We start from the raw sequence: 57,319 nt of genomic DNA on the forward strand, positions 1-57,319 counted from the left end.
CGAGGCGTCGACGATCACCAGCGCACCGGCCACATGGGCCATGGCCGCCACGCGCGCAATGTCGACCGCGTTGCCGGTCACATTGGAGGCGTGCGTCACCACCACAGCACGCGTACCGGGCGTGACCAACCGCTCGAGCTCGTCGTAGTCGAGCACGCCGCTCGCATCGCAGCCCGCATGCTCAACCGTCATACCCTGTTCCGTCGCCAGGCGGTTGAGCGGACGCAGCACGGAGTTGTGCTCGAGCACCGTCGTGACCACACGGTCGCCAGGGTGCACCACGCCATTGATGACGGTGTTGAGCGCCGCCGTGGAGTTGGGCGTAAAACACACATGGTCAGCACGCGGGCAGCCCAGCAAGCGCGCAAGCTTGGCGCGGCAGCCGTGGATGGTACGCGCCGCATCGAGCGCACCCGACGTGGCGCCGCGCCCGGCATTGCCGAGCGAGCACATAGCCTGCGTCACGGCATCGATGACCGTTTGCGGCTTATGCATGGTCGTCGCCGCGTTATCCAGGTAGATCATCGCACGACCTCCCACATGTCGATCACCGTAAAGCCCTCGGTGGGGACGCCCGCCGCGGCAAGCTCGCCGCGCAGCAGCTCCTCATCCGCAGGCAGCGCCTTCCACGCCAAGCCGCAGCCGGCAGCAACCTCCCCGGGCACGGGAATCGTGCGCCCGGGAAGGCCGCGCTCGATGCATAGGGTCTCGCATCCCATGGCGGCCGCCGTGGTTGGAAACGTGATGACAAGCGCAGGGCGCTTTTCTCTCATGGCAATCCCGCCCAAACGCTACGGGCGCACGACGCGCACGGCCTGCTCCATCTTCTCCACGATCACGTACATGTTCGTGACCTCACCCACCGCGAGCTGGTCTTTAATGCCATAGTGGTCGAGGCAGGTACCGCAGGTGAGAATCTCGACACCCTGCTCCGCCAGCCCCTTCAGATCATCGAGCACCGGCGAGCCCTCGACGGTGAGCTTGGCGCCGCCGTTGTAGAACAGCATGGTCGCGGGCAGCTCCTCCTGCTGCGTCACGGCAAAGATAAAGGCCTTCATGAGCTTGTGGCCCAGCTCGTCGTCGCCACGGCCCATGCAATCGGTGTAGACGGAAATGACGAGCTTGCCCTTGCCGGCGCTGGCGTCACAGAAGGCAGCGCCATCCTGCTCGGGATCGGCCACGGCAACGGCGCCAGAGGTCGCCACGGTCACGTGCCACTCGGCGTCAGAAACCTTCTCGACCGAGGCCGTGCAGCCCTTCTCCTGCGCCATCTTGGAGATGTTCTTGACGGCAGTCTCGTTATCGACCGAGGTCACGACGGTGCCCTCGCCATCGAACTGCTTCAGGGCTTTGAGCGTCTTGACGACGGGCAGCGGGCAGGCATCGCCCATGGCATTGACTTCAATCTTGGTAGACATAGTTTTTCCTTTCGAATAAATCGTTTTAGAACGGCACATGGCTCAATAAACGTGTCGTTAACGGACAACGTGGACAGCAGGACCGCCCGGCTCCGCCTCGTACACGCGACCGACGACGGCGGCGATACGTCCCTCGGCATCCAGGCGGCGCGCAAGCTCATCCACATCGGCAGCAGGCGCCGCGATGAGTAGACCACCCGAGGTCTGCGGATCGTACAGCGCATCCAACATACCCGGCTCCAGGTCCTCGTCGGCAGCCACACGCGGGCCAAAGAAGTCCTGGTTGCGGTAGGAGCCCGCGGGGATAATGCCCAGACGCGCCATATCGAGCACCTGGTCAAAGAGCGGCACCGCCCCCGACGCAAGTTCAACCTGCACGCCCGAGCCCTCGGCCATCTCGCACGCGTGCCCGATCAGGCCAAAGCCCGTAATGTCGGTGCAGCCATGAAGCTCGAGTCCCTCGGCCAGACGAATCGGTGCCTCGTTGAGGGTGCGCATCGAGTCAAACATGGCTGCGGCCTCGTCCTGCTCGATGAGCTCACCCTTAATGGCCGTGGTGATGATGCCCGAGCCGATCGCCTTGGTCAGCAGCAGAACATCGCCCGCGCGTGCGCCGCTGTTGGCGAGCATGTGGTCGAGTGCGACAAAGCCGCTCACGGACAGGCCGTACTTGGGCTCGTCGTCGTTGATGGTGTGGCCGCCCGCGATGGAGCAACCCACCTCGACGCACTTGTCGGCGCCGCCCGCCAAGATCTGACCGGCCACCTCCACCCCCAGGCAGCTGGGTATGCAGAGCAGGTTCATGGCATGGCTCGGCCGTCCGCCCATGGCGTAGATGTCCGACAGCGAGTTTGCCGCCGCGATCTGGCCAAACAGGAACGGGTCGTCGACCATCGGTGGGAAGAAGTCGATGGACTGCACGAGCCCCAGGTTCTCCCCTACGCGAAAGACGCTCGCATCGTCGGAGGTATCGAACCCCACGAGCAAGTTGTCGTTATGCACATTGGGTAAATCGCCCAGGACCTGGGCGAGGGCTCCGGGAGCCAACTTAGCGGCTCAACCGCTCGCGGCCGTCATAGACGTGAGCTTAATCTGATCGTCAGCCATCGATACCTCCTCTCATCGGGCAATCATTTTCTCCCAGTATACGCATGAATGCGAGCCTACGGCGGATGCATTAATTGAGCGCCTGCGCGCGAATCGCCGCACCGATGGCACCGGCAAAGCGGGCCTGGGGCGAGGTGGTGACCGGCGAGCCCAGCAGCGCGGCCAGCCGCTCCACAACGTAGGCGTTCTCGCACAGGCCTCCCGTCAGGTAGTACGGAGCACCCGCCGCCTGCCCGGCCATAGTCGCCACGCGCGACACGACGCTTTCGATCACGCCGCGCGCAATGTTCTCACGCGGCTCGCCACGACCGATCAGGCTGATGACCTCGCTTTCGGCAAACACCGTGCACATGCTGCTGATCTTGGTGGGCTCGCCGGAACGCGCCAGGTCGGCCATCTGCTGTTGGGAAATACCTAGGCGCTCGGCCATGATCTCCAAAAAGCGCCCCGTGCCGGCGGCGCACTTGTCGTTCATGGCAAACTTGGCCACGCGGCCACTTTTTAGCTGAATGACCTTGGTGTCCTGGCCGCCCACGTCAATCACCGTGCCGTGATCGCCAAACAGGCGCACGGCGCCGGTGCCGTGGCAGGTAATCTCGGTCACGACCTTGTGCGCATAGGGCACGGCGACACGACCATATCCGGTCGCGATCACGCGCAAGTCGTCGGCAGCCACGTCATAGCCAGCCGCGGCAAGCTCGCCGCGCAAACGCTCGGCCGCATCGACCGACGAATATCCCGTCGGCATGACGCAGGTCCACGCAATGGCGCCATCCGTCTCCACCACCGCAGCCTTCGCGGCCGTCGAGCCTATGTCGATACCAATGCCAACCACAACATCCTCCTTCTATGCGGCAAAGCGGCTGTCCCCTTGCCGCGTTCGTCCTACAGGGTCTCAATAAAGGCGGCGATGCGGGTCTCGATCTGACCCATGTCTCCGTTGCTGTAGTCGGTCTCGATCTTCATGTACGGAATGCCCGCACCCTCGACGGCCTCCTGCATGCGCGCACTCTCAACGTTAAAGGTATGGCACGCCTGGAGCACGTTTTCGACCACGCCATCGACGTGGTACTTCTCGCACATGGCCAGCGTGTTTTCCATACGGCCGTCGTTTGGCGTCATGACCGAGCAGTTGATGTCTAGGTAGCGGTCTGCGATAGCGCGCAAGATGTCGGGAGCCTCCGGGTCGATCATCATGGCCGCCGTCCGTTCACCCGAGCAATCGTCCATGCACACGACCACGCCGCCGTTGGACTCGATGGTGCGACCGATCTTGTTGATCACGCCGCCCACCGGGCAACCGGTGATCAGAATGCGCTTGGCATCCGCCGCGACCGGACGCTCGCCGGCCTCGTAGGCCTCGCGCAGATTGGCGACCTTTTGCTCCAGCTGCTGCGTATAGGCCTCGATATCAAAGCTGAACGTACCGGCAAACATAGTGCTCATCAGGTCGACGCCGCTCATGGCCGCCGGCTGGTTGGCCTGCAGCGCAAACATCTCGAGCTGGGCAGCACGCAGGCGATTGCGACGACGGACGGCGGCGCGCAGGTCGTCATCAGCAATCGTAATACCGTAGAAGTTCTCGAGCTCCTCCTTGAGCAGACGGCACTCCTCGTACCAGCCCTCGCGCTCGTAGGCGCGATCGCGACCCTGCGGAAGATGCAGAATGTGCGTGCGCTTGAGCTCGTTGAGCAGCTCGTACATCTTCTTCTTGCCGTCGCAGGTGGTCTCGCCGATGATCATGTCGCTAAAGTACGTAAACGGGCACTTTTGCGAATAGGCAAAACCGTAGGTCGACTTGATGAGCGGGCAGAGGTTTGCCGGCAGCACCTTCTCGGCCTCGGGAATCACCTCGTCGGACGTACCGCACAGCGCCACGCTCGCAGCCCCCGCGGCATCGATAATCTCGAGCGGCGTATAGCTGCACAAAAAGCCGACCAGACGATTACCCGCCTGCTTATAATCCTTGACGCGAATAAACGCCGCCTTGCGCTGCTCGTTGAACTCCTCAAACGTGGACGGCAACGGCTGCTCAATATTTTCCGACATATAACTCCTTAACAAACCTTTTAGCCAACCAAGGAAACGGCTTTCCCAGGTGCCCGAGGTTGCCGTGAAAGATGAGCGCCGCATACTTTGGTAGCAAGCGACGGTTTGAACGGCAAGATCGGGTGCTTGGGGAAGCCGCCGGAACGTATCGCCCTAAATGGTTTCCAAGAAAGCCTCAATCCTGGTTTGCAGTTGGCCTGCGTCTTCGCCGGCGTAGTCGGTCGTGATGTGCATAAACGGAATGCCTGCCTCCTCGGCGGCCTTCTCCACGGCAAACGACTCCATCTCGTAGAGCGTGCAGAACTGCAAGGCCACGTCGACGATACCGTCGGCATGCAGGTCCTTGGCCATCTGGACAATGTCCTTCATACGCTGGTCGTTGGGCGTAAAGACAGCACAGTTGATCTTAAAGTAGCGCTCGGCGATGGCGTCGAGCATCTCGTCGACCGTCTCGCCGGACTCGTCGACCAGGTCCTTGTAGTAGCGCGAGCCCGTGCAGGACTCCTCGCCCACCACGACGCCGCCGGCCTTCTCGATGAGATTGAACAGCTTCCAGTTGGGCACGGCCATGGGCGTACCGGTGTACAGGATGCGCTTGGTCCCCTTGGGTGCCACACCCTCGCCGGCCTCGACACGCTGCTCGCACTCGGCAGCCATATCGTTGATGGCTCCGGTCAGGCGCGGCGTGTCGTCCATAAAGGCGGCCTGAACGGTCAGCAGGCTGTCGAGACCGCTGATGGGCGCCGGGTCGGCAGCGCGCGTGGCAGCGAGGCGCTGCAGGGCACGGCGCTTCTCATTGACGGCGTGGATGGCGGCCTTCAGACGCTCAGGCGTAATCTTGACGCCGCACTCGTCCTCAATCTTGGCGGCGAGCTTCTTGACCTCGGCCTTCCAGGTCACGAGCGTCGACTCGTCGTGTACGTTGGGAATATCCATGACGTACATGTTCTTTTGCGTGGCAAAAAACTCATAAGCCTTCTTCTTGCCATCGCAGGTGTTCTCGCCCACCACCAGGTCACTCGACTCAATGTAGGGGCAAACCTCGCCCAACTTAAAGCCGGCAAAGCTCTTGATAAGCGGGCAGGTATTGCGCGGCAGGTGCTCCTCGACCTTATCGGTTGCCCAATCGGCACCCGAGCACAGACCCACGGGGATACCGTCGCAGGCGAGCACAATTTCCTCGGGCACGTAGACGCAGAACGAACCGACGATCTTGGTGGCCTCGCCGGCCTCCTTCTTGTCGAGCATCTCCTTAATACGGCCGCTGTGGATGTTGGTGGCCACAAAGTCCAGGTAGGACGTGGACTTGGGGCGATTGTTCTGCGTCAGGAACATATCGCCGTACATCTGGCCCACGGCGCCCAGCAGCATATCGTGGTCGGCAAGATTCATGCCGAGGCTCTCCCACATCGGATGGAAATCAAATTCTTCAGCCATGACGGTTCCCCTCTCGAACCAAAAATGAATAGCTACGGTATTGCTGCACGGTGGGTGGCGAAAACCCAGCCGCGCTTAAACCCGGAATTTTAGGGAACCTGCTTTGCGGTCGATGATTTAGTTGTGCGTCGTCTCTCCCGGAGCCGTGAACACACCTGCTCATATGCGACTCCGAGCCATGTACAGGGCGCGCGTGGCAACGCGGCGAATGTATGTCGTCTGCGGCATATGCGCACCCTCCTTTACAAGTTGAGGTTAACTATATCAACGGTCGTCGACCATGCGAACACCGTTGACATTCGTACGACAACGTCGTGTGCCGTCGTTTAATAAATTGTCGTCTTGATTGATAAGAGTTTGTCATCCCTCATTCGGCGAACGACAAGACAAAGCCGTCGAGGCTTATATCCCCCGACGGCATTACCCGGCGCTATCGACAAACCAAATGGATCCTGCTGGCATCAAAATGCATGCGCAGCATCTCGCCTGCCTGCGGCAGCTCGTCGGCAGGTATGCCCACTTTGTTGACCTTCCACTGCAGGCGCGTCGGCGCATCGGCGCGCGGCGCGTCCAACAGCACCAAGCGCTCAAAACGCGAATCGCTCACGCGGGCCACATGCAAGTCGTAACTGTTGCGACCCCGCTCAGCACGGTTGTCCACATGGAAGTAGCTCGCACGAATGCCCAGGTACGCCACATTATCGGGAACCTCACGACCCACGTTAAAGCTCATGCCCCAGTCGAGGGCCTCAACTTCTTCGTCACCGATCTTGCGTGCCCGGCTTGTGTTCTTGCAGCCCGTCAGACGCAGCGCCGCTAGCGTCTGCGGGCTGCGGACCACGTCCTCGACAGAACCGATCTCCTCGACGCGCCCGTTATGCATCACGCAGATGCGCTGGCACAGACGGCATGCCTCGTCGATGTCGTGGCTCACGTAGAGCACGGTGCGGTTGCATACATCGAACAAGTCGAGCATGTTCTGCTCGAGCGCGCTCTTAAGATACGCATCGAGCGCGCTCATGGGCTCGTCGAACATAAAAATGCCCGGATGCGCCGCCACCATACGCGCAAGCGCCACGCGTTGCTGCTGCCCGCCCGAGAGTCGCGCGGGATAGCGGTCGGCAAAGTCGGCCAGACCGAAGATACCCAGGTAGCGCTCGGCAAGTTTTTTACGCGCCGCGGCATCGCCCGCGTCCTTTACGCCGGCGCACACGTTATCGGTCACCGTCATGTTGGGAAACAGCTGATAGTTTTGGAACAGCAGGGCGCATTTGCGCGCCTGGGGCGACAGGTTGATGCCCGCCGCCGAGTCAAAAAAGGTCACGCCGTTGACGACGATCTTGCCCTCGTCGGGCGTCTCCACACCGGCAATGCAGCGAAGTGTGCAGCTCTTGCCGCAACCCGAAGCACCGAGCAGCGCCACACGCTCCTCGCCGGCCTCGAGCTGCATGTCGAGGGTAAAGCCGGGATAGCGCTTTTTGATATCCAAGACGAGCGACATGGCCTATCGACCTCCCTTTGCGACCGTGTCATCGCGCATAAGCTCGGCCAACGCCTCGCGATCGATACGCAGCGCATCGCCGCCGACCGGGTCGAGCGAATCGGTCTGGCCACCCAGCTGCTTGGTCTGCTTGCGCTCCGCGCGGGACAGGCCGCGCTCGCGGTACTTTTGCGAATGCGCCGTGTACATATTGATGAACAGAATGACCAGGAAACTGAACGCGATTACGACAACGACCCAAAAGAGCGCCACCGACGTGTTGCCGCCCATCCACTCAAAGTAGATGGCGATGGGGATGGTCTGCGTAATGCCGGCGTAGTTGCCCGCAAAGAAAAGGGTGCAGCCAAACTCACCCATGGCACGCGCGAAGGCGAGCACCGTGCCGGCGGCAATCGAGGGCCAGCCGAGCGGCATCATAAGCCTGGTAAAGATGCGGCGCTCGGACCATCCCAAGGTTCGCGCGGCGTCGAGCATCTGCGTGTCGAGGCTCTCGAAGGCTCCGAGCGCCGTGCGGTAGACCAGCGGAAACGACACAACGACGGCCGAAATGACCGCCGCGGGCCAGGTAAAGACGATCGAGACGCCGTGCGCGATAAGCCACCGACCGACCCCGGTCGAGCGGCCAAACAGCATGAGGAGCAGGAAGCCGCAGACCGTGGGCGGCAGCACCATAGGAATCGTAAAGACCGAATCGAGCAGGCCCTTGATGCGACTCGAGGTACCCATAGTCTTCCACGCGGCGAACAGGCCCAGCGCAAAGGAGATCAGCAGGGCAAGGCCGCTCGTTTTAATGGACACCCAGAACGGGCTATAGTCGATGTCGCCTAAAAAGGAGGCCAAAGAGGTCAAGGGGCCCTGCTCATCCCGCAACACGACAGACGATGCTTCAACCATTTGAGCGCTATCAAGCCAACGCGCTCCGCCCTTGGCATCACCCGAGGCCGATGAAATCACCACATAGCGGTCCCCATCCGCACCGCGCTCGTCAAAGCCATAGGTATACCCACCGGCATCAAACGTTGTTTCCGCCGTGACATACCAAGGAAGATCCACGTCCCCTAGCTGCGCACCTCCCATACAGTTTGCGCTGTCGAGCTCGCAGACGAGGGCCTTGAGACCCGAAACGCACTCGTTGTCCTGCGGATCCAATCCATACTTCTCGACCGCCTTGGGCGATATCCACACCACAACGCGATCGGCAGCAGGCGCCACTACAAGGTCCACGTCCTCGTCAACAGGAAACCGGTAGCCCTCAGGCTGGCCCTCCATGGCACGAGCGGTCCCCTTGGCCAATCGCTCAAAACCCTCGATCCCATAGGAAAGCCCATGAGCGGTCGCAGCAACCCCGGCCCCGTCCTCAGCGTCCCCAGCAAACGCAAATCCCGGCACCCAGCAAAGCGCGAAGGTCAAAGCACAGGCGACAAGCATGCGGAATCTATTAAGCACGAACAGCTCCAAGCGAATACAAGGACGGAGTGAAACACAAAACGATGGAATTATCGCGCCAAGCCGCACTACTCGGAAAGCTCAAAGCCGTACTTAGCCCAAATCTTCTGAGCCTTCTTGTTGGACAGGCAAAAGTCGATGAACGCCTTGGCTTCGTCGGCATGTTCGGAGCTCTCGGCAACGGCACCCGGGTACACGATGGGCTTGTGCGAATCCTCCGGGCACACGAAGGCCTCCTCGATGCCGTCGTAGCGGAAGATATCGGAGCTGTAGACAAAACCGGCCACGCAGTCGCCCGTAGAGACATAGGCGGCGGCGGTGCCCACCTTATCGGCCAGCGCGACCTTGTCGGCGACCTCTGGAGCATACTCGCCGTCGTCACCCTCGGTGCCGGTGTAGAGGTCCACGGAGGCCAGGGCCTGGTTGGCATACTTGCCAGCGGGAACGGTCTTGGCGTCGCCAATGGCGATCTTGCCGTCCAGATTCGCGACGTCGGCGATGGCCTCGACCTTGGTGTCGGAGCCCTTGGCGCGAATGATCACGAGGTCGTTGACGAACATGTCCTCACGCGTGTCGGCGTCGACGAGCTCGGCGGTCTCAGCGTCATCCATGGTGCCCTTGGAAGCGGTGATGAGCACGTCGACGGCGGCACCGGCGCGCAACTGCTCGACAAGGTCGCCAGACGCCTTAAACTGCGTGTCGGCAAACGTGGTGCCGGTCTGGTCGGTGTAGAGCTCTTGGACCTCGGGCAAAGCCTTCTCGAGCGAGTTGGCAGCAAAGACTTGCAGCTCGACAGCTTTCTTAGAAGACGCCTCAGCAGAACCGGCATCGGATCCGGCCGGCTCAGACGTCTTGCCGCCCGAGCAGCCGGCAAGACCAAGGCTGGTAGCGGCGACAGCAGAAAGCGAGACGAATCCGCGGCGAGAAACCATATCGAACATATTCAACCCTTTCGGACCTTGTGCCCGGGTACCCCACCGCGGGCTATAATCTGCAATCAGATTATACTTTTGCGCGAATAATGATAGTGAGAAATGGTTCTCGCCAGAGAATATAGTTTCGAGTTAGCGTGCACCTCGGCGTCGCTTCGGTGGAAAACAAAAGCGGAGCAGCCGTTCAGGTCGCCCCGCCGCAGGTAAACCACTTAGTTGATATGTCCGCCGCCCGCTGTCATCTGAGCCGCATGCTCCAGCTGGTCCGCTATGGCCTCCCAGCTTTCGCGGGCGGCCTTCGTAGAACCGGGAAAGTTTACGACAAGTGTATGACCTCGTTGCATGCAAATAGCGCGCGAGAGCATGGCGCGGCGCGTCTTGGTCATGGAGTACGCACGGATTGCCTCTGCAATACCCGGCACATCGCGGTCGCAGACGGCACGCGTCGCCTCGGGCGTCACATCGCGCATCGAAAGCCCCGTGCCGCCGCAGGTGAGCACGACATTGGCGTGGCACTCATCGGCGGCTTCCACAATGGCATCACCAATCTCGCTGACATCGTCACGCACGACCACATGTGAGGCGACCGTCCAGCCCTGCGCCTCGATAAGTTCCTCGAGTGCGGCTCCAGCCTCGTCCTGGGCAAGGTCGCGCGTATCCGAGCACGTCACGATCGAAATCTTCAACTCCATAGCATTCCTCCTACAACACGGCGTCCTCAGGCAGGTCGACACGCACGACATCCACGACGTCGCCCGCCTTGAGCTCGCACGGCCCTTCGTCAATACGCAGCAGACAGTTGGCCCGCTGCATCGTGCCGAGCAGCGCCGAATTCTGCGTCTTAGCCTCGGTCACCAACAGCTCACCGGTCTCGGGGTCGCGCAAAACCGCGGCGCGATCGAAGAAGCGTCGGTCCTGGCGCTTCTTCACGCCGTGCGTCAATATCGCCTGCTGCACGGGACGCGTACCCTCGGCAAAGCCGCGCATCTTGCGGATCGCGGGGCGGGCGAGCATCTCAAAGCCCACATACGCCGCGGCCGGATTACCTGAAAGTCCCAGGTAGGGCTTACCTCCGAGCAAGCCAAACGTGATGGCCTTGCCCGGACGCATCGAGATGCGATCGAACAGCACCTCGCCCTCGCGCTGGACCAGCGCCGTCACGTAGTCGTAATCGCCCGCCGAGGCGCCACCGCTCGTAATGACAAAATCGCACTCCTGCATGGCACGATGCACCAGCTCGGCAATCGCCTGCTCATCATCGGGCGCAATGCCGTAGAACACGGGCTCGGCTCCTGCATCGAGTGCTTCGGCCATCAACGCCGACGAGTTGGAGTCGCGAATCTGACCGCGCGCCGGCACGTTACTCGGTGCGACCAATTCCGTGCCCAGCGAGATGATGCCCACACGTGGGGCAGCGTGCACCTTCACGCTCGCGTAACCGGCGCTTGCCAGCAGCCCCGCGCCCGCCGGAGCCACGACCTCGCCGGCGTGTATCACAACATCGCCGGCATGGGCCTCCTCGGCGGCAGAGCGAACGTTCTCCCCCACCTTGGCCGGCGCCGAGAAGAGAACGTGCGAGCCCTCGTTGCCATCGCCGTCAAGCACCTCGACGATCTCGTATTTCACTACGGCGTCGGCACCCTCGGGCACCGGCGCGCCTGTCATAATGCGGACCGTCTCGCCCGGGCCAAGAGCACCCTCAAACACATGGCCCGCAGCCTCGTGTCCGATAACGTCGAGCGTCACCGGCGTCTCACCAGACGCCTGCGCCAAGTCCGCCGAGCGCACGGCATATCCGTCCATAGCGCTGTTGGCAAACGGCGAGATGTCGATATCGGCCACCGCGTCCTCGGCCAAGGGAAAACCAGCCGCCTGCCACACGGGAATCTCGACGAGATTGGTCGGAGCAACGTGCGACAGAACAATCGACTGCGCGTCCTCCAGCGGAATGAGTTTCTCTGCCATATGCACCTCTTAATGCCACGGCGCACAACAGGAGCGCCGATTCTTTATGCTTGTCTCAGTATAATCCCCCGACGCGCGACCGCGATTTGACCTGTACCCGCAAATACACCTGTCGGCCGCAAGCTGCGAAACAGAATGGAAACCAACCCACCGGCTCGTCGCGCTTGCCGCGTTTTATAATGCTTGCGTTGCAACCTAAAAGAGGAATATATGGCTCATAACAACAAACCCGAAAGCGCAAACGAAGCGCAGGATCATTCCCAGCCGCTCGACGATGGCGGCTTTTTCTCCCTTAGCGACGTCATCATGGCCGGCAGGCGTCAACTCACCCGCTCCGAGCAGCTCTTGGCCGCCGACACACGCCGCAACGCCCGCAACCTGTTTGCAAGCGCCAAACTGCTCGCGCTCGTCGTCATTGTCTCGCTCGCCATGGGTGTTGCCGCTTGGGCATTTTTGGCCTCACTGAATATCGCGACCGATTATCGCGAGCACCACGTGTGGATTTACGCGTTGCTTCCCGTTGTGGGCGTTGCCACCGCATGGGTGTACAAAAACCACGGCCTTGCCGCCAAACGAGGTAACAACCTGGTCATCGACTCCGCCCTGGGCACACGCCTTATCCATATGCGCATGGCCGTCCTCACCTTCGTCTGCTCCACGCTCACGCACCTCACCGGCGGATCGGCCGGTCGCGAGGGGGCTGCGGTGCAGATTGGCGGCACTATCGCCAGTAACATCTCGAGCCTCGCCCACCTCAAAAAGCATGACCACCACGACCTCATGCTCGCCGGCATCTCGTCGGCCTTTGGCGCCGTATTCGGTTCGCCCCTTGCCGGAGCTTTCTTTGGCATGGAGATGTGCTTTATCGGCAAGATCGACTACACCGCAGGTATCTACTGCCTGGTCGCCTCGTTTACCGGCTACTTTACGTCGCTTGCCTTGGGAACCGAGTACGAGGCGAATGTTATCGCCGGCGTTCCCAACATGACACCACGGACGGTTGTCATCGTAGTCATCAGCGCCATCATCTTTGGTCTCACCGCACGTCTCTTTGCCTGGTCGGTTCGTACCGTCAAGAGCCTGTACGGCCGCTTTATCACCAACTACCTTGCTCGCGCACTCGTGGGCGCGCTCGTGGTGCTCGTGGCCTACGCGATGCTCGACGCCTGGAAGTATGCTGGCCTTGCCACCTGGCTCTCGGGCGCCGGGTTCGCCGGTAACACGACCCTTGCCGACGCAGTCATCAAGCTCGTGGTGACGGCGCTCACCCTGGGCGCCGGCTTCCAAGGAGGCGAGGTCACACCCCTGTTTGGCATCGGTGCGGCGCTCGGCGGTTGGATCGGTTGCCTCGTCGGAATCGACCCCAGCTTTCTGGCGGCGCTGGGCATGCTCGGCGTGTTCTGCGCCGGCCTTAACGTACCCATCACCACCTGCATGATGGCCATCGACCTGTTCCACGGCACGGCAGCCGGCTTCTTCGTGATCGTAGCGTTTATCAGCTATCTCGTCGGCGGCCACCGCGGCGTGTATCCCGCTCAGCGCATTATCTCGCCTAAACGCCGTTCGCTTATTGTGGACGAGGGCGGTACGGTGGCGGATGCTATCGAGCGCCACAACGACCTGATAGAGTAGACGTAAATATTCGCCGTGCAGCCACAATCGGGGGCAATTCGACCTGAACGCGACCGCACTGTCATGTCACACGCCGGGAGTCGCCCCATGCACGCAACTGATTTTGGTCGCACGCTCATCATCGCCAACCCCGCCGCCCAGTCGGGTGCGGCGCGCGAAGTTGCCGAGCGCCTGCAGCGCTTTTTGGACATGACCGCGCGCTCATCCCAGTTTGATCTGGTGCTGACCGAGCGCATGGGACATGCCAAGGAACTTGCCGCACGGGCCCAGGGCTACCGCACGGTTATCGCACTCGGCGGCGACGGAGTGATCCACGAGGTCGTCAATGGGCTCATGACGCAGGATGAGGCGGTCCGTCCCGCCCTTGCCGTTCTACCCGTAGGCTCCGGCAACGATTTTGCCCAGACCCTCGGTATCGACGATTTCTCCGGAAAGGATTTTGGCGCGCTGCTCACCTGCGAGCTGCAGCGTCAGGACATCGGGCGCATTCGCTCATGGAGCCCTGCGAGCGGCGGCGGCGAGGCTACCGTTGAGTACTACGATCAGACGCTTTCGGTCGGCATCGATGCCGCCATCGGCCTGGGCACCACCGAGCTGCGCAAAAAGACCGGCTTGACGGGCGCTCCGCTCTACACTCTCTCGGGACTTGAGCAGTTTGGCCTGCGCTATCGCAACTACCCCATGACAGTCAGCTTTGACGGCGCGCCCGCCGAGCGCGTGAGGGCGATTATCATGGCCATCCAGCTGGGACCCACCTATGGTTCGGGCTATCGCATCTGTCCCGACGCCGACCCGTGCGACGGCATCCTCGACGTTTGCTACGCCTGCGGCCCCGTCCCCCGTGCGGTCGCGCTTCCCATGTTCCTTTCGGCCAAAGATGGCCACCATACCAAGCTGCCACCGGTTCGCATGCGCCGCTGTCGCCATGCCGAGCTTACCTTTGAGGAGCCCGACTACCCCATCCAGGCCGACGGCGAGCCCGTCGTCGCCTCGCGCATCGAGGTGGACATCCTTCCCGCCGTTCTCGAGGTCTGGCACCCAACCCGCTAACCCCACCTAAGTTGCGGTGAAATAGGGACTGTTTATGCAGCTAAAGCCGCAAAACAGTCCCTATTTCACCGCAACGTATTGAGGAGATCATTCCTCCCCGTCCGGCTTGCGACGGTTGGCCTTTTTAATCGCGTTGAAGTGCTTGTCATTGAGTCTGCGCTGGCGCGATCGCTGAGGCACCTTGGTCTTTACGCGTCGGCGCGGTGGACGCCCGCGACGCTCAAGCTCTGCCCTCAGCTTACGCAGACAGCAGCTGCGATTCTGAAACTGACTGCGGCTCTCACGCGCCGTCACGACAATCCCCGTGGGCCCATGCTTCATGCGCACCGCCGAGTCCGTCGTGTTCACGCCCTGTCCACCCGGACCCGTCGCGCGAAACACCTGCACCTCGCAATCGCGTGCCAGCTCCTCGACCGACATCTCGGCATAGCGCGCATACTCGCGCCATCCCATCTTGTTCTCATCCATATCAATACCTCCCCTCATACAAAAAATGTGACAAAGGGACAGTCCCTTTGTCACATCGCATACCAATCGCTTGTGTTGCGCGCCTAGGCGAACGTGATCTCGCCGTTCTCGCAGTCCATTTCGGCGATACGGGCCAGGCTCTCAACGCGGAAACCGCGCTCGCGGAGCTTATCGCCGCCGCCCTGGAAGCCCTTCTCCACGGCAATGCCGATACCGGCAACCTCGGCGCCCGCAGCCTCGCAGATCTTGATAAGACCCTCGAGCGCGCAGCCGTTGGCCAAAAAATCGTCGATGATCAGAACCTTGTCGCCCTCGGACAGGAAGCGCTTGCCAACGATAACCGGGTACTCCTTCTGCTTGGTAAAGGAATAGATGGTCGTGGCATACTGCTCGCCGTCAAGGTTGATGGACTGTGCCTTCTTGGCAAAGACTACCGGCACGCCGCCAAAATGCTGGGCTGCGATGCAAGCCATGCCAATGCCCGAAGCCTCGATCGTCAGAATCTTGTTGATCTCGACACCCTCGAACAGACGGGCCCACTCGGCACCCATGTGGTCGAACAGCTCAACGTCGCACTGGTGGTTGAGGAAGGCATCAACCTTAAGGACGTTACCGGCCTTTACGATGCCGTCATGGCGAATACGATCCTCAAGCTCCTGCATGGCGCAACCCCTTCTCGCGGCAACGATACCGCGCGATTAATAAACGTTGTTCGATAGTCTACCACGGACCGACCCCCGCCCGCCCCACAAGCCGCATCGCACCATAAAGCTGCAAGACCAGTAGATAGGCCCGATTCGTGGCAAGCCTGCCACCACAAGCTAATGGCGGGCGCGCATCTTCACCAAACGCACCATGGCAAGCGCAAAGCCCACAGCGGCCACAGCCATAAGCACGTAGAACACCGAGCGAAAGCCGAACAGGAACACATCCGGACGGCCTGCAACAAAACTGGTCACGGCCTCGCCCATCGCCACGCTCATCTGCCCATATAGGATATTCGACGCCACCGTAATACCGAGTGCCATGCCGGCGTATCGCGCCAAACTGCCCAAGCTGCCCGCAAAACCGAGTGCTTCGCGAGGAGCTGAGCCCATATACAGCGAGTTATTGGGGCTCTGGAAAATCGACGTACCACACGACATAAACGCGACGCAGCACACGATCACAGGGATGGAAGAGTGCTCGTCGAGCGTGCTTACCGCAAAGAGACCGCATACGTACACGCCCAGGCCAACGGCCGTGGGACCCTCGCAGCCAACACGGTCCGAAACCGTTCCCGAAAGCGGGCCGATAAAGGCATTCACCATTGGCAGCGCCAAAAACAGCAGACCCGAAACGTCAGACCCAAACCCATGCGCATCCTGAAAATAGAACGGCAGGATAAACTCGGATGCGCCAATGCCAACGAACACGATGAGCATGCAGGCAAGGTTGATGGTGAAGGCCGAATTTGCAAAGCAGCGACGCGCGGCCCCCGCCAACGACATGGGGCGCTCGCCGGCCTCCGGCTTAACATGCGGCAGTGTGTAAAGCCCCACGATAAACGAGATGACGCCAATGGGCAGGTTGATGAGGAAGATGCTCTCCCAAGGAAAGCTTGCCACCAGCATACCGCCGAGCACGGGGCCACACATCATGCCGAGGGCCACGAAGGTCGCGAGAATACCCATAGCACGACCGCGCTCACGCGCCGGAAACGACTCGGTGATGATACCCATGTTGTTGGCCATAGCCGCCGCGCAACCGACGCCCTGAACAATGCGTGCCAGGATAAGAACCTCGAGCGAGGCCGAAAGGCCGCACAGCAGCGAACCGACCGAAAAGACGATGACGCCCAGCTGGAACACATTCACCTTGCCGCGCACGTCGCCCAGACGGCCAAACGGCAACATAGCCACGCAAGTCGCAAGCAGATACACCGAGCTTACCAGCTGGATGCGATCGAGGCCCACGCCCAGCTCCTTTTGCATCACGGGCAGCGCCACGGTCACGACGGTCGAATCCAGACACACCATAAACGTCATGATGAGCACGGTAAACAGAATCGCCCATTTGTTCTTGCCATGGGTGTCGCCCTCTAGGGCAATATGCTCGCGGCGCAGCTGCTCTGCAGTTTTCTCCATATCCATCCTTTCGAGTGGCCCAACGCAAAAAACGGGGCCCCAATCGCCAGCAAACAACCGCGATTGGGGTCCCGCCTACGGAATCGGAACTATATGTCACCGGAACCCCAAGGGGCACCGTCGCTTCATACGGGAAGCTAGCCTAGCACTGCTCAAGCGCCTGCTCAAGGTCGGCAATCAGATCGGCCGTGTCCTCGAGGCCGCACGACAGACGCACCATATCGGCGGAGATGCCGCAGGCGATGAGCTCATCATCGTTCATCTGGCGATGCGTGGCATTAGCGGGATGCAGGCAGCAAGTGCGAGCGTCAGCCACGTGCGTGGCGATCTGGGCGAGCTTAAGGCTCTTCATAAAGGTCTCGGCCGCCGCGCGGCCACCGTTAAAGCCAAAGCTCACGACGCCGCAGGTGCCGTTGGGCATGTACTTCTGAGCCAGGTCATAGTACTTGTCGCCCTCCAGGCCCGGATAGCTCACGAAGCGCACCTTGGAATGGTTCTGCAGGAACTTGGCAACGGCCAGGCCGTTCTCGCAATGACGCGGCATGCGCACGTGCAGGCTCTCGAGCGAGCTGTTCAGGAAAAATGCCGCCTGCGGGTTCTGCATGGGGCCGAGGTCACGCATGAGCTGAGCGGTTGCCTTGGTAATGAAGGCGCCCTCACGACCGAACTTCTCGGCATAGGTCACGCCGTGGTAGCTCTCGTCGGGCGTGGTGAGACCCGGGAACTTGTCTGCATGGGCCATCCAGTCAAACTGGCCATGGTCGACGATGACGCCGCCCAGGTAAGCAGCATGTCCATCCATGTACTTGGTGGTGGAGTGCGTAACGATGTCGGCGCCCCACTCAAAGGGACGACACATCACGGGCGTCGGGAAGGTGTTGTCGACCATCAGCGGCACGCCGTGGTCGTGCGCGGCCTTGGCAAAACGCTCAATGTCGAGCACGGCGAGGGCGGGATTGGCGATGGTCTCGCCAAAGACGAGCTTGGTGTTGGGCTCAAAGGCTGCCTCGAGCTCCTCATCGGTGCAGTCGGGGGCAACGAACGTGCAGGTCAAGCCCATGCGACCCATGGTATGAGCCAGCAGGTTGTAGGTACCGCCGTAGATGGCAGAGCTCGCGACCACATGATCGCCGGCACCGGCCACGTTAAAGATCGCGAGGAAGTTCGCGGCCATGCCCGAGCTCGTGAGCATCGCAGCGGTGCCGCCCTCCATCTCGCAGATCTTGGCGGCAACCAGGTCGCACGTGGGGTTCTGCAGACGGCTGTAGAAGTAGCCCGACTCCTCTAGGTCAAACAGCTTGCCCATGTGCTCGGACGTGTCGTACTTCCACGTGGTGGACTGGTAGATGGGCACCTGGCGCGGCTCGGCATCTCCCGGGTGATAGCCGCCCTGAACACATGTAGTACCGATGGTCTGCTCGCTCATATCTAGCTCCCTTGCCTGGGTTACGTTTTATTTGGTTCACGATACCGCTACCCCGCACCCCTCTCAACCCATCCCCAATGTAGGTTATGGGACAAATCGATCAGGGGCATTTATCTCAAGCCTTGGACATTTGCTCGATAGATAAAAATAGGGCATCCATGAAGCTCTCGATGATTACACGCACCGTCACGGGTACCATAGGCGGGTACACCGTGACCAAGGAGACAACGATGAAGCAAATCGATACGGCCCAGCTCGACATCACCGCCTGTCAGGCTCAGGCTGCCGAATACCACGCCTGCGGCTTTAACTGCGCACAGGCCGTCGCCTGCACGCTTGCACCCGCCGTCGGGCTCGACCCCCAGACCGCCTTTACCCTCACCGAGGGCTTTGGCGCCGGCATGGGCGGCATGACCGAAACCTGCGGCGCCATCTCGGGCGCCGTGGCCATCATGGGCTTTGTAATGAGCGATGGCATGGAAAACCCCAAGACCAAGAGTCAGACCTACAAGCTGTCGCGCGAAATCGCAAAGCGTTTTGACGAGAAGAACACGACGACCGTCTGCGGCACGCTCAAGGGCATCGGATCGGATAAGGGTCCGCTCCGCAGCTGCCCCGGTTGCATCGACGATGCCATCGAGATCGCCTGCGATATGCTAAAGCAGCTCGCCGAGTAAACACCAGCGGCATAAAACGACGGCCGGCGCGCTTGGGATCCATCCAAAAGCACGCCGGCCGTCGCCGTCAGAACTCGGCAAATTCGGGAGCGCCGACCTCGATCTCCTCGCGTCCCGCCATAAGCTCGCGCATCTTGGCGCAAAATGGCTCCTGCTCCCCCGCCTTAAACACCAAGTGAAGTGTAACGGTATCCGCGTAATCGGTATCCGAAACCTTGGCACCCGAATCCTGCGCCAAGCGAAGCACCTGCTCATACTGCGGATAGGCCACATGCACGTCAACAGGCACGACGCTTGTCATCTCGACGATCTGCCCGGACTCCCGAGCCGAGACCACCGCCGCCTGCGTCGCCGCGGTATAGGCGCGCACCAAGCCACCAGGCCCCAACAGCGTGCCACCAAAATAGCGCGTCACTACGCAGCAAACATTTTTGAGCCCCGCGCCACGCAGCACCTCGAGCGTCGGCATACCGCTCGTGCGGCTCGGCTCACCATCATCGCTCTGGCGCTCGCGTCCATCGACCAAAATCCACGCGGGAACATTATGCCGAGCGTCGTAATGACGCTTGCGAACCATCTCGATAAAGGCATTCGCCTCATCCTCGGACTCAATATGGACCAGCTGAGCAATAAACCGACTCTTGCGGTCCACAAACTCGCCCGAAGCCTCAATATTCGATTGCAGAGTAAAATAGCTGTCCAACAAAGCCCCTCAACAGAATAAAGCGCAGCAACTAACAGCCTCAATAATACGGCAAAGGCCGTACCGATAAGCCCTGTAAATAGAACAGTAACGCCGATGACCAGGCAAAAACAACGACATGCCAAGAACGGAACCGCCGATGATTCCGCCAAGGAAAGCGAGAACCCGTCAGCGCGAGCAAGGTGCCTTGAAAGACGAGGGCATTGACCTTATGGTCATGCCCGAAGGCTTGAAAGGCAGATTGCCGCGCTGACGGGTTCGCAGCGTCAACAAAGTGCCGAGTGGGCTTGTAAGCCGGGTTCTGTCGTGAACGGTCATTTATCTTGTCTGCACGTTACCATGCAGCTCCACGCACGCTACCCGAACGCGGACCGGGCCGGCCCATAGCGTTCCTATTCGCGCTTGCTCCGGATGGGGCTTGCCAAGCCGCCGTGTTGCCACGACGCTGGTGGTCTCTTACACCACCGTTTCAGCTTTTCCCTTTACGCCTTGCGGCGCAGGTGGGAGTCTTCTTTTCTGCGGCGCTTTCCGTCGGATCACTCCGCCCGGCCGTTAGCCGGCATCCCGCCCTCTGGAGCCCGGACTTTCCTCACGCGTGCTGCAAGCAGCACATCGCGCGACCGTCTGGCCCACTCAGCAGTGCAAGAGTGTAGCACACCGTTGCCGCAGGCAATGGCACAACACAAGCGTTCGACACGATAAACCAAGAACCGCGCTATGCAGTACAATAGAGTCGTCGATGGGCAACGTCGTCAGTCGAGACGCGACCGCGCTCCGCACCCCTCCGTCTACTCGGTGCGTTCCCGCCTCCTCCCCGAGGCGGGATGTCGGCATTTTTCATGCACCGACAACCCAATAGCCCGTGGACAGCCCGGGCAGCATTGCGCACGGGCAGCATCGCGTACCTCAGCAACAAATGCAAAAAGGGACCCGTCCATTGCGGACGGGTCCCTTAAAACAAGTGATCGTCAAACCGATTTACTCGGCGTCGGTCTCCTCGTCCTTCTTCTCGGAAGGCAGCGGGGTAACCTCGATCTCGACGCCCAGAGTCTCAGCAGCGGACTTCATGGACAGGGAGATACGACGACGGTCGAGGTCGATCTCCATGACCTTGACCTGAACCTTGTCGCCCACATGGGTGACCTGAGAAGGCTGATCGACGTGCTTGTTGGCCATCTCGGAGATGTGCACCAGGCCCTCGATGCCCTCGCCCAGGTCGACGAAAGCGCCGAACGGGACAAGCTTGGTCACAGTGCCCTCGACGATAGCGCCGACGGGGTACTTCTTGACCAGTGCGCGCCACGGATCCTCGGTGGTCTGCTTGAGACCCAGGGAGATGCGCTCGCGGTTGAGATCGACGTCGAGAACCTCGACCTCGACCTCCTGGCCGACCTTGACAACCTCGGAAGGATGGTTGACGTGGTTCCAGGAGAGCTCGGAGATGTGGATGAGGCCGTCGATACCGCCGAGGTCGACGAAGGCGCCGAAGTCGACGATGGAGGAAACGGTGCCCTGGAGACGCATACCAGACTTGAGCTTGGACAGGATCTCGGAGCGCTCGGCCTTACGGGACTCCTCGAGCACGACGCGACGGGAGAGGACGACGTTGTTGCGGTTGCGGTCCATCTCGATGACGCGGGCCTCGATGCGGGTGCCCATGTAGGAGGTGAGGTCCTTGACGCGACGGAGGTCGACGAGGGAAGCGGGCAGGAAGCCACGCAGGCCGATGTCGAGGATCAGGCCGCCCTTGACAACCTCGATAACCTCGCCCTCGACGTTCTCGCCGGAGTTGAACTTCTCCTCGATGCGGTTCCAAGCACGCTCGTACTCGGCACGCTTCTTGGACAGGACCAGACGACCGTCCTTGTCCTCCTTCTGGAGAACCAGAGCCTCGATGGGATCACCGAGTGCAACGATGTCTGCAGGGTTAGCGTCCTTGCGGATGGACAGCTCGCGGACCGGGATAACGCCCTCGGACTTGAATCCGATGTCAACGAGCACCTCGTCATGCTCGATCTTAACGACAGTGCCGTTAACGAGATCGCCCTCATCAAAGTCGGTAATCGTACCGTCGATGAGGTTGTTCATCTCCTCCTCATTGACATCGTCAAGAGAGAAAATGGACGAGTTCTGAATCTCACTCAAAGGTGGACCCCTTTCGAACTACGGGGCCCCGATTGCTAGGACCTACAGAAGGGTGCGACAAGCACACAACGTTTAGGAACACTCGGGAGCCGACAGATACTAATGTGACGCTTATGCAATCACGTTCGTATAGGTTACGGGGAAATGAGTTCGATTTCAAGCGTGAACTGCGATTTTTTACTCGTGTGGAGACTTTTTCGTAATCTTATGAACACACGTCTCCGCAACTTGACGATAACCAGCCAGGCATTCGGCTTTGGGGTAAAGTATCCGGAGCCAACGATTCTAGATCGATTTTTCGAGAAAGGTGCCCGCGTGCTCAAAGCAGTCGTTTTCGATATGGACGAGACGCTTCTCAGCATCAACCTCAACGCGTTCATCCTTCGCTATTTTAAGGATGTCTCTTCGATGCTCGCGGATATCGGCCGCCGCAGCCGCGGTGGCACGATGGCACGCCTCGGCACCATCTTGGTCGACCTCAACGCCAATCGCCGCAGCGGCACGGACAACCGCACCAATCTTGAGTTTTACCAAGAAGAGGTCGAGCGTCGATGCGGTATCCGCCTCTCCGATCCCATCATCTACGAGGCGTTTACCTACTATGATCGCGAAGTTCTTCCGTACAAGAACGACGATGTCATTAACGCACACGCCATGCCGGGCGCGCACGCCGCGCTCCAGGCCGTACAGAACGCTGGACTGCGTTGCGCGCTCTTTACCAACCCCAGCTTTCCCCAGGGGGCCATCGAGTGCCGCATGGGCTGGGGCGACCTGGCCGATGCTCCCTTTGAGCTCGTCACGCACATGGGAAACACCACCCGCTGCAAGCCCGATGCCACCTACTATCTAGAGCAGCTTCAGGTGATGGGGCTCGAGCCGCACGAGGTCCTTATGGTGGGCAACGATCCCAAACGCGACTTCCCCAGCCCCGCCTGCGGTATTCAAACCGCCTATGTTGGCCAAGGCAAGCCCAGCCGAGCCACCTGGCGCGGAACCATGGAAGACTTCGCCCGCGACTTTAACGCCGTAATCGAAGCCTTCTACGAACACCAAGTAGCCGACGAACTGTCCTAACAAACCTGGGTTTTGCCGATCATGATGTTGAGGATCTCGACATCGGTATCTTTCATACCTACACGGCCCACGTAGCCCATGCTGGCGATTGTCTGCTCGACGGTATCCTGGATCAGGCCCTCACCGGCGCGGAAGCCGCGGCCCTGCATGGCCATATCGTGGCCCAGAATCGCAGCATCGACGGCAGCCGAAATCTTGGCGGCGCAGCTTGCCTTGGCGCCATCGCACACGATGCCGCCCACGTTACCGAGCGTGTTCGAGACCGTCGCGCCAATCTGCTCACGCGTGCCACCGCACAGCCAGGTAATCGCGGCACCGGCACCGCATGCGGCGCAAATAGCACCGCAAAACGCCGAGAGCGCACCAATATAGCTCTTGATATGCACGGCGATCAGATCGGACAGCATCACGGCGCGCACCAGGCGCTCGTGGTCGCAGCGCAGGAACTCAGCATACTCCATAACGGGCAGTGCGCAGGTAATGCCCTGATTGCCCGAGCCGCACACAATGGCGACCGGCAACGCGCAGCCGTTCATGCGGGCGTCGGACCCGGCGGCTGCACGGGCGCGGGCACGGCAGGCGACGTCATCGGCACGAGCGCCCAACAGCGTACGGCCGACCTCGGCGCCCCAAGCGTGCGCCAGGCCCTCGGCACTAATCGCACCGTTCAGCTCAATCTGGCGCTCAACGGCAGCGCGGGCGTCCTCAATGTCACCGTCCTCGATAAAGTCGATGATGGTCTCGATCGACATGGGCGTGTTGGCGCTATCTACCGCGCGCTCGGCCACGACGCGCTCGGCGCAGGCGGCACACTCCCCCGCCGACTTGCCGCATACCGGAATACCGTCGAGCGTATGGCACGTGACGTTGGTGTGGTGGTCGGTGATCTCGACGACTGCGGTATGGCCTCCGGCCGTGGCAGTCACCTTGATGTAGAGGTTGGGCACACCCTCGACAAGCGACACACAGCAGTAGCCGGCGTCGGCGAGAAGCTCGGTCACGCGAGCACGGTCTTCATCGTCAACGCTCTCGAGCACCTCGAGCGCGCTCTTGGCGTCACCGCCCACGGCACCCAGCACGGCCGCCGCTTCAATACCGTGCATACCGCCCGAGTTGGGCACGGTCACGCTCTTAACGTTCTTGATGATATTGCCCGAGCAGGCAACGTCCATATGATCGGGTTCGCAACCGAGTGTCTGGCTCGCCAGCGCCGCTGCATAGGCAACGGCAATGGGCTCGGTGCAGCCGAGCGCGCAGACAAGCTCGCGGTTCAAGACATCGCAAAAAGCGGCATCACGGATGGAATCGGTAGGCATAGGTATCTCCTGCTTACATAACGAACTGGGCTCTCGATAATAGTTAACTCTTTTATTTGATAACAATGCATCAGAAACCGCAACCATGGTTCCGACGGACGGCGCTTAAGCGCAATCTGACGGCATTCATTCATGCGAAGCCGGTCTTGTTGCATGCTAAAGCGTTTGACCAAAAAACGCCCGAGCGTTTACACAAAAGTCGCGCTATCATGCAGTCGAACGCGGTAAAACCTTTAGCAATTCCGCCGCACGGACCAGAGAGGAACCACTCATGAAGATTGGTATCGGTAACGACCACGCCGCCGTCGAGCTCAAGAACATCATCTCCGAGCACCTGAAGGAGCGCGGCTGCGAGGTCGTGAACTTTGGCACCGACACCTCCGAGAGCTTCGATTACCCCATCGCCGGCTACAAGGTGGGTAAGGCCGTGGCCAACGGTGACGTCGACCTGGGTATCCTGATCTGCGGTACCGGCGTCGGCATCAGCCTGGCCGCCAACAAGGTCGAAGGTGTTCGCGCCGTCGTATGCTCCGAGCCCTTCAGCGCCAAGCTCTCCCGCATGCACAACAACACCAACGTGCTCGCCTTTGGCGCCCGCGTCGTGGGCTCCGAGCTCGCCAAGATGATTGTCGACGAGTGGCTCGACGCCGAGTTTGAGGGCGGTCGTCACGAGCGTCGCGTTAACCTCCTCAACGAGATCGACCACACGCGCGGCCTCAAGGTCGTCGACGAGGCCTAAACTACTCAGTGCCACAAGCTAACAGCAGGGGCCCGCTCGGAACTCATGTCCGAGCGGGCCCCTTCATAGATTTTGGAATAAAAAGGGCGCCGCGGATGGAATTCCGCAGCGCCCAAGCCACACGCTAACAGCTTTAAGGAGTCAAAGCTGGTTTAGCCAAAAAAGCGCTTGATCTCGATCTCGGCGTTCTCCAGGCAGTCGGAGCCGTGGATCACGTTGGCGTTGACATCGACAGCAAAGTCGCCGCGAATGGTGCCGGGGGCAGCATCAAGCGGGTTGGTAGCGCCCATAAGGGTGCGCATCTTGGAGACAGCGGAGAGACCGGAAACGACCATCTTGACGACCGGACCGCTCGTCATAAAGTCGCAGAGACCGCCAAAGAAGGGCTTGTCGGCCAGATGGGCGTAGTGCTCCTCGACGGTAGCGCGCTCGAGCGTGGTCATCTCCATGCGCTCGATGACAAGACCGCTGCGCTCAATGCGAGCAACGATCTCGCCGATCTTACGGTCGCGCACGGCGTCGGGCTTAATCATGATGAAGGTCTTCTCGATAGCCATAAGGTAGCCTTTCAAGTAGGTTCGCGCGTGCCCAAGTCCCATTCCGGCACCCGCCTGGACTGCATCGTAACAGAGTTTTAGCTGCAGTTAAACAAAAAGCTGTTTATTGAAACGCTGCAATTTATTAAAGCGCTCCATATGTGTCACTTCTGTTTCGAAGCCCGATTAGAGTACCATCCGACCGCCCATCAACCGCATCGAACAGAGCAGACGGTCGGTTGCCACCCGCGAACGTATCCCCTTCACAACCTGCCCAAAGGTCCTACAGAAGTTCTCGACAAGCCCCTCCCCCATAGCAACAAAATACGGGCGCCCGCAACAGAAGGCGCCCGTAAAAGCAAAACGATTTATCGATAAAAGGGCAATACGGCTTCAGCCAAACCCCTACTTTGCCCCGTGTCCCATCTCGACTACCTTGGTCAGCGATCCAAACGCGCCCTCGTCGGCCACGAGCTGTGACTCGGCACGCTGCAGCTGCGCGGCAACGGCGGCAGGAGCGGTGCCGCCCTCGGTCGTGCGCGCGGCGACAATCGACGGGATGTCGAGCGCCTCGGTAATGTCGCGCTCAAAGAGCGGGCTTGCCTCCTGGAACACCTCAAACGGCAGGTCCTCAAGATTACAGCCGTGCTTCTCGCACATCAGGACCAGATGCCCCACCACGGCATGTGCCTCGCGGAACGGCAGGCCACGCTTGGCCAGGTAATCGGCAACATCGGTGGCGGCAAGGTGTCCCACGCCGCACTCGCGCGCCATGGCATCCTCGTTGACGGTCCAAGTCGAAATCATTCCGGCCATAACGGACAGACACTGCATGAGCGTATGGGCGGTATCGAGCGCGCCCTCCTTGTCCTCCTGCAAGTCCTTGTTATAGGCGAGCGGCAAGCCCTTCATGGTCACGAGCAACTGCACCAGGTTGCCGTACACGCGACCGCTCTTGCCGCGGATAAGCTCGGCAAAGTCGGGGTTCTTCTTCTGCGGCATGATAGACGAGCCGGTGGAGTAAGAGTCTGAAAGCGTGATAAAGCCAAATTCGGAGCTCGACCACAGCACGATCTCCTCGGAAAGACGCGACAGGTGCATGGCCATGACGGAGCCGGCGTAATGCAGGTCGAGCAGGAAATCACGGTCAGAAACCGCATCGAGCGAGTTGGGAATCACGCCCGCAAAGCCAAGTTCGGCAGCCGTCATCTGGCGATCGAGCGGATAGCTCGTGCCGGCAAGCGCGGCAGCACCCAGTGGACAGTTGTCGGCGGCATCAAAGGCGGCCTTCAGGCGCGTAAAGTCACGCGCGAACATCCAGGAATATGCCAGCAGATGATGCGACAGCAGCACGGGCTGAGCGTGCTGCATATGCGTGTAGCCCGGCAGAATCACCTTGTCGTACTTCTTGGCCGCATCCACCAGCACATGGCGCAGCTCAAGATTGGCCTCCATGAGCTCCTTGGCAAGCGCCTTGACGCCCAGGCGCGTATCGGTCGCCACCTGGTCGTTGCGCGAACGCCCGGTATGCAAGCGCTTACCGGCCTCACCGATGCGACGCGTCAGCTCGCTCTCGATGGACATATGGATGTCCTCGTCGTTGATATCGAAGGTAAAGTTGCCGGCATCGATATCCTGTTCGATTCCGGTCAGGCCCTCGGCGATCGCCTGCTCGTCCTCGGCACTGATGATGCCCTGGGCGGCCAGCATCTTGGCATGCGCCTTAGAGCCAGCGATATCCTGCTTATAGAGATGCTTGTCGACCGGCAACGACGCGCCAAACTCCTGCGTGACCTCGGCCACGCCCGCCTCAAAACGACCGCCCCAAAGAGCCATGGAACCGTCTCCTTTCTCCAAATACCAAAACAAGCGCCCAAAGCAATGCGCCATATCGCTAAAGCGATTTTTCAACCGCTAGTTTTGCATATTCCCCACCGTGCGCGAGGCCATATAGCTAATTTGCAAAGAAGTGACGCACCATGCACTTGGCGCCCAACGTCTCCCTCCGGATGTTGCCCTGCGAACCGTCAATCCAAGCCTTCAGGCTCATAGGGACGTCCTCGACCTTTGCAGCATCGAGCTCGGGCGCGAGGGCAAGTAAAGCATGCACGACAGCATTGAACATAATGGATACTCCTCATATATAGGCGCAGAGCCGCCAAATTGATAGAAGGAGCCCCGCCGGACAACCCCGGCGGGGCTCGGACTCAGCCGCAGTCGCGGCGTCATATATGCGGGCGGAACGTAGGGGCCACCGATGTTAAGAAGTGTCAGCAAGCATAACGAAAGGTAGGGACCCCATGCGCCCGTTATGTATCACGCGGATGGGCCGCGCGGATACCAAGGAAAGGAAGACTTAAGCCTGGGCAGCGGCAGAGCTGGGACCCTGGACCTTGGCCCACGTCTTGAGCGACAGCGTATCGATCTCGATAAAGCCGGCGCTGGCTTTCTCATCAAACGTGGTGTCGCGGTCGTAGGTGGCCAGGCCGTAGTCGTAGAGGCTGAAGGGGCTCTTGCGGCCGACGACATGGCAGTTGCCCTTAAAGAACTTCAGACGGACGGTGCCGGTCACGAACTTCTGGGTGTCGGCCATAAAGGCGTCGAGCGCGTTTTTGAGCGGGCTGTACCACTGGCCGTTGTACACGGCGGTGGCCCAATCCTGCTCGAGCTTAATCTTAGTCTTGAGCAGGTCGCCCTCGACGCAAATGTCCTCGAGCGCCTTGTGGGCGGTGATGAGCGTCAGGGCTCCGGGAACCTCATAGCACTCGCGGCTCTTGAGGCCCACCAGACGATCCTCAACCAGGTCGAGACGGCCAAAGCCGTTGTCTCCCGAAATCTTGTTGAGGGCGATGACGATCTCGGAGAGTTTCATCTTCTTGCCGTCGACGGCGACGGGCTTGCCGGCCTCAAACTCAATCTCGGTATACGTCGGGGTGTCCGGCGTGTCCTCCGGATTCTTGGTCATAACCCAAGCGTCGTCGAGCGGCTCGTTCCAGGGATCCTCCAGGTGGCCGCACTCAATGGCACGACCCCACAGGTTGTCGTCGATGGAATAGGGGTTGTCGTTGGCACCCTCGGGAACCGGCACGTTATGGGCGTGAGCGTAGGCGACCTCGTCGGGACGGCACTTCAGATCCCACTCGCGAACCGGAGCGATAACCTTAAGCTCGGGGTCGAGGGCCTTGACGGCAGCCTCAAAACGGACCTGGTCGTTACCCTTGCCGGTGCAGCCGTGGGCGACGTAGGTCGCGCCAAACTCGTGAGCGACCTCGACAAGCTTCTTGGCGAGCAGCGGGCGAGACAGGGCGGAGAGCAGCGGATACTTGTTCTCGTACATGGAATTTGCGGCGATGGCCTTAGTCAGGAACTCATCGGAGAACTCGTCGCGCAGGTCGAGCACCTGGCAATCAAGAACGCCCAGGTCGAGCGCCTTCTGCTTCTTTGCATCCAGGCCGGTCTCCTCCTGGCCCACGTTGCCGCAAACGCAAACGACATCGAGATTCTTCTCGTCTTGGAGCCACTTGACACATACGGATGTATCAAGACCACCGGAATATGCGAGAACGACTTTTTCCTTGCTCATGGCTGTTTCCTTTCGCCCTTGGTAGCTAGTTAGAAAATCGGTCAGTTGCAAGTCATTTCGAGGTCAAAAACCGTGTGATATCAGGTTAAATAGCAATAATCAGCACATACATGCCCTAGAAACATGCAGCAATGTCGTGCTAAAACCCAACGACCTCAAAATGACTCTGTTGAGGCAATTCGCCCCATGCGGACAGAGACGATTGTTATCGTCGTCGGGAAATTGCGCGCTGGCGTCGGATGGCATTGTCTGCAGTAGTGATGATCTTTACGAACTGCATCTGCCTCTCCTTTCACCTATCGCCGGGCGCAATTCTAATATCGTAAACGGTACCTTTTCCTCGGTAAGCGGTTGTTTTTTCCGTCTCCGTTTTCGATGGTCGCTATATTACGCTAAAGTGCCCGCGGCACAAGCGACAACTTCAAATTTCTGAAAAGTTTTTTCATTACTTTGTGAATGGTGATGCAAACGCGCGCCAATCCTGCGAAAATACGCCCGACTACGAGTTAATGGTTATAACGTCTGAAACAATCTCGAAACGAAAGGCTCGCTTTTATGCAAACTTACGAATCGGACACCAATATCGGAAACATTAAGCTCATTGCCGTCGACATGGACAAGACGCTACTGACCGACGAGCGCGTTCTGCCTCAGGGCCTCGACGAGCGCCTAGACAAGCTCGCCGAGGCTGGCATCGTGTTCTGCCCCGCCAGCGGACGACCCGCCCCAAAACTCGAGGAGATGTTTGAGGACATCAAGAGCCGCATCGCTTTTTGCCCCGATAACGGCGCATGCGTGATATATCGCGGCAACTACATCTATAAGAGCACTATCGATGTGGCGCTGTATCAGCAGGTCTTGAGCCGCGCCTCGGAGGATCCGCGCGCCGTCCCCGTCCTGTGCTGCTTCGACGAGTTCTACGTACTTGCCCGCGACCATCAATACCACGACGAGATCAGCGTCTACTACAACACAATCAACTACGTCGATAGCTTTGAGGGCCTTGACGTCGAATCCAACAAGATTTCGATCTTCTTCCCCGCCTACGATGCCGAGCCAGCGTTTCGCGAGGACTACAGCCCTGCATTCTCGGATCAGCTCTACGTCACCAATGCTGGCCGCGAGTGGATCGACTTTATGAATCTGGGCGTCGACAAGGGGTCGGGCGTCGCGCACCTGTGCGAGCAGCTCGGCATCGATATCGCCGACGCCGCCGCCGTGGGCGATACGTACAACGACATTCCCATGCTGGAGCGCGTCGGGCATAGCTTTATCGTGGACAATGCCGAGGAGCACATGAACGCGCACGCCAAGTGGCGCATTCCGAGCAACAACGACGGGGGCGTACTGACGCTCATCGACGCTATCTTGGCGGCTCGTTAAACTCGTCGCCATGCCCGGGGCCGGCCGTTTGATTTTTGCTCGGTCAGGTCCTGGGCTCGCTCGAAGGCCACATTAAGTGGCCTTCGGCTCGTGCGGAATCTACAAAAATCAAACGGCCGGCCCCGGGCATGGCTACGTTGACTTGTTTGCCGCCTAGATGGCGTCTTGGCGTCTAGATACTTTGGCTGAATTTAATTGAATGAAGGGGGCTCCTTGTTGTCAAGGAGCCCCCTTCTGCTTTTGGTTTACTTTGGAATTGTGGGTGTGCCCTTACTTGGCATCTGCCCAGGTCACTCCAGTCGAAGCTTCGGCGATGAGGGGTACGCGTAGGTCTACGACGTGTTCCATGACGTCGCGGACCATAGCTGTAAGGCGCTCGACTTCGTTGATGGGGCACTCAAAGTCCAGTTCGTCGTGCACCTGCAAGATCATGTGGGCGGCAAAGCCTTCTTCTTCCAGACGGCGGCTTACGCGGGCCATCGCAATCTTGATGATGTCGGCGGCTGTGCCCTGCATGGGGTGGTTCATGGCCGTGCGCTCGCCAAAGCCGCGGAGTTGCGGATTTTTAGCCTTGAGCTCCGGAATATGGCGACGGCGGCCGTACATGGTCTCGGCGTAGCCCGTCTGCTTGGCACGTGCCACCACGTTGTCTAGGAACGTACGCACGCCCGGGTAGGCCTCGTAGTAGCGGTCGATCATGTCGCGCGCCTCGGCCATCGAGATATGCAGCGACTGCGACAGACCGTAGGCCTGCTGACCATACACGATGCCAAAGTTCACGGCCTTGGCGCGACTGCGCAAGTCGGGCGTTACCTCGGACACCGGCACGCCAAACACGCGCGCGGCCGTCTCGGCATGGAAGTCCTCGCCCTCGTTAAAGGCGCGCACCAGGTGCTCGTCACCCGAGAGATGTGCCAGCAGACGCAGCTCGATCTGCGAGTAGTCCACCGCCAAAAAGACGCTGCCCTCGCCTGCCGAAAACGCCGTCTTGACGGTACGCCCCAGCTCCGAGCGCGTCGGGATGTTCTGCAGGTTCGGGTCGCTCGAGGACAGGCGACCCGTTGCCGTGATGGTCTGGTTGTACGTGGTGTGTACGCGACCGTCACCGCGGCGTAGCGGGCCCAGCGTGTCCAGATAGGTGGACTTGATCTTAGACTTCTCACGCCAGTCCAAGATCAGACGCACGATTTCGTGGTCACGCGCAAGGTCACTCAGCACCTTGGCGTTGGTCGAATAGTAGCCGCGCTTGGTCTTTTTGAGGCCCTTGGTCGGAAGCCCCATAACGTCAAACAGCACATGCGAGAGCTGCATGGGGCTGCCGATGTTAAAGGTCTCGTCGCCTGCCAGGTCGCGAATGCTGCGCTCGACCTCGGTAATCTGGGTCGCCAGGCCCTCGGACAGATTGCGCAGGCGGTCGGGATCCACGAGCATGCCCGCGCGCTCCATCTTGGCAAGCACCGGCACGAGCGGCATCTCGATGCCGTCGAACACGTTGGCGGCGTTCTCGCGGGCCATGCGGTCGCGCAGCGGTGCGACCAGCGCCAGCGTCAAGGCCGCCGTGCGAGCGGCGGGCGCAGGAGCGTCCTCGCCGGCACCCTCTGCACCGCGCGCCGCGGGCAGCGCCATCTGCAGATAGGTATCGGCCAGATACGCCTCGTCAAACTCGGAGCGGTCGGAATCCAACAGGTAGGCGGCGACCACGGTGTCGAAGATGCGCGTGGAATCGACTGTCAGCGGATCCATGAGCTCGGACTCGGAAGAATCGATGGGCGAAAGCTCGTGCAGCAGCGCCTTCATGTCCGGGCTCGCCACGCGGCCCTCCATAAACAGGCGCGCAAGCACGCCGGCAATGACGCCGTGGGCGAAGTTGAAGCCATCGACTACGGCAGTGGTACCGCCGTCGCCCTCCTCAAGCGCAAGCAGCCCCTTGGACGTCGCCAGCCACAGCGTACGCGTCAGGCCAAAGAGCGCACCCTCCTCCTTGTCATCGTCCACCACGGCGGCAATCCACTCGCCCGCCTCGATCGCACGAGTAACCTCGGCGGCAACGGCAGCGAGCGCCTCGGCATCGCCGGCGGCAGCGCGCATAACGGGGGGAATCTCAAACGCGCTGGCGGTGACCGCAGCCCCACCCTCGCCACCGATGAGCGACAAGAAACGGTTCTGCATGGCCGTAATGCCGAGCGTGCCCAGCGCCGCGGAGACTTCGTCGGCAGAAAACGCCGGGAAGGACGTTTCGTCAAAGTCGAGCTCGACGGGCGCATCGGTGCGAATGGTTGCGACCTTGCGGCTCAGCAGGGCATCGTCGATGTGCGCACGCAGGTTCTCGCCCATCTTGCCCTTGACTTCATCGGCATGCGCGATGACCTCGTCCAGGCTGCCGTACTGCGCGATGAGCGCGCTCGCCTTTTTGGGGCCGATGCCCGGTACGCCGGGAATGTTGTCCGACGTATCGCCCTTCAGACCGTAGAAATCGGGCACGAGCGCCGGCGTAATGCCGTGATACAGGTCATCCACGCTCTCGGGCGTCATAATCGCCACGTCGGACAGGCCCTTGCGGGTCGAGACCACGTTGACGTGCTCGGTCACGAGCTGATACATGTCGCGGTCGCCGGTCACCAGCAGCATGTCGCAGCCGGCTTCCTCACCTAGGCGAGCCATAGTGCCCAGGATATCGTCGCCTTCCCAGCCCTCGGACTGCAGAATCGGCACGTTGAGCGCCGTGAGCAGCTCCTTAATCATCGGAAACTGCGCGTGCAGATCGGGGTCCATGGGCGGGCGCTGCGCCTTATACTGCGGCAGCATCTCCATGCGCACGCGCGGCTTGCCCTTGTCAAACGCCACGACCACACCGTCGGGGTTAAAGGCGTCGATCATCTTGAGAAACATGTTCAGAAAGCCAAAGATCGCGTTGGTGGGGCGACCGTCCGGCGCGTTCATGGTCGGCGGCACGGCGTGGAAGGCGCGGTGCATGAGCGAGTTGCCGTCGATAACGGCAAAGGTGCGGCGCTTGTCAGACATATTGAATACCTCGCTTTGGGCTGGGCACGGTTTGCTCACTCCAGTTTACACGCTCCCCGCCCCGAGACCACCGCACATCAAGCTCCCCCGCCACCGTAAGCCTACGCGTGATACGATGGCTCACGGTACATCAACCAGCACGATCGATCCGAAAGGAGCCTGCGTCATGGAGCGTCCCTGCGCATGGAAAAAGTACACGCCACAGCAAATCGAGGAGCTCGAGGAGCTTTGCCGCGGCTATAAGCAGTTTTTGAGCGAGAACAAGACCGAGCGCCTGTGCGTCAAAACCGGCATCAAGATGGCCGAGGAGGCGGGCTACGTCGACCTGGAGACCGTGATCGCCGAAGGCCGCGAGCTCAAGGCAGGCGACAAGGTGTACGCCGCCAACCACGGCAAGGACCTTATGCTCGTCAACCTGGGCACCGCCCCGCTCGAGCAGGGCTTTAACATCCTGGGCGCCCACGTGGACTCGCCGCGCCTGGACCTCAAGCAGAATCCCGCCTTCGAGGCCGGCGACATGGCCTACCTCGACACGCACTACTACGGCGGCGTCAAGAGCTACCACTGGGTAGCCTCCCCGCTCGCACTCGTAGGCGTCATCTGCAAAAAGGACGGCACCACCGTCGACATCAACATCGGCGACAAGGCGGATGACCCGGTCTTTACCATCTCCGACCTGCTGATTCACCTCTCGAGTGAGCAGATGTCCAAGCCTGCCAAGGACGCCGTCGATGCCGAGATCCTCGACGTGATCGTGGGCGGCCGTCCCGTCAAGTTTGACGAGGACGACAAGGACGCTCCCAAGGAGCCCGTCAAGCAGATGTTCCTGGACATCCTCAAGGAACAGTACGACGTCGAGGAGGAGGACTTCCTCTCCGCCGAGATCGAGGTCGTGCCCGCCGGCCCCGCCCGCGACATGGGCCTCGACCGTTCCATGATTTTGGGCTATGGCCACGACGACCGCGTCTGCGCCTACCCCTCCATGCTCGCCCAGATCAATGTGGCCAATGTCGAGCGCACGAGCATCACGCTCATCGTCGACAAGGAGGAGATCGGCTCCGTGGGTGCCACCGGTATGACGAGCCGCTTCTTCGAGAACACCGTCGCCGAGATCATGACGCTCGCCGGTGAGGACAGCCCGCTGGCCCTTCGCCGCGCGCTCGCCCGCAGCCGCATGCTCTCCTCTGACGTGTCCGCCGGCTTCGACCCGGGCTATGCCGGCAAGTTCGAGACCAAGAACGCAGCCTTCATGGGTCGCGGCCTGTGCTTCAACAAGTACACGGGCAGCCGCGGCAAGGGCGGCTCCAACGACGCCGACGCCGAGTACGTGGCCCTCGTCCGCGACATCATGGACGAGGCGGGCGTGGACTTCCAGACCTGCGAGCTCGGCCGCGTCAATGCGGGCGGCGGCGGCACCATCGCCTACATCATGGCCAAGTACGGCATGAACGTCATCGACTCCGGCGTTGCCGTCCTGTCCATGCACGCCCTGTGGGAGGTCGCTAACAAGGCCGATATCTACGAGGCCTACCGCGGCTACAAGGCCTTCCTCGAGCGCGCCTAACCAACCCTTGTAACTTGCGGTGAAATACGGATTCATCAGGGCTTCCAACGGGGAAAGCGGTCTGTATTTCACCGCAACTTTTTTAGCGGGAGGAGGATTCCGTGCTACGGGTCGTCATTTCGCCCGCCAAACAGATGCGGACAGCTCAAGATGCCTTTGACGTTTTGGGCATACCGCCTTTTGCACATCAGACGGCCCGGCTCCATCAGGCACTGCTAGGCATCGAACGCGAGGATGGCGCAGCAGGTCTTCAGGCCCTTTGGAACGTGAGCGACAGGCTGCTTACAACGTGCCTGGATACGCTTCACGAATTTATGCCCGTCCTGAGCGATGCCGACCTCGCCGATCCCGATATCGCGCGCCGAATCTCCCCCGCCGTCATGTCCTACCACGGCATCCAATACCAAAGCATGGCGCCCGAGGTCATGGATGCTGCACAGCTCGACTGGCTGCAAAACCATCTCTGGATCCTCTCCGGATTGTACGGATGCGTGCGGCCTTTCCATGGCGTTGAGCCCTATCGGCTCGAAATGGGAGCCAAGCTCGCCGTCGACAACGCCCGTGACCTCTATGCGTTTTGGGGCGACAAACTTGCATGCGCCATTGCGCCGACCGGCTCCAACACCACGGTCGTCAACCTTGCCAGCGCGGAGTACGCCAAGGCCGTTCTGCCCCATCTCGCAGGCGACGCCACAACCGTCACTTGTCTCTTTGGCGAAGGTGTCCGCAACGGCAAGCCCATCCAGCGCTCGACCGCCAGCAAAAAGGCGCGCGGCTCCATGGTGCGCTGGATGGCAGAAAACAAGCTCGAGGACGCCGCCGGTCTTACCGAGTTCAACCTTGGCTACCGCTATGTCCCCGAGCTCTCGTCCCCAGACAGCCTGGCCTTCATCAACGAGCAGGCATTCTAGAAGCCTGTCGCTAGCGCCGAACTCAACCTCGGCATGCTTTCATGGCATTCGGTGAACACCCCACTATTCCGCCAGACCGTCGGCCTTGGCGATCTCGCTCGTCGAGCCATCTTGGTAGGCAACCTTAACGTGCTCTACCTCGGACACCGCAACACCCGATGGAGGCTCCAAGCGCCATTCCGTCAGGGCGATATCCATGGTCGTGGGCACATCTCCTTGATCTTTGAGCTTCACCGTCAGCGTTTTGAGCGCCGTGTCAAACGTCACGCGTTCGATTTCTTCACCTGGAATGGACCCACCACTCAGCTGCAACTGCACAAACTCATCGCGCGGGTACCAATAATCGCCCGGAATGGCGAGCGTATTGGCATTACCGCCGGTACTCCTCACCGTCATAATCGGTAGGCCATCATCAGCCTCGAACTCCCATACAGCGCCGCCACGACCACCAAACGTCCAGATACAACAGGCAATCACCATCACGACAAGGATCGCAAAACCGATTGCGACTAGCCCATGATGGGCACGGCCCTCCTCGGCCGACACGTCCCACTGTGTCTCTCGATATAGATGCTTGTCTTCCATGTTCGCCTCCCCACGGGCATGCTCATCGCGTCAATCGTACCCATTCGAGCTATACTTGAGCCCACCACATAAACGGGGAGCTTGCAGGACAAGACGGCAGGCTGAGACTGGGCGCGCCCGCCCTGACCCGCAAACCTGATATGGGTAATGCCAACGAAGGGAGCCGTGCCAATGAGCACACAGACCGAGCCCAAGCTCGTCACGCAAATCGACTTCGCCCGCGCCGGGCAGATCACACCTCAGATGAAAGAGGTCGCCGAGCGCGAGCATCGCGACCCCGAGTACATCCGCGAGCGCGTGGCAGACGGCCGCATCGCCATTCCCGCCAACATCGTGCATATCAAAAAGGGGATGCGCGCCTTTGGTGTCGGCGAGGGCCTGTCCACCAAGGTCAACGTGAACTTGGGCATCTCGGGCGACAAGGCCGATGCCGCCGAGGAATGGAAGAAGGTCAAGATCGCCGAGGACTTTGGCGCCGACGCCATCATGGACCTCTCCAACTCGGGCAAGACGCGCCAGTTCCGCCAGCAGCTCATCGACGAGACGCCGCTTATGGTGGGCACCGTCCCCATGTACGACGCCATCGGCTACATGGAAAAGCCGCTGGTCAAGCTCACCAAGGACGACCTGCTCGAGGTCGTTCGCGCGCACGCCGAGGACGGCGTGGACTTCATGACCATCCACTGCGGCATCAACAAGTCGGTCATCGAGACCTTTAAGGAGACCGGCCGCCTCATGAACATCGTCAGCCGCGGCGGCTCGCTGCTGTTTGGCTGGATGGAGGTCACCGGTAACGAGAACCCGTTCTATGAGTTCTACGACGAGCTGCTCGAAATCTGCCACGAGTACGACGTGACGATCTCGCTCGGCGACTCCTGCCGCCCGGGCTGCCTCTACGACTCCAACGATGCAACCGAGACCGCCGAGATGATCGAGCTGGGCAAGCTGTGCAAGCGCGCTTGGGCCGCCGGCGTCCAGGTTATGGTCGAGGGCCCGGGCCACATGGCGCTCGACGAGATCGCCGCCAACATGAAACTGCAGAAGCGCCTGTGCCACAACGCCCCGTTCTATGTGCTCGGGCCGCTGGTGACCGATATCGGCGTGGGCTACGACCACATCACCGCTGCCATCGGCGGCGCCATCTCCGCCAGCTCCGGTGCCGACTTCCTGTGCTACGTGACGCCGGCCGAGCACCTGTGCCTGCCCAACGCCCAGGACGTGCTCGATGGCCTCATGGCCACCAAGATCGCCGCACACGCCGCCGACATCGCCAAGAAGGTGCCGCACGCCCGCGACATGGACGACAAGATGGGCCAGGCACGCCGTAAGCTCGACTGGGACGCCATGTGGAAGTGCGCGCTCGACCCGGTCACCGGCAAGAAGCGCTACGAGGAATCCCCCGCCGCCACCGAGGGCACCTGCACCATGTGTGGCAAGATGTGCGCCGTCCGCACCGTCAACAAGGTGTTCGAAGGCACGACGATCGACCTCGGTATGGAGGACTAACGCGTCACCGAAGCCACAATCGGTAACAAGGTGTTCGTCAATTGTTGACGTGTGAACATTTTCTTACATTTGCGTAAAGATTGCACCACCCGCCCGGGATCGGCATACAGCCGGCCCGGGCACTTTATAATGCAGGCAGAAGACCCATTTGAATCCGACCGAACAAGGGAGCGAACATGGATCGCAGTAAGGTACCCGCCGTTCTATCCATCGCAGGATCCGATTCCAGCGGTGGCGCCGGCATTCAGGCCGACATCAAGACCGTCACGGCGCACCACCTGTATGCCGAGACGACCATCACAGCCATCACCGCACAGAACACCCTGGGCGTCACCGCCGTGCAGAACATCTCTCCGGATATTGTCGCGGCGCAGATCAATGCCGTTTTTGACGATATCCGCCCCAGCGCCGTCAAGATCGGCATGGTTTCCTCTGCCGAGATTATCGAGGTTATCGCCGACCGCCTGAGCGCCTGGGACGCAAAAAATATCGTCGTCGACCCCGTCATGGTCGCCACCTCGGGCGCTCGTCTGATCGCAGAGGACGCCGCCGAAGCGCTTACACGCCGCCTGTTCCCGCTGGCGACCGTCATCACGCCCAATATTCCCGAGGCCATGGCACTGCTCGATTACGAGGTCGATTCCGAGCGCACGCAGCAAAATGCCGCCATGCTTCTCACCCGTCGCTTTGGCTGCGCGTCTCTCGTTAAGGGCGGGCATTTTGTCAACGAGGCCAACGATGTGCTAGCAGAGCCCGCGCCGCTCGATGACGAGGGCAACCATCTGGGCGATCCGCTCACCACGTGGTTCCGCCACAAGCGCATCGAGACCGGCAACACGCACGGTACTGGCTGTACGCTTTCGTCCGCCATCGCCTGCGCGCTGGCCCAGGGCATGGATCTTGCCGATGCCGTCAACGCCGGCAAGGCCTACCTAACGGGCGCTCTCGCCGCTGGCTTTGACATGGGCAAAGGCTCCGGCCCCGTCAACCACATGTGGCAATACTAAGCCCCATCCCAAACCGCCACAAAGGGGACAGGCACCTTTGTGGCGGTTCCCGCAAACATCTCGATCTGTAACAGTTAGAGTCCATTTTTCGGCCCACCTGTTACAGATTGAGACATTCAAATTCCGCTGAGAAGAAAATCTCGATCTGTAACAGTAACTCGGCGAAATCGACCCTAGATGTTACAGATCGAGACAAACGACCGATATCGACCTAAATAATCTCAATCTGTAACATCTAGCCCGTTTTCGGCCTTACAGCTGTTACAGATCAAGACAAACCAACGAAACAAGCCACCGCAAGGGGAACTTTTGTACTGCTTAGGGCCGTACTACTCTCCGATCATCTCTTTGAGCTTGGCTGCCACGGCATGGCCGAGGCTCTCGTGGCTTTCCGGCATCATGTGCAGATAATCGATATCGCCCGGCTCGGCAAAATCGGCGGCATTCAAAAAGTCGCAGCCAAACTGTTCGGCAACATACGCATAGTATTCGGCAAAATGCTCCGAGGCCTCGACGGAGTGCTCGTCAAAGTCGGTCATATACACATCGGCGATCTGCGGCTTGATCTTGATAGGAGCCATCAGCAGAATGCGCGGACAAGGCGCAGCGTCGGTCCAGGGAAACGCGCGGACGGTGCGAATCAGCGCCATGGCACCGTCAGCGATATCGGCAGCCCCCACGCTAAAGACCGTCTTGCAGTCGTTGGTGCCCAGCATAATCACGATCGCGTCCAGCGGCTTATGGGACTCGAGCAGCATCGGCAACGCGCGGATGCCGTTGAGATTGGTGTCCAGATGGCACATGTCGTCGCGCACCGTCGTGCGGCCGTTTAGGCCTTCCTCAATCACGTGCCAGCCCTCGCCCAGGTCGCGCTGGGCCACGCCGCACCAGCGCACATCGTGCGCATAGCGCACCGCGGTGCCGTCGCGCATGCCCGCCGGATCATAGCCATAGGTATTGCTGTCGCCAAAGCACAGAACGTTTTTCATCGTAAGCCCTTCCTCTAGTAAAAAGCCGGCGGGAGCAGTCTCTCCTGCCGGATCGACCTATCTGTCAGCACATACCGATTACAGGTATTTGCGCCAGTCGTCGTCATCCTCATCGTCCTCAGCAGCGGCCTGAGCCTGCTCGGCGGCACGGGCGGCCGCGGCGCGGGCGGCCACCTGAGCATAGGACTCCTCGTTACACTCGGGGAAGCTTGCCAACACGTGCTCAAACTTGGCGAAGTCCTCATCCCAGCGCGTAGAGGGCACGGCAAAAAACACCTGCTTGACCTTGAAGTCGCCCGACGCAAGCTCCTTGCGGAAGAGCTCAGCCACGGCCTCGGCGTCAAAGCCGTTGTTGTCGCAGCCCCAAGCGCCCAGCACGAGCTTCTCGCGACCCAGCTCATCGCAGATGGCAAGCACAAAGCGGATGCGATCGCGCAGGGCATCCAGCAAGGCATCGTCACCCACGCGATACTCCTGGCGAGCGCGCTTGGCGTTGGGCGCGGCGGCAACGATCACGTCAGCATATGCATGTACGTGATTGCGGTCGAAGCGCACCGCAGGCACCACCAGCGCACGGTTGCGGTAAAGCTCGCAGTTGATGTTGCGACGACGGTTCTCGCCGTACCATTTGCGCTGCTTATCGAGCACGTTGTACAGGTACGAATCGGCACAGAGCGTGGCCTCCTGGCCCAGATAGCCCTGGATGTAGCCACCGCCCGGGTTGGTGAACGAGGCAAAGGCAAGCACGGCCATGTCACAGAACTGCGCGTAGCCTCGGCCGTTATCCAGAATGGCCTGCGTGGCAGAGGCGTCGAGCACGGTGACCTCGGGCAGGACCGGAGCGGGCTTTTCGGCGGCAGGCGCGGACTCGGCCTCCGTGGCCTCCTCGGCGGGTGCAGACTCGGCCACGGCCTCAGCCTCGGCAGACGCAACCTCGGCGGCCTCAGACTCCTCGGCGACCTGCTCCTCGGCAGCCGCAGCCGCTTGGGCCTTGGCCTTCATCGCCGCGACAAAGCCGGCAGGCATACCGTCGAACTCGCGCACGCCTGCAAGCGAGCGCTCGATATCCTTGGCGCACGCTTCGGACACAGTCGCCACGTGACGCTCGGCGGCCTTGGCACGGGCCTCGCGCTTGGGATTGGGCTGCCCTGCGCGATTGGGTCTGCGGTTACGGTTCCTGTTGTCGACGTCTGCCATAAGTGGTCACCTTTCTCGGTCTCTGCCGCTATCGGCTTTTCCATCCATGATACCCCGCCACGCACAAAAAAGACGGCCCCGAAGGACCGCCTTCCGCATCGATTTACACGTGCGCAAGCACCGCTGCAATTTGGCACTAGTCGCGACGACCAAGGATGTTCAGGATGCGCAGGAACACGTTGATGATGTCCACGAACAGGTTGGATGCCATGAGCACGGCGTTGGGCAGCGTGGGCGGCACCGTCGTGGCCACATAGGTGTCGTAGCCAATAAAGCCGGCGAACACCACGATCACGATCAGGTCGGTGATGGACTGCGAGACGCCCATAAACATCAGCACGATCTCGACCAGAATCGTGGCAAGCAGGATGCCAAAACCAATGCCGTACACACGCTGGAAGAACTTGGGGAAGGTCACGCCCAGCGCACCAAAGACAAAGGTGATGGCGGCCGTGGCGATAAAGGCAGTGTTGATGGTGGGCAGGTCGTAATTGGCAAGGCCAAACGACGCGGTCAGGCCAAAGGTACTCGCAAAGATTACGTAGCCCACAAGGGACAGACCCACAGACTGCTTGCCCGCGGCGGCCGACATCATGACCATGCCGACGATGGTCAAAATAAACGAGCCAAAGACCAGCGGCAAGGCGGCGCCGCTCATCATCATGCGGGCGAACGCCATGGTGCTCGTAAAGTAAGCACCGGCACCCATGGCGCAAAAGCCCAAAAAGATCAGGGCAGACATGGCAAGGTTGTACGCACGCGGCGACATCTCCTTGGCACGGCTTGCGCCGGTCTCAATGGGGCCGTTCTGATAACCCTGGATATCGTTCATAATATCGTCCTTTCAAAAGCGCCGCGACAGCGCCGTAGGTGACAAGATTCCTGCCATTGTACCCGAATGCCGCGCGCTCTTACCTGCGGCGCCCGCTCTCGAGCGTACGGTCGAATGCCCACACCCACCAACGCATCAGATGGGCCTGCGAGCCATCCGGTCGCTCGCGCGCCTGTTCTTCCAGATACAGTTCGGTCGCATGCCCACCAAAACGAACCTTATAGGTTGCCGTACGAATGCCGTGAACCGTTAGGCCAAAACCGGTGGATGAGACAATCTCGTCGATCGTAAAACAGCGACCGTCGACCCAGCAGACGGTAACCGGCACGACTTGTCCGCCCGCGAGAATGCGGGCCACGACGTCCACATACTGCTTGTGCACGCGTCGAGTTTTACCATCTGTCTGTCGATATTCCATGCCTCCTATTATCGAACGCATGTTTGCATATTGTAAAGCGAACAGGCTGTGGTTTTGGGATGTTGGGGCGCGCACGTGTCCTCATGGCGTGCTAGCAAAAAGAACACCCGCGGTCAACAGGGCAAATATTCAATGTTAGTGCCAAAAAATTCACTTCTCTCATCAGAACTCGGTAAAGAAACCCGCAGGAGGTGATACGATTTATCATGTTTTTGTAACGTGCCTGCAAACTTCGAGAAAGCCCATATATGGACGTAACGTTCTCAGCCTTCCTCGGCCAAATTGTGTCGAACCCAGTCCTTGCCGTCACCGTGATCCTCGCGCTCGGCGCTATCTTCGTCAACGGATGGACCGACGCGCCCAACGCCATCGCGACCTGTGTCACCACGCGCTGCATGCCCGCCCGCGCAGCCATTCTCATGAGCGCCGCATTCAACTTCCTCGGCGTGCTCATCATGACGCACTTTAACGCGAGCGTCGCCAACACCATCTCACATATCGTCGACTTTGGCGGAAACAGCACCATGGCGCTCGCGTGCCTCTGCGCGGCGCTGTTCTCCATCGTCGTCTACGGCGCCACGGCATCGCGTTTTGGCATCCCCACCTCGCAAAGCCACAGCCTTATCGCCGGCCTGACCGGTGCCGCAATCGCCCTCGGCGGCGCGAGCAGCGTCAACGTCCACGAGTGGATGAAGGTCATCTACGGCTTGGCGCTCTCCATCGGCCTGGGCTTTATCATGGGCTGGGTCCTGTGCAAGCTCGTCTCGATTCTTTTCGCCGCCGCCAACAGGCGACGTGCCAATGTCTTCTTTAAATATGCTCAGATCGCAAGTGCCGCGGCCATGAGCTTTATGCACGGCGCGCAAGATGGACAAAAGTTTATCGGCGTGCTCTTTTTAGGTGTCGCCTTTGCCAGCGGACAGACGAGCGTCGGCGACGCCGGCATCCCCATCTGGATCATGCTGCTGTGCTCGGCCACCATGGGCATCGGCACCAGCGTGGGCGGTGAGCGCATCATCAAGTCTGTCGGTCAGAGCATGGTCAAGCTCGAAAAGTACCAGGGCTTCTCCGCCGACCTGGCGGGCGCCGCAAACCTGCTGCTTGCCACGCTCACCGGCATCCCCGTGTCCTCCACGCACATCAAGACCTGCGCCATTATGGGTGTCGGTGCCGTCAAGCGCCTCTCGGCGATCAACTTCGGTGTCGTCAAGGACATGATGTTCACCTGGTTCTTCACCTTCCCCGCCTGCGGACTTATCAGCTTTGTCATGGCCAAGCTGTTCATGATGTTCATCTAGTCAAACCGAACGTCCATCCGGACCGCAATACCTCGCCCACCCGTCTTCGCCTCGAAAGGACCCACTCATGGCAAAGAAACCCGATTCGTTCTACTTTGACAACTACGTCGCCTGCGCCGACCTTGCTGTCCAGGCCGCAGAGTTGCTCATCAAGATTTTTGAGAACTTTGATCCCGCGCAGATCCACGGCATGCTCGAAGAGATGCATGCGATTGAGCATGCGGCCGACAAGAAGCACCATGAGCTCGAGGATGCCCTGCTCACTGCCTTTATCACCCCGCTTGAGCGCGAGGATCTGGACCTGATGAGCTGCTCGCTCGACACTGTGCTTGACCGTATCGAGGGCGTCGTGCAGCGCGTCTACTTCACCAACATCCAGAGCATCCACCCCGATGCCATTGTCATCGCCCACAAGGTGACCGACGCCTGCCGCGCCATGAAGGACCTTATGGTCGAGCTGCCTAATTACCGCAAGTCCAAGACCCTGCGCGAGCTGGTCATCCAGATCAACACCATTGAGTCCGAGGCCGATGAGCTCTACATCAACGCCATGCGCAACCTGCACGTCAATGGCAAGGACCCGCTCGAGGTCATCGCCTGGCGTGACGTCTACGCTTTCCTGGAGTACTGCGCCGACTGCTGCGAGAATGTGGCTGATGTCGTGGATTCGATTGTCATGAAGAACAGTTAATTGGGGGTACGTGTCCCGGCGGCGAAGGGCCGGCACCTGTTTGCTTTCTCACTCCGGCTGCGTGGCAGAGTCGTTCGAAAGTAAACAGGTGCCGGCCCTTCGCCTTACGTACCACCATTGGGAACTTTGGCTGATGGTTAGAATGCGATGGGAACCTGGATGATGCGGCCTTTTATGCCCGATTGGATACTTTGGGGCTGCATTGAGCGTTTGGCTGAGCGTAGCCTTGGGTACCTTTTGATTTACCTTGGATTGATTCGCTGACTTTGGAGGGTTTGGTTATGGGGTATTTGGATCTGGCTCGGTCTCGGTATTCTTGTCGTTTGTTTGAGGCTCGGGCTGTGGAGCAGGCTGTGGTGGATGCCATTGTTGAGGCTGGGCGTATTGCTCCTTCTGCTTGTAATAATCATCCAACCCGTGTGATGGTGTTGGATACACCCGAGCTTTTGGAGAAGGCGGCTGCTTGTCAGCCTCGGTTTGCTCGTGATGGGTCCATCTTTGGCGCTCCGCTCATCTTCCTCATTTGCAGCGTTACCGACGACGCTTGGGTTCGCCCCTATGACCAGATGAACTCCAGCGCTATCGACACCTCGATTGTTTGCGATCAAATGATGATGGAGGCCGAGGAGCAAGGCCTGGGAACGTGTTGGGTATGCCATTTTAAGCCCGAGCTAGCCCGAGAGCGGTTCAACCTGCCCGAGGGCGTCTATCCCTATCACATGCTCGTCTGCGGCTATCCTGCCGACCACATCGCCGATCCCGAGCATCGCGAGGCCCGTACCATTCCCCTCTCCGACTTCCTCCTCAAGTAGTTCTTGCGCATGCCCTAAAATCTACCTTTTACCGCTCACCCTTTCGCCGAGTTCTGCCCTATCGCACGCAGAGCTCGGCGTTTTGTTTCCCAACCCGTATGCAGCCACAAAAAAGGAGCCCGCAGGTGCGAGCTCCTCTTAAGGGCACTAGATTGTAGCTCTGGAGCTAGTCCAGGTCGTCGGCAGCAAAGTTGTCGATCGGGGCGAAGGGGTCAGCCACGGGAACAACCGGATCAGCGACAGGCAGCGGCTCGGCGGCGGGAACGGTCACTGCAGGAGAAGCCGCAGAACCGACCGGCGTGGAGGCCATAAGGTCGGACGGGAAGGAATTCTGCGCATCGTCCATGAAGTGCTGGATGAGCTTGAGGTACTCAGCTTTGAACTCCTCACGGGAAGCCTTCAGACGGTCGATCTCCTCGAGCTCGGCCTGCTTCTCGGTCAGGGCCTGACGGATGACCTCGCGGGCCTTGGCATCGGCTTCGTTGCGGATGCGCTCAGCGTTCTCGTTGGCATCGTTGACGATGCCCTCGGCGGTCTGCTGGGCAGCAATCAGCGCAGCGGAGATCTGGCGCTCCTGAGCGGAGAAGTCGGGTGCGGGAGCGGCCACAGGAGCGGCGGGAACGGCCTGAGCGGCAGCGTCCTGAGCCTGGGCAAGCTGGGCCTGCGTGTCGGCAAGCTGCTGCTCGGTGGCAGTCAGACGACCCTTAAGATCGACAATCTTGGCAAGCATAGCGTCAACCTCGGAGGACAGCGTCTCCAAAAAGACGTCGACCTCGGCGGGATCATAGCCGCGCTTGGCCTCAGAGAAAGTCTGAGCCTGGATGTCAGCAGGGGTAATAGCCATAACAAGTTCTCCTTTATCATCGCCTTGGCGCCGGGCGCCCGACGTAAGTTACTGAGCCAGTACTATACGAGTATACCTATAAGAAGCTGCAGAATCAGCCTCTGCACCAACTGCAACGCAATAATCGCAACGACCGGCGAAAAATCAACGCCGCCCATCGGCGGAATAAACCGACGAAACAGGTTGAGCCACGGACCGCAGACGCTATCGAGCACCGCGGCAATATCCTGCAGCAGGCCGCCCTGCTTCATGGGAATCCACGTCATAAAGCAATAGACCACAATAAGTGTGGAGTAGAAGTTGAACAGCGTGTTGACCAGCTGGACAATGGTGTAGATGTTGATGAGAATCTCCTCGTCTTGGGTTTACTTAAGGTAGCCGTCGGCGCGCAGCTTCTTGAGGTCCGAATCCTTGACCTCGCAGCCGGCGGGCAGCACCATAAACACGCGATCGCCCACCTCTTTGACCGTAGCGCCCAGGCCGCAGGCAAAGCCATAGCTAAAGTCCAGGACACGCTTGGCGACCTCGGTGCGAACGCCAACAAAAATCAGCGCAACGGGCTGCTTGGTGCGCACGCGGCGGACAACGGTCTCGACATCGTCATAGCTCTCAGGGCGCAGGACATAGGCAGGCAGCTGCGGCGTGGCGTTAATGATGTTGTTTGCATAGGCCGAGGCGTCGCTCGGCGCAGAAGCGGGCGCAGGCGCCGCGGCACGAGCGCGGGCGCTCTCGGCATAACTCGACGGCGTGTCGTAAGCGCCGGGGCGATAGCCGCCTGCGGCACTATCCTGAGAACGCGACGGCGGATTGTACGTCGTTGCATGACGCGAGTCATCGCCGACCAGCTGGCCGGAGCGCGTATACACGGCGACCGACTCGGCCTCACCGCGGCGCGTCTGGCCCAGCAGGCCGTTACTCGGCTCGTCCTGGGTATAGAAGCCCTCGCCCGAGGTACCGCTGTAGCCGTTGTTCTGATAGCCATCATCGTAGCCGTCATCGTAGCCGTAGTCGTCATCCTGGTCATAGCTCTGGTCGTAACCCTGCTGGCCGCCCAGGTGCATCTTATTTTTAATCTCGTCAAGGAAGCCCATGGTTGTGTCCTCTCACGGTTTAGTGCAGGCGCTCTGTAAACCAGTGCGCACTTCAGAGCCCTATTTTACTGCAAACTCCGGGCTAAATACTACCCTGCCCAGGCGAACGAGCGTAGAGCCCTCCTCAAGGGCAGGCTCAAAGTCCTCGCTCATGCCGCAAGAAAGCTCGGGCAGCCTCAGATCGGGATGCGCCGCCTCCAACTCATCCCTCAGCTCTCGCAGCCCGGCAAAGGTGCGACGCGCCACATCCTTGTTCCCGCGAGGGGCCATGGTCATAAGGCCCTGCACACAAATTCCCTCAAGTTCCGCAAGCTCGCCGGCAACTCCACGAATCTCATCGGGCGAAAAGCCGCCCTTGGACTCCTCGCCGCTCACGTTGACCTCGATCAGCACCTGTTGGGGAGCAGAAAGCTCGCCAGCTTCGATCTTGCGAATGGCACGGCTCGAGATCGCCTGCGCCAAATGAAGCGACCCCACCGAATGAATCAGCTCAGCCGAGCCCAACACCGCGTTGATCTTGTTGGTCTGAAGGTTGCCAATCATGTCGAAGCGCACCTCGGGCAGCTCCGGATGATCCGCCAGACCTGCAAGTTTGCGGACGAGCTCTTGCGGGCGGTTCTCGGCAAAATGGCGATATCCCACCTGGATGGCCGCGATGGTCTCATCGACGCCGACGGTCTTGGACACGGCAATCAAACGCGCGGCATCACGGGGCCTCCCGGCGCGATCGAGCGCGGCATAGAAACGCTCGAGTATCTGCTCGCGGCGAGCGCGCATTACATTCAAATAGTTATCCATTGCCAATCGCCTCCGCTAACAGCACAACAAGTAGTCCCATGCTAACGCAAGAGCGCAGCCCCGCATCCGCAAGGCCGCGCTCCCTTAGGTATTTACAATCTCTCAACGAACGGGGTACCCTACTCCTCGTCGTCCTCGGCATCATCCTCGTCCTCAAGATGATCCAGTAGGTAGCGAAGCCCCTCGCTCACCTCGTTAGCGGGCACCTTGGCAACATAGTGTGCATCGACGGCGGGCCTCATGATGACGCCCTCGCCCGAAGGCACGCGCATGCTCTCGAGCTCGTCCTCGTCCGTACGGGCGATATCGCCGGCAGTCATACGCTGTCCGGTCAGAAGGAAGGTCAGACGGCAGGCGGCATCGATGGAAATCGAGGCAATGCGATCGAGGTAGCGCGAAACCATGATGGCGCGGCGCAGGTCGTCATAATTGCTGTCGTCGTCCATAAAATCGCCGGTGTCCATGCGGTTAAAGGTACGGAAGAACTTCTCGTACGCCGCATGTACCGGCTCATCCTCGACGGCCAGGTTGCAGATGATGGACATGTCGTTGGTGACGAGCGCGGACAGCGACGAGCCCAGCACCTGGTACACGGCCTCGGCCTCGGCCTCAACCGTGCCGACGAGCTCCTGAGGCAGCGAGATGTCGGCCTTGACCATGTGACGCGTGGCGCGGCAGATCTGGCGAACCTTATCGGTCATGCGCTGCAGGTTAAAGTCGACGTAGATAATCGTCTGCAGCAAACGGAAGTCGGAGGCGACCGGCGACTGCGTAGCGATCAGGTTGTAGCACACGGCCTCCAAGTTGGCGCAGCGAGCATCAATCGAAAGCGTGCGCTTCTTGGTCTTAGTGGCGAGCTTGCGGTCGTCGGTCACATAGGCCTTCACGGCGTCGTGAAGGGCAAGATCGACGGCCTCGTAGATGCTCAACATCTCGTGACGGGCCTCGATGAGCTGACGGGAAAACAGTTTGCGCATGGTTCACTCCAATCAGTTGGGTGCGGTCATGCCGCCCGCACAGTGAATACGCACCGGACCAGGTCCGATCGGCTTGGGACTAGTCGCACCGATCAGCCAAAGCGGCCGGTGATATAGTCTTCCGTCCGCGAATCCACCGGGCTGGTGAAGATCGCGTCGGTTTGACCATACTCGATGAGCGTGGCGGGCTCACCGGCAACTTCCTGCAAGAAAAATGCGGTGTAGTCGCTAATGCGAGCGGCCTGCTGCATAGAATGCGTGACGATGATGATCGTCATCTCGGGCGCCAGCTCGGCCATCAGATCCTCGACCTTAGATACGGACGTGGGGTCGATGGCGGAGCAGGGCTCGTCCATCAGAAGGACATCGGGCTGCACCGCAAGCACACGCGCGATGCACAGACGCTGCTGTTGACCGCCCGAGAGCGCCAAACCATCCTTGTTGAGCTGATTGGATACCTCTTTCCAGAGGTTGGCGCGCTTGAGCGATTCTTCCACGATGTCGTCGAGGTCGCTTTTGCTAGTCACGCCCTGCAGACGAGGGCCAAAAGCGACATTCTCGTAGATGGATTTGGGGAACGGGTTGGGCTGCTGAAAGATCATGCCCACGCGGCGGCGAAGGTCGACCGGGTCAACGCCCTCGGCATAGATATCGTTGCCGTCGAGCGTCATGGCACCCTCGACACGAGTGCCCTCGATAAGGTCGTTCATACGGTTGATGCAGCGTAAAAACGTCGATTTGCCGCAGCCCGAAGGACCGATAAACGAGGTGATGGCGTTTTTGGCGATGTTGAGGTCGAGCCCCGTCAGCGCATGAAAGTCACCGTACCAAAAGTTGAAATCCTTGGCCGTGATGGCCGCTTGCTCCGGCGTGGGAGCGGACTGATAGACGGACATGGGACTCCTTAACTAGCGGCGCTTGCGCGACAGATAACGCGCAAACAGGTTGAAAGCCAGAATAATCGCCATCAGCAATAGCGCGGTGCCGTAGGCTGCGTTCATGTTGATGCCGTCATTGGCAAGCAGATAAAGGTGAACGGTCATGGGGCGACCGGAATCGAGCGGCGATATAGGCAGGTTGATGGCCTGACCCATGGTGTAGAGCACCACCGCAGTCTCGCCGATGGCGCGGCCGATGGCAAGGACGATGCCGGTGGCAATGCGGCCAAAGGCCGAAGGAAGCACGATCTTGGAGACGACCTGCCACTTGGTGGCGCCCAGGCCATATGCACCCCAACGGATATAGCGCGGAACGGCGCGGATTGCTTCCTCGGTGGTGCGCATGACGATAGGCAGCATCAGAAGTGCCAGTGCCAGGGCGGCCGAAACCATCGAAAGACCCAGGCCCATGGCCTCAACAAACAAGGCGTAACCAAAGAGGCCCATAACGATGGAAGGCACCGAGGCCAGAGCATCGGCAGCATAGCGGATGATGTCGACAATCTTGCCCTGCTTGGCGTATTCAGCCAGATAGACCGCAGCCAAGACGGCAACCGGCGTGCAGATGAGCATGGCGAGTGCCGTCACGTAGATAGTCGAGACGATCGTGGGCCAAATGCCGCCCTCGGCGTTTACGCCCTGCGGCCAGCCGAAGATAAAGTCGAGCGAGATATGCGGAAGACCGTTAATGACCACGTAGGCGATGATGGCGAGCAACACCAGGGTGGTGATATAGGCCGCGGCGCGAAACACGCCGAGCATAATCTTGTTGGACAGGTCCTTGTTGATGCGGCCCTTCTTGCCATGGGAAAGGGCACGCTTGATGAGCTCGCGCGACGAGGTCGCATCGACCGTCGTGTCAACGGAATCGGACATAGCCTACCCCCTCTTCTTTGAAATCAGGCGAACGATACCCACCAGTGCAGCTGAGATGATAAACAGGACCACGCCCATGCCAAACAGAGCCGAGCGATGCAGGCCCGAGGAATAGCTCATGTCGAGTGCGATCTGGCTCGTGAGCGTCGAGATGGGGCTCGAGATGCTATCTGGAATGACCGGGGCGTTGCCCACGACCATCAGCACGGCCATGGTCTCACCGATGGCACGCCCCATACCCAAGACAATTGCATCGACAATGCCCAGCTTGGCTGCAGGCAGCACGACCTTGTAGATGGTCTGCCACTTGGTGGCACCCATGGCATAGGACGCCTCGCGAATGCCCATGGGGATGGAATTGAGGGCATCGATCGTGAGCGTGGTAATGGTGGGAACGATCATGATGGCAAGCACAAACCACGCCGTCAGCGCGCCAAAGCCAAGACCGCCGGTCAGCTGCGCGATAAACGGGCGGATGATGACCATGCCAAAGAAGCCGTAGATGATGGAGGGGATGCCCGCCAGCAGGTCGACGGCGGGGCTGATGAGCCTGCGCACGCGCTTGCTGGCGATCTCGACCAGATATACAGCCGTGCCCACACCCAGGGGCACGCCCATGGCGAGCGCACCGACCGTCACCAGACCAGAGCCCGCCAGCAGCGACATGATGCCGTAGTGGCCCTCGGATGGCGCCCACGTAAAGCTAAAGAAGTCCGCCAGGCCGATGTCGGTAAAGACGGGCAGCGCCGAGTACGTGGTAAAGACAAAGATCAGGATAACGGTGACGACCGCCAAGAACGCGCAGGCAAAGAAGATCCACTGCAGCGCCTTCTCCTTGAGATAGGTGCTACGCGACACCAACGCCAACTCACGCTTTTTGGGCGTCTGAGCCTCCTGCTCAATCTGGGGGGTTTCCTGTGCTTCCACGCTACTCACTCCCCTTTCCGTCGTTGGTGACGGGAATAAAGCCCGCCTCGCGAATCTGCTTGTCCATCTTCTCGGACGTCACATAGTCAATGTAGCCCTGCGCCTGATGCGAAGGCGTACCCTTCACAAAGAAGTAAAGGTCGCGCGAGATGGGATAGCCGCCACTTGCGACCGTCTTCTCGGATGCCTCGACATGGTTGACCGAAACGGCCTTAACCGAGGTCGTGGCGTTGAGGCTCTCGACAAAACCCAGCGAGATGTAGCCAATGGCGCCATGCGAGCGGGACACGACGTCGCGCACTTGGCCCGTACCCGAAAGAACGGCCGAGCGACGATCGAACGGCGTGCCGTCCATCACGATGGTACGGAAGGCCTCGCGCGTACCGGACGCCTCGTCGCGGTTGATAACCTGAATCTTCAGGTCCTCTCCGCCGACTTCCTTCCAGTTGGTGATCTTGCCGGCGTAAATATCGCGGAGCTGCTCGGTCGAGAGATTGTCGACCGGGTTGTCGTCGTTCACGATGACTGCGATGCCGTCGTGCGCGATTACGATCGGGGTCAGGCCAAGGTCTTGTTCGTCGGCATTGAGGCCACGAGACGAGCTGGCGATGTCGGCCGTGCCGTTGCTGACGGCCTCGATACCCGCAGAGGAGCCAAGGCCGGAGACGAGCACATCGGTGCCGGCCTCTTCCTTAAAGCCCTCGGCTGCGATCTCGGCAATGGGAAGGCACGTGGTCGAGCCGGCCACGGTAATAGAAGATGTGGAAGATCCCGAGGAGCAAGCACACAGCGTGAGCGTAAGCACTGCAGCACTCAGGACCGATGCGATCTTTCTCATAGCATCACGCCGATCGCAGCATGGCGCCCACAGGTGCCGCCCTCGTTGCGGTAGGAATAAAAGCGGTCGTTCTGACGAACGGTGGAAAGCTTGGTGTCCACAATGCTGCTCGCCTCGACGCCGGCGTCCATCAGCGCCTCGCGAATGGCGGCGGAAAGATCGAGCATACGAGAAGCAGAGGCATCGATGCACGCGAACTCGGCGGCAAAGCGATCCATAAGTTCTTGGGACACCTCGTACTCGTCGCCCAGGATATGGGGCCCAATGTAGGCAGAGATGTCGTCCGGCTTGCAGCCAGCCGCCTCGCAGAGCGCTTGGCACGCCTTGGCGGAAATGCGCGCAATCGTGCCCTTCCAGCCAGAGTGCACCACGGCAAAGCCGCCGGGAGCCACCAGCACCACGGGAACGCAATCGGCAAAGCAAAGCATCACGGGTACCTCACGGGCCGTGCAGACGATGGCATCGCAGCCCTCGGCAATCTGCTCGCGAATATTCTCGAGATAATCGGCACCGTTCGAGGCCACCGTCACGACATGGTCACCGTGTACTTGATTGGGAACAAGCAGGTTGTGCTCGCACTCCGCGGCCCCTATGGCCTCGAGTGCGCGGCGACGATTTTCTTGAACGGCAAAGGGATCATCGCCAACATGCGAGCCCAGATTGAGTGAGGAGTACGCATCTTCGGAAACACCACCGGTGCGCTCGGTAAAGGCAAAACGAACATCGCGCGTCGCGCCCTCTACGAACGTAACTCCATCATGGTCGACACGCGAAACGCTGTCCGCACGTGCTGCCATACTAAAGCCTCCTAATAACACAAGTATCGCGGCGACGCCGCTGCAGTCCGTGCCATACGGCTGCCATACTTCAACAAAAGGATACCCGCAGCGGTAGGGACCAAACGTAAAGGGAACGTAAGGAGATTGGAGGCTTTCATTTACAAAGGCGAAACACAACAAAAAAGGGTGCGCCCAATCGGACGCACCCCATGCAGGTCGTTGATAAAGACGAACTAGAAGCTGCCGCGCTTGAGGAAGTCAGGAAGCTCAAACTGATCGTTGCCAAAGTTGGGAAGCTCGGTACCACCGACGTTGCGAGTCGGGGCAGCCTGAGCCGGGCTCGTGGCAGGAGCGGTGCGCTGCGGCTCGGCAGAAGCAGCGGCCTTGCTCTGGGACTGCTGAGCAGCGAAGAGCTCGTCCTGACGGTTGACGTTGGAGTCGGAGAAGCCCGTAGCGATAACGGTGATACGCACCTGATCGCCCAGGGACTCGTCCACAACGGTACCGAAGATGATGTTGGCCTCGGGGTCGACGGCGTTGGCGACAACGTCGGCAGCGTCGCTGATCTCCTGAATACCCAGGTCCTTGGAACCGGCAATGGAAAGCAGGACGCGCGTAGCGCCATCGATGGAGCTCTCGAGCAGCGGGCTGGAAATAGCCTGCTGGGCAGCGTCGACGGCACGGGTGTCCCCAGAAGCGGTACCGATACCCATCATGGCGGTACCGGCCTGCTTCATGATGGTCTTAACATCGGCGAAGTCCAGGTTGATGATACCGGGGACGGTGATGAGGTCGGTGATGCCCTGGGTGCCCTGGGAAAGGACGCCATCGGCGATTGCGAAGGCCTCAAGCATGGTGGTCTTCTTCTCGGCGATGTCGAGCAGCTTGTCGTTAGGGATAACGATCATGGTGTCGACGCAGTCGGAAAGCGTCTTAATGCCTTCTTCGGCGCTCTTCTTGCGCTTGCGGCCCTCAAACGTAAAGGGCTTGGTCACGACGGCGACGGTCAGCGCGCCGACCTCGTTCATCGCGATATCGGCAACGATGGGGGCAGCGCCGGTACCGGTGCCGCCGCCCTCGCCGCAGGTGATGAACACCATATCGGCGCCAGCGAGCGCCTCGGCGATGTCGTCGCGGGACTCATCGGCGGCCTTACGGCCGACCTCGGGGTTGGCGCCAGCGCCCAGGCCGCGGGTCAGGTCGGTGCCGATGTGCACCTTGATATCGGCATCAGAGATCGCGAGTGCCTGAGCATCGGTGTTGATGGCAACAAACTCGACGCCGCGGATACCCTCTTCGATCATTCGATTGACCGCGTTGGTACCGCCGCCGCCGACGCCGACCACCTTAATGACGGCAAGGTAGTTGTTGATCTCTGTCTCGTGCATGTCGGTCCTCCGAACAAAGGTTATTGCCATAGCATGGGTTGACCCCTGCGCACATTAACCTTCAAGTTAAAAGTAAATGCAAAGGTAAACCGTATTATGTTTGCACATTATGAACGTATCAGTCAAATAATTGACGGTGAAAACCAAACAAACCAGATAAACGGCGCGGTATGCCCCGTCAACAAAGGCCAGAAGACGCTACGAGGTCGGTGCGTTCCTAAACGTATAGTTGCCAGGAGATCGAACGTTGATATACGTCACGCCCTCCACCTGCGAAAGCAGCTTGGTAACGATACGCTCCTTTTTGGCAATGTCATCCGAATCTCCGAGCGACACCTCGATACCGTTATCGAGATTCGCCGAAATGGCCTCGACCGAGGGCGTGGAAATATCCTTGACCTGGCCCAGGAACTCGCTCGAGAATCCGCGGACGTAATCCAGGCCGGCCTTGACGGCCTTGGAATTTACGGCTTGCCCCGAAACCGGCGCGACATCGGCCGAGACATCGGTCAACAGCACGGCACCGTAATGTTTGGCTAGTGCCAGGGCGGCATCGATACCGTTTAGGGTGTTGGCACCCTCCCCCGTTGTGATGACATTGCCCTGGTCGTCAACATCAACCGAGGTAGACAGCGGTGCAATCCATGTGTCATCGTCCCCGATCGCCCATGCAAGATCGTCGGAGCTAATGTAGGCAATTGCGATAACCTTGCGTTCCGTCGGCGTGATGATGAGCGTATGGGGAAATTGACGCTGAACATCCACGCCCGAAACCCACGGATTTTGCTTGAGGCCCTCGGTGATCTGGTCGGGATTCACATTGAACAGCGACGTGTCCTCGGGCAGATCGATCAGCTGGATGGCATCGTGCTTGGTCACATGCTCGCTGCCCTGGATCTGAATATCGGTAGCGGCGAACAGGCCAGAGTTAATGACGACGACGGCAACGACTGCAAGCACTGCCAGAGCGGCAAGGATGCCGCCCACGATTTTGCCCTTGCCCTTAACGGCAGAAGCGGCACCCGCCGCATGATTTGCCAAGGCGCCGATCGATGACAACGGATTAGAGCCCTTTTTGCCCGATTGCGGTTTTGCGGAGGCCGACACCGACGTCAGCATACGTGGCTTAGATGCACCCAGCGCGCGACCGGGACGCGTCACCTTTGCCCCCAACGAGGGCTTGGGCGACGCTATGGGGCGAGAAGGTATGGCGCCCATCGCCGGTTTGGGCGTCACCGAGGGACGTGCCACCGGACGAGCAACATTTTTGGCCGCGGGGCGTCCGCCAAGCTGCGAACCGGCAGTCGAACGCTTGGCAGGCCGCACGGACCCAGCAGGCTTAGAAGGCATAACGGATTTACGTTGAGGCTGAGACGGTGCGCCGGAACGCCCTCCGGCGCGGCGGAAGGTTGGTTTCGATGCTCTAGAAGCCGAGGAATTTAACTTCCGGTCTGAGCTCGATGCCATACGCCTCCCTCACCTTTCCGTGCACATGTCTGATAACCGCGGCCACGTCATCGGCCGAGGCGGTTCCGTTATTAACGATAAAATTAGCGTGTACGGGCGAAACTTCCGCGCCGCCAACCGAAAAACCCTTTAATCCACAATCCTCGATAAGCTTGCCCACGCTCGCATCGGGCGGGTTACGAAATACCGACCCGCAGGATGCACAGCCCATGGGCTGTGTGCGCTTACGCCGCGTCAGGTACCGCTCCATACGTTCACGGATATCGGCCTTGGGCGCAGGTTTGAGCTTGAGCACGCACTCCAGAATGATCTCGTTACGCGGCAGGCTGCATTCACGGTAGCCCCAAGCGATCTCCGAGCCCGCGTAATGCTTGATGCCGGAGCTCGGGTCAAACGTAACGACATCTTCGACCAGCGAGCCAATCCACTCGGTTCGCGTGCCGGCATTCATGGACACGGCGCCGCCAACGGAGCCGGGAATACCGACCGCAAACTCAAGGCCCGAAAGGCTGCGCGACAGCGCGTCGTTGACTAGGCGAGCGAATATCACGCCCGCACCGACCGTCAGCGTACAACCGTCTTCGGCGACAACCGTACGCTGGAACTCACGCCCCAACGAAATGACGGCGCCGCGATAGCCAGCATCGGCAACAAGCAGATTAGATCCCTTGCCGATAATGACCCACGGCACCTGCTCACGATCGAGCACCGCCACGGCGCGACGCAAGGCATGATAGCTGTGACACGTCACAAAGAGGTCCGCCTTGCCGCCGATACGATAGCTCGTATGGCGCGCGAGGCGTTCATCCTCAATTACGTCCGTATCGATCATGCCCGAAAGCGCCATGACGG

54 protein-coding genes, 1 other RNA gene and 1 pseudogene (2 of these 56 only partly in view) are annotated in these 57,319 nt (G+C 60.1%); 13 read left to right on the forward strand and 43 right to left on the reverse strand.

Annotated features, from left to right (window positions below; all coding sequences use genetic code 11):
- The 12 genes from ABCP74_RS00250 to ABCP74_RS00305 form a co-directional block, all read right to left on the reverse strand.
- Nucleotides 1-525, reverse strand: partial view of an aminotransferase class V-fold PLP-dependent enzyme gene (locus ABCP74_RS00250; protein WP_343001226.1) — the 5' portion only. 615 nt of this gene lie to the left of the window's left edge; the window shows 525 of its 1,140 coding nt (coding positions 1-525); the start codon lies at nt 523-525; its stop codon lies beyond the left edge, outside the window.
- Nucleotides 522-773 (reverse strand): putative Se/S carrier protein, encoded by a 252-nt coding sequence (locus ABCP74_RS00255; protein WP_343001227.1) that lies wholly within the window; start codon nt 771-773, stop codon nt 522-524. The genes ABCP74_RS00250 and ABCP74_RS00255 overlap by 4 nt, the downstream gene beginning before the upstream one ends.
- 18 nt (nt 774-791) lie before the next feature.
- Entirely contained in the window at nt 792-1,418 is a 627-nt protein-coding gene (gene yedF / locus ABCP74_RS00260; protein WP_343001228.1) for a sulfurtransferase-like selenium metabolism protein YedF, read from the reverse strand.
- Nucleotides 1,419-1,475: 57 nt separating this feature from the next.
- Nucleotides 1,476-2,525 (reverse strand): selenide, water dikinase SelD, encoded by a 1,050-nt coding sequence (selD, locus tag ABCP74_RS00265; RefSeq protein WP_343001229.1) that lies wholly within the window; start codon nt 2,523-2,525, stop codon nt 1,476-1,478.
- Between the two features lie 70 nt (nt 2,526-2,595).
- Complete coding sequence (locus tag ABCP74_RS00270) at nt 2,596-3,360, reverse strand: acyl-CoA dehydratase activase (RefSeq protein WP_343001230.1); 765 nt, start codon at nt 3,358-3,360, stop codon at nt 2,596-2,598.
- A 50-nt stretch (nt 3,361-3,410) separates the two neighbouring features.
- Nucleotides 3,411-4,574: a double-cubane-cluster-containing anaerobic reductase gene (locus tag ABCP74_RS00275; RefSeq protein WP_343001231.1), complete on the reverse strand. Its 1,164-nt coding sequence runs from the start codon at nt 4,572-4,574 to the stop codon at nt 3,411-3,413.
- Nucleotides 4,575-4,727: 153 nt separating this feature from the next.
- Nucleotides 4,728-6,011 carry a double-cubane-cluster-containing anaerobic reductase gene (locus ABCP74_RS00280; RefSeq protein WP_138340013.1) on the reverse strand — a complete coding sequence of 428 codons (1,284 nt, stop codon included), beginning with the start codon at nt 6,009-6,011 and terminating at the stop codon, nt 4,728-4,730.
- A 430-nt stretch (nt 6,012-6,441) separates the two neighbouring features.
- Nucleotides 6,442-7,512 (reverse strand): sulfate/molybdate ABC transporter ATP-binding protein, encoded by a 1,071-nt coding sequence (locus ABCP74_RS00285; protein WP_343001232.1) that lies wholly within the window; start codon nt 7,510-7,512, stop codon nt 6,442-6,444.
- Nucleotides 7,513-7,515: 3 nt separating this feature from the next.
- Entirely contained in the window at nt 7,516-8,781 is a 1,266-nt protein-coding gene (gene modB, locus ABCP74_RS00290; RefSeq protein ID WP_343001233.1) for a molybdate ABC transporter permease subunit, read from the reverse strand.
- Between the two features lie 245 nt (nt 8,782-9,026).
- Complete coding sequence (modA, locus tag ABCP74_RS00295; protein WP_343001234.1) at nt 9,027-9,899, reverse strand: molybdate ABC transporter substrate-binding protein; 873 nt, start codon at nt 9,897-9,899, stop codon at nt 9,027-9,029.
- A 203-nt stretch (nt 9,900-10,102) separates the two neighbouring features.
- Nucleotides 10,103-10,582, reverse strand: coding sequence for a MogA/MoaB family molybdenum cofactor biosynthesis protein (locus tag ABCP74_RS00300; RefSeq protein ID WP_343001235.1), 480 nt, complete (start codon nt 10,580-10,582; stop codon nt 10,103-10,105).
- A 10-nt stretch (nt 10,583-10,592) separates the two neighbouring features.
- The gene (locus tag ABCP74_RS00305) at nt 10,593-11,855 is read right to left on the reverse strand and encodes a molybdopterin molybdotransferase MoeA (protein ID WP_343001236.1); all 1,263 of its coding nucleotides are present in this window, start codon (nt 11,853-11,855) and stop codon (nt 10,593-10,595) included.
- A gap of 210 nt (nt 11,856-12,065) precedes the next feature.
- Between ABCP74_RS00305 and ABCP74_RS00310 the strand changes: the two genes are divergently transcribed.
- Together ABCP74_RS00310 and ABCP74_RS00315 are read left to right on the forward strand one after the other, a co-directional pair.
- Nucleotides 12,066-13,487 carry a chloride channel protein gene (locus ABCP74_RS00310; RefSeq protein ID WP_343001237.1) on the forward strand — a complete coding sequence of 474 codons (1,422 nt, stop codon included), beginning with the start codon at nt 12,066-12,068 and terminating at the stop codon, nt 13,485-13,487.
- 87 nt (nt 13,488-13,574) lie between these two features.
- Nucleotides 13,575-14,537 (forward strand): diacylglycerol/lipid kinase family protein, encoded by a 963-nt coding sequence (locus tag ABCP74_RS00315; protein ID WP_343001238.1) that lies wholly within the window; start codon nt 13,575-13,577, stop codon nt 14,535-14,537.
- A gap of 87 nt (nt 14,538-14,624) precedes the next feature.
- Here the strand turns inward: ABCP74_RS00315 and ABCP74_RS00320 are convergent.
- The 4 genes and pseudogenes from ABCP74_RS00320 to ABCP74_RS00335 form a co-directional block, all read right to left on the reverse strand.
- Nucleotides 14,625-14,936 (reverse strand): annotated as a pseudogene (locus ABCP74_RS00320) (peptide chain release factor-like protein); the annotation flags it as partial.
- 152 nt (nt 14,937-15,088) lie between these two features.
- Nucleotides 15,089-15,667, reverse strand: coding sequence for a xanthine phosphoribosyltransferase (locus ABCP74_RS00325; RefSeq protein ID WP_117758705.1), 579 nt, complete (start codon nt 15,665-15,667; stop codon nt 15,089-15,091).
- A gap of 159 nt (nt 15,668-15,826) precedes the next feature.
- Entirely contained in the window at nt 15,827-17,131 is a 1,305-nt protein-coding gene (locus tag ABCP74_RS00330) for an MFS transporter (protein ID WP_343001239.1), read from the reverse strand.
- Nucleotides 17,132-17,273: 142 nt separating this feature from the next.
- Nucleotides 17,274-18,557 carry an O-acetylhomoserine aminocarboxypropyltransferase/cysteine synthase family protein gene (locus ABCP74_RS00335; RefSeq protein WP_343001240.1) on the reverse strand — a complete coding sequence of 428 codons (1,284 nt, stop codon included), beginning with the start codon at nt 18,555-18,557 and terminating at the stop codon, nt 17,274-17,276.
- 230 nt (nt 18,558-18,787) lie between these two features.
- Here ABCP74_RS00335 and ABCP74_RS00340 point away from each other — a divergent pair, with 230 nt between their 5' ends.
- Complete coding sequence (locus ABCP74_RS00340; protein WP_343001241.1) at nt 18,788-19,234, forward strand: C-GCAxxG-C-C family protein; 447 nt, start codon at nt 18,788-18,790, stop codon at nt 19,232-19,234.
- Nucleotides 19,235-19,301: 67 nt separating this feature from the next.
- On the opposite strand, the gene ABCP74_RS00345 is transcribed toward ABCP74_RS00340, so the two are convergent.
- From ABCP74_RS00345 to rpsA, 3 genes are all read right to left on the reverse strand, one after another.
- Nucleotides 19,302-19,940 (reverse strand): YigZ family protein, encoded by a 639-nt coding sequence (locus ABCP74_RS00345; protein WP_343001242.1) that lies wholly within the window; start codon nt 19,938-19,940, stop codon nt 19,302-19,304.
- Nucleotides 19,941-20,211: 271 nt separating this feature from the next.
- Nucleotides 20,212-20,573, reverse strand: an RNA gene (gene rnpB / locus ABCP74_RS00350) — RNase P RNA component class A.
- A 342-nt stretch (nt 20,574-20,915) separates the two neighbouring features.
- On the reverse strand, nt 20,916-22,082 hold the full coding sequence (gene rpsA / locus ABCP74_RS00355; protein WP_022095232.1) for a 30S ribosomal protein S1: 1,167 nt from the start codon (nt 22,080-22,082) through the stop codon (nt 20,916-20,918).
- 315 nt (nt 22,083-22,397) lie between these two features.
- On the opposite strand from rpsA, the gene ABCP74_RS00360 reads away from it, so the two are divergent.
- Nucleotides 22,398-23,156 (forward strand): HAD family hydrolase, encoded by a 759-nt coding sequence (locus tag ABCP74_RS00360; protein WP_343001243.1) that lies wholly within the window; start codon nt 22,398-22,400, stop codon nt 23,154-23,156.
- Here ABCP74_RS00360 and ABCP74_RS00365 read toward each other — a convergent pair.
- Complete coding sequence (locus ABCP74_RS00365; RefSeq protein ID WP_343001244.1) at nt 23,153-24,472, reverse strand: L-cysteine desulfidase family protein; 1,320 nt, start codon at nt 24,470-24,472, stop codon at nt 23,153-23,155. The genes ABCP74_RS00360 and ABCP74_RS00365 overlap by 4 nt on opposite strands.
- Before the next feature lie 271 nt (nt 24,473-24,743).
- Between ABCP74_RS00365 and rpiB the strand changes: the two genes are divergently transcribed.
- Nucleotides 24,744-25,211, forward strand: a complete 468-nt coding sequence (gene rpiB, locus ABCP74_RS00370) for a ribose 5-phosphate isomerase B (RefSeq protein WP_006234151.1) — start codon at nt 24,744-24,746, stop codon at nt 25,209-25,211.
- 152 nt (nt 25,212-25,363) lie between these two features.
- Here the strand turns inward: rpiB and ndk are convergent, their stop codons facing one another.
- The 4 genes from ndk to ABCP74_RS00390 all read right to left on the reverse strand — a co-directional run bounded on the left by ndk (nt 25,364) and on the right by ABCP74_RS00390 (nt 29,330).
- A complete protein-coding gene (gene ndk / locus ABCP74_RS00375) occupies nt 25,364-25,768 on the reverse strand; it encodes a nucleoside-diphosphate kinase (protein WP_055251725.1) in 405 nt (134 codons plus the stop codon).
- Between the two features lie 384 nt (nt 25,769-26,152).
- Nucleotides 26,153-27,583, reverse strand: coding sequence for an argininosuccinate lyase (argH, locus tag ABCP74_RS00380; protein WP_343001245.1), 1,431 nt, complete (start codon nt 27,581-27,583; stop codon nt 26,153-26,155).
- Nucleotides 27,584-27,701: 118 nt separating this feature from the next.
- Nucleotides 27,702-27,872, reverse strand: a complete 171-nt coding sequence (locus ABCP74_RS00385; RefSeq protein ID WP_161115562.1) for a hypothetical protein — start codon at nt 27,870-27,872, stop codon at nt 27,702-27,704.
- 231 nt (nt 27,873-28,103) lie between these two features.
- On the reverse strand, nt 28,104-29,330 hold the full coding sequence (locus tag ABCP74_RS00390) for an argininosuccinate synthase (protein ID WP_035138001.1): 1,227 nt from the start codon (nt 29,328-29,330) through the stop codon (nt 28,104-28,106).
- Between the two features lie 555 nt (nt 29,331-29,885).
- Here ABCP74_RS00390 and ABCP74_RS00395 point away from each other — a divergent pair.
- On the forward strand, nt 29,886-30,713 hold the full coding sequence (locus ABCP74_RS00395) for a Cof-type HAD-IIB family hydrolase (protein WP_343001246.1): 828 nt from the start codon (nt 29,886-29,888) through the stop codon (nt 30,711-30,713).
- A gap of 270 nt (nt 30,714-30,983) precedes the next feature.
- Here ABCP74_RS00395 and polA read toward each other — a convergent pair whose 3' ends face one another.
- A complete protein-coding gene (gene polA / locus ABCP74_RS00400; RefSeq protein ID WP_343001248.1) occupies nt 30,984-33,734 on the reverse strand; it encodes a DNA polymerase I in 2,751 nt (916 codons plus the stop codon).
- A gap of 166 nt (nt 33,735-33,900) precedes the next feature.
- On the opposite strand from polA, the gene ABCP74_RS00405 reads away from it, so the two are divergent.
- Together ABCP74_RS00405 and ABCP74_RS00410 are read left to right on the forward strand one after the other, a co-directional pair.
- Entirely contained in the window at nt 33,901-35,298 is a 1,398-nt protein-coding gene (locus ABCP74_RS00405; protein ID WP_343001249.1) for an aminopeptidase, read from the forward strand.
- A gap of 101 nt (nt 35,299-35,399) precedes the next feature.
- Nucleotides 35,400-36,209 carry a YaaA family protein gene (locus tag ABCP74_RS00410; protein WP_343001250.1) on the forward strand — a complete coding sequence of 270 codons (810 nt, stop codon included), beginning with the start codon at nt 35,400-35,402 and terminating at the stop codon, nt 36,207-36,209.
- Nucleotides 36,210-36,272: 63 nt separating this feature from the next.
- Here the strand turns inward: ABCP74_RS00410 and ABCP74_RS00415 are convergent, their stop codons facing one another.
- Nucleotides 36,273-36,794, reverse strand: coding sequence for a hypothetical protein (locus tag ABCP74_RS00415; protein WP_343001251.1), 522 nt, complete (start codon nt 36,792-36,794; stop codon nt 36,273-36,275).
- Nucleotides 36,795-36,965: 171 nt separating this feature from the next.
- Between ABCP74_RS00415 and thiC the strand changes: the two genes are divergently transcribed.
- Both thiC and thiD read left to right on the forward strand, forming a co-directional pair.
- Entirely contained in the window at nt 36,966-38,300 is a 1,335-nt protein-coding gene (gene thiC, locus ABCP74_RS00420; protein ID WP_343001252.1) for a phosphomethylpyrimidine synthase ThiC, read from the forward strand.
- 176 nt (nt 38,301-38,476) lie between these two features.
- Entirely contained in the window at nt 38,477-39,307 is an 831-nt protein-coding gene (gene thiD, locus ABCP74_RS00425; protein ID WP_343001253.1) for a bifunctional hydroxymethylpyrimidine kinase/phosphomethylpyrimidine kinase, read from the forward strand.
- Between the two features lie 329 nt (nt 39,308-39,636).
- Here the strand turns inward: thiD and ABCP74_RS00430 are convergent, their stop codons facing one another.
- The 4 genes from ABCP74_RS00430 to ABCP74_RS00445 form a co-directional block, all read right to left on the reverse strand.
- On the reverse strand, nt 39,637-40,296 hold the full coding sequence (locus ABCP74_RS00430; RefSeq protein ID WP_343001254.1) for an SGNH/GDSL hydrolase family protein: 660 nt from the start codon (nt 40,294-40,296) through the stop codon (nt 39,637-39,639).
- A gap of 78 nt (nt 40,297-40,374) precedes the next feature.
- Complete coding sequence (locus ABCP74_RS00435; RefSeq protein WP_343001255.1) at nt 40,375-41,493, reverse strand: TIGR02452 family protein; 1,119 nt, start codon at nt 41,491-41,493, stop codon at nt 40,375-40,377.
- A gap of 136 nt (nt 41,494-41,629) precedes the next feature.
- On the reverse strand, nt 41,630-42,325 hold the full coding sequence (locus tag ABCP74_RS00440) for a Bax inhibitor-1 family protein (RefSeq protein WP_343001257.1): 696 nt from the start codon (nt 42,323-42,325) through the stop codon (nt 41,630-41,632).
- Nucleotides 42,326-42,404: 79 nt separating this feature from the next.
- Complete coding sequence (locus ABCP74_RS00445) at nt 42,405-42,743, reverse strand: hypothetical protein (protein ID WP_343001258.1); 339 nt, start codon at nt 42,741-42,743, stop codon at nt 42,405-42,407.
- A 248-nt stretch (nt 42,744-42,991) separates the two neighbouring features.
- Between ABCP74_RS00445 and ABCP74_RS00450 the strand changes: the two genes are divergently transcribed.
- The 3 genes from ABCP74_RS00450 (at nt 42,992) to ABCP74_RS00460 (ending at nt 45,544) form a co-directional block, all read left to right on the forward strand.
- Nucleotides 42,992-44,041, forward strand: coding sequence for an inorganic phosphate transporter (locus ABCP74_RS00450; RefSeq protein WP_343001259.1), 1,050 nt, complete (start codon nt 42,992-42,994; stop codon nt 44,039-44,041).
- Between the two features lie 67 nt (nt 44,042-44,108).
- A complete protein-coding gene (locus tag ABCP74_RS00455) occupies nt 44,109-44,732 on the forward strand; it encodes a DUF47 domain-containing protein (protein WP_118080370.1) in 624 nt (207 codons plus the stop codon).
- Between the two features lie 281 nt (nt 44,733-45,013).
- A complete protein-coding gene (locus ABCP74_RS00460) occupies nt 45,014-45,544 on the forward strand; it encodes a nitroreductase family protein (protein WP_343001261.1) in 531 nt (176 codons plus the stop codon).
- Between the two features lie 166 nt (nt 45,545-45,710).
- On the opposite strand, the gene ABCP74_RS00465 is transcribed toward ABCP74_RS00460, so the two are convergent.
- The 13 genes from ABCP74_RS00465 to murB form a co-directional block, all read right to left on the reverse strand.
- On the reverse strand, nt 45,711-46,388 hold the full coding sequence (locus ABCP74_RS00465; protein ID WP_118080366.1) for a DivIVA domain-containing protein: 678 nt from the start codon (nt 46,386-46,388) through the stop codon (nt 45,711-45,713).
- A 62-nt stretch (nt 46,389-46,450) separates the two neighbouring features.
- A complete protein-coding gene (locus ABCP74_RS00470; RefSeq protein WP_164473347.1) occupies nt 46,451-46,738 on the reverse strand; it encodes a YggT family protein in 288 nt (95 codons plus the stop codon).
- A gap of 15 nt (nt 46,739-46,753) precedes the next feature.
- Nucleotides 46,754-47,479 (reverse strand): cell division protein SepF, encoded by a 726-nt coding sequence (locus ABCP74_RS00475; protein ID WP_343000982.1) that lies wholly within the window; start codon nt 47,477-47,479, stop codon nt 46,754-46,756.
- A gap of 60 nt (nt 47,480-47,539) precedes the next feature.
- The gene (locus ABCP74_RS00480; RefSeq protein ID WP_343000983.1) at nt 47,540-48,277 is read right to left on the reverse strand and encodes a YggS family pyridoxal phosphate-dependent enzyme; all 738 of its coding nucleotides are present in this window, start codon (nt 48,275-48,277) and stop codon (nt 47,540-47,542) included.
- Nucleotides 48,278-48,396: 119 nt separating this feature from the next.
- A complete protein-coding gene (locus ABCP74_RS00485) occupies nt 48,397-49,254 on the reverse strand; it encodes a phosphate signaling complex PhoU family protein (RefSeq protein ID WP_343000984.1) in 858 nt (285 codons plus the stop codon).
- Nucleotides 49,255-49,346: 92 nt separating this feature from the next.
- Entirely contained in the window at nt 49,347-50,150 is an 804-nt protein-coding gene (gene pstB / locus ABCP74_RS00490; RefSeq protein WP_343000985.1) for a phosphate ABC transporter ATP-binding protein PstB, read from the reverse strand.
- Nucleotides 50,151-50,162: 12 nt separating this feature from the next.
- Nucleotides 50,163-51,068 carry a phosphate ABC transporter permease PstA gene (pstA, locus tag ABCP74_RS00495; protein WP_343000986.1) on the reverse strand — a complete coding sequence of 302 codons (906 nt, stop codon included), beginning with the start codon at nt 51,066-51,068 and terminating at the stop codon, nt 50,163-50,165.
- 3 nt (nt 51,069-51,071) lie between these two features.
- Entirely contained in the window at nt 51,072-51,995 is a 924-nt protein-coding gene (pstC, locus tag ABCP74_RS00500) for a phosphate ABC transporter permease subunit PstC (protein WP_118080356.1), read from the reverse strand.
- A gap of 1 nt (nt 51,996) precedes the next feature.
- Entirely contained in the window at nt 51,997-52,833 is an 837-nt protein-coding gene (locus ABCP74_RS00505) for a phosphate ABC transporter substrate-binding protein (protein WP_343000987.1), read from the reverse strand.
- Nucleotides 52,830-53,630, reverse strand: a complete 801-nt coding sequence (locus ABCP74_RS00510) for a purine nucleoside phosphorylase YfiH/LACC1 family protein (RefSeq protein ID WP_343000988.1) — start codon at nt 53,628-53,630, stop codon at nt 52,830-52,832. Before ABCP74_RS00510 ends, ABCP74_RS00505 begins: the two co-directional genes overlap by 4 nt.
- 215 nt (nt 53,631-53,845) lie before the next feature.
- A complete protein-coding gene (gene ftsZ / locus ABCP74_RS00515) occupies nt 53,846-55,000 on the reverse strand; it encodes a cell division protein FtsZ (RefSeq protein WP_195520531.1) in 1,155 nt (384 codons plus the stop codon).
- A gap of 198 nt (nt 55,001-55,198) precedes the next feature.
- Entirely contained in the window at nt 55,199-56,350 is a 1,152-nt protein-coding gene (locus tag ABCP74_RS00520) for a cell division protein FtsQ/DivIB (RefSeq protein WP_343000989.1), read from the reverse strand.
- 73 nt (nt 56,351-56,423) lie between these two features.
- Nucleotides 56,424-57,319 carry the 3' portion of a UDP-N-acetylmuramate dehydrogenase gene (murB, locus tag ABCP74_RS00525; RefSeq protein WP_343000990.1) on the reverse strand. 16 nt of this gene lie beyond the right edge of the window, so the window shows 896 of its 912 coding nt (coding positions 17-912); its start codon lies off the right edge, out of view; it ends in the stop codon at nt 56,424-56,426.

It is taken from the genome of Collinsella aerofaciens, from assembly GCF_039062315.1.
GTDB classification, from domain to species: domain Bacteria; phylum Actinomycetota; class Coriobacteriia; order Coriobacteriales; family Coriobacteriaceae; genus Collinsella; species Collinsella aerofaciens_BG.

Bases quoted from the DNA above. Each gene is read 5' to 3' on its own strand.
- ABCP74_RS00440 (WP_343001257.1), bottom strand. From the start codon at position 42,325: ATGAACGATATCCAGGGTTATCAGAACGGCCCCATTGAGACCGGCGCA.
- ABCP74_RS00505 (WP_343000987.1), bottom strand. From the start codon at position 52,833: ATGAGAAAGATCGCATCGGTCCTGAGTGCTGCAGTGCTTACGCTCACG.
- ABCP74_RS00405 (WP_343001249.1), top strand. From the start codon at position 33,901: ATGGAGCGTCCCTGCGCATGGAAAAAGTACACGCCACAGCAAATCGAG.
- ABCP74_RS00305 (WP_343001236.1), bottom strand. From the start codon at position 11,855: ATGGCAGAGAAACTCATTCCGCTGGAGGACGCGCAGTCGATTGTTCTG.
- ABCP74_RS00275 (WP_343001231.1), bottom strand. From the start codon at position 4,574: ATGTCGGAAAATATTGAGCAGCCGTTGCCGTCCACGTTTGAGGAGTTC.
- ABCP74_RS00395 (WP_343001246.1), top strand. From the start codon at position 29,886: ATGCAAACTTACGAATCGGACACCAATATCGGAAACATTAAGCTCATT.
- yedF (WP_343001228.1), bottom strand. From the start codon at position 1,418: ATGTCTACCAAGATTGAAGTCAATGCCATGGGCGATGCCTGCCCGCTG.
- ABCP74_RS00310 (WP_343001237.1), top strand. From the start codon at position 12,066: ATGGCTCATAACAACAAACCCGAAAGCGCAAACGAAGCGCAGGATCAT.
- ftsZ (WP_195520531.1), bottom strand. From the start codon at position 55,000: ATGCACGAGACAGAGATCAACAACTACCTTGCCGTCATTAAGGTGGTC.
- ABCP74_RS00385 (WP_161115562.1), bottom strand. From the start codon at position 27,872: ATGTTCAATGCTGTCGTGCATGCTTTACTTGCCCTCGCGCCCGAGCTC.
- ABCP74_RS00325 (WP_117758705.1), bottom strand. From the start codon at position 15,667: ATGCAGGAGCTTGAGGATCGTATTCGCCATGACGGCATCGTAAAGGCC.
- rpiB (WP_006234151.1), top strand. From the start codon at position 24,744: ATGAAGATTGGTATCGGTAACGACCACGCCGCCGTCGAGCTCAAGAAC.
- ndk (WP_055251725.1), bottom strand. From the start codon at position 25,768: ATGGCTATCGAGAAGACCTTCATCATGATTAAGCCCGACGCCGTGCGC.
- ABCP74_RS00315 (WP_343001238.1), top strand. From the start codon at position 13,575: ATGCACGCAACTGATTTTGGTCGCACGCTCATCATCGCCAACCCCGCC.
- argH (WP_343001245.1), bottom strand. From the start codon at position 27,583: ATGGCTCTTTGGGGCGGTCGTTTTGAGGCGGGCGTGGCCGAGGTCACG.
- polA (WP_343001248.1), bottom strand. From the start codon at position 33,734: ATGTCTGACAAGCGCCGCACCTTTGCCGTTATCGACGGCAACTCGCTC.
- ABCP74_RS00255 (WP_343001227.1), bottom strand. From the start codon at position 773: ATGAGAGAAAAGCGCCCTGCGCTTGTCATCACGTTTCCAACCACGGCG.
- ABCP74_RS00510 (WP_343000988.1), bottom strand. From the start codon at position 53,630: ATGGCAGCACGTGCGGACAGCGTTTCGCGTGTCGACCATGATGGAGTT.
- modA (WP_343001234.1), bottom strand. From the start codon at position 9,899: ATGTTCGATATGGTTTCTCGCCGCGGATTCGTCTCGCTTTCTGCTGTC.
- ABCP74_RS00340 (WP_343001241.1), top strand. From the start codon at position 18,788: ATGAAGCAAATCGATACGGCCCAGCTCGACATCACCGCCTGTCAGGCT.
- ABCP74_RS00415 (WP_343001251.1), bottom strand. From the start codon at position 36,794: ATGGAAGACAAGCATCTATATCGAGAGACACAGTGGGACGTGTCGGCC.
- ABCP74_RS00480 (WP_343000983.1), bottom strand. From the start codon at position 48,277: ATGGATAACTATTTGAATGTAATGCGCGCTCGCCGCGAGCAGATACTC.
- ABCP74_RS00390 (WP_035138001.1), bottom strand. From the start codon at position 29,330: ATGAGCAAGGAAAAAGTCGTTCTCGCATATTCCGGTGGTCTTGATACA.
- ABCP74_RS00485 (WP_343000984.1), bottom strand. From the start codon at position 49,254: ATGCGCAAACTGTTTTCCCGTCAGCTCATCGAGGCCCGTCACGAGATG.
- ABCP74_RS00450 (WP_343001259.1), top strand. From the start codon at position 42,992: ATGGACGTAACGTTCTCAGCCTTCCTCGGCCAAATTGTGTCGAACCCA.
- ABCP74_RS00300 (WP_343001235.1), bottom strand. From the start codon at position 10,582: ATGGAGTTGAAGATTTCGATCGTGACGTGCTCGGATACGCGCGACCTT.
- ABCP74_RS00365 (WP_343001244.1), bottom strand. From the start codon at position 24,472: ATGCCTACCGATTCCATCCGTGATGCCGCTTTTTGCGATGTCTTGAAC.
- ABCP74_RS00285 (WP_343001232.1), bottom strand. From the start codon at position 7,512: ATGTCGCTCGTCTTGGATATCAAAAAGCGCTATCCCGGCTTTACCCTC.
- thiC (WP_343001252.1), top strand. From the start codon at position 36,966: ATGAGCACACAGACCGAGCCCAAGCTCGTCACGCAAATCGACTTCGCC.
- ABCP74_RS00280 (WP_138340013.1), bottom strand. From the start codon at position 6,011: ATGGCTGAAGAATTTGATTTCCATCCGATGTGGGAGAGCCTCGGCATG.
- pstA (WP_343000986.1), bottom strand. From the start codon at position 51,068: ATGTCCGATTCCGTTGACACGACGGTCGATGCGACCTCGTCGCGCGAG.
- ABCP74_RS00330 (WP_343001239.1), bottom strand. From the start codon at position 17,131: ATGGAGAAAACTGCAGAGCAGCTGCGCCGCGAGCATATTGCCCTAGAG.
- ABCP74_RS00465 (WP_118080366.1), bottom strand. From the start codon at position 46,388: ATGGCTATTACCCCTGCTGACATCCAGGCTCAGACTTTCTCTGAGGCC.
- ABCP74_RS00460 (WP_343001261.1), top strand. From the start codon at position 45,014: ATGGGGTATTTGGATCTGGCTCGGTCTCGGTATTCTTGTCGTTTGTTT.
- pstB (WP_343000985.1), bottom strand. From the start codon at position 50,150: ATGTCCGTCTATCAGTCCGCTCCCACGCCGGAGCAAGCGGCCATCACG.
- thiD (WP_343001253.1), top strand. From the start codon at position 38,477: ATGGATCGCAGTAAGGTACCCGCCGTTCTATCCATCGCAGGATCCGAT.
- ABCP74_RS00520 (WP_343000989.1), bottom strand. From the start codon at position 56,350: ATGCCTTCTAAGCCTGCTGGGTCCGTGCGGCCTGCCAAGCGTTCGACT.
- ABCP74_RS00430 (WP_343001254.1), bottom strand. From the start codon at position 40,296: ATGAAAAACGTTCTGTGCTTTGGCGACAGCAATACCTATGGCTATGAT.
- modB (WP_343001233.1), bottom strand. From the start codon at position 8,781: ATGGAGGGCCAGCCTGAGGGCTACCGGTTTCCTGTTGACGAGGACGTG.
- ABCP74_RS00475 (WP_343000982.1), bottom strand. From the start codon at position 47,479: ATGGGCTTCCTTGACGAGATTAAAAATAAGATGCACCTGGGCGGCCAG.
- ABCP74_RS00445 (WP_343001258.1), bottom strand. From the start codon at position 42,743: ATGGAATATCGACAGACAGATGGTAAAACTCGACGCGTGCACAAGCAG.
- ABCP74_RS00335 (WP_343001240.1), bottom strand. From the start codon at position 18,557: ATGAGCGAGCAGACCATCGGTACTACATGTGTTCAGGGCGGCTATCAC.
- ABCP74_RS00435 (WP_343001255.1), bottom strand. From the start codon at position 41,493: ATGGCAGACGTCGACAACAGGAACCGTAACCGCAGACCCAATCGCGCA.
- ABCP74_RS00455 (WP_118080370.1), top strand. From the start codon at position 44,109: ATGGCAAAGAAACCCGATTCGTTCTACTTTGACAACTACGTCGCCTGC.